The organism is Chloroflexota bacterium (assembly GCA_015478725.1).
Classification (GTDB): Bacteria; Chloroflexota; Limnocylindria; order Limnocylindrales; family CSP1-4; genus C-114.
The window spans coordinates 1-47934 of the sequence record JADMIG010000021.1; the positions used below are offsets into that span (position 1 = coordinate 1).

Genomic DNA, 47934 nt, shown 5'->3' on the forward strand with positions numbered 1-47934 from the left:
GAAGGGTCGTGACAGGCCCCGATCAGGCCCGCCGGGCGCTGGAAGTTCGGGCTAGCCTGGCGGGCTCGGCTGAGCCGACGCGGGAGGTGACGGCGTCGGCGGCGGCAACGGGAAGGCGATGGCGAGCAGGGCCGCGGCGAAGACGTCCGGGCTCACCCGGTCCTGGTTCGTCACCACGGCGATGCTGAACCCCGAGTCGGGCAGGTAGCGGATCGATGCCCCGGCACCGATGAGCCGACCGCGGTGGCCGAGGGTGGGTCGGCCGCCGAGTGAGACCTCCTCCACGCCGAGCCCGTACGGCAGCTTCGATCGCGCGCGCAGGCTCTGCGAGTCGTCGAGCATGGCCGCGAGCCCTGCCGGCTGCAGGACCGATCCGCCGTACAGCCGGCGCGCCCAGACGGCGAGGTCGCCGGAGCTCGCCGCGATCGCACCGGCGCTCCCCGCCGCCGTCACCACGGAGGTGAACGGCGAGATCGTCGTGCCGTCGGATTGGCTGACCGTGCGGATGCGCGAACCCCAGCCGAGTACCTGGTAGGAGGTCGCGACGGTCCCGCGCGCCGGCTCGGCACCCTGGACGAAGGTCCTGGCGAGCTGCAACGGATCGAAGAATCGGCGCCGCAGCTCCATCGCGACGGACCTTCCCGTGACCTGCTGCACGATCTGGCCGAGGAGCACGTAGTTCGAGTTCGAGTAGTGCCAGCAGGTTCCGGCGGCGCAGTACGGCGACCGCATGTAACCAAGGGCGCGGGCCGGCGTCCAGACCCGCTGCTTGGCGGCGAGGATCGCCGTGTCGATCGTCGGGTTCGAGAAGAAGTCGTACAGGCCGCTCGTGTGGTCGAGCAACTCGCGGATCGTCACGGTGGCTGGCACGCGGGCCGTCGGCAGCCACCGGACCACCGGATCGTCGAGCGACAGCCGGTTCTCGTCCACGAGCTCGAGAACGAGGGTGGCGAGGAACGTCTTCGAGACGCTGCCGACCGAGAACGCCGTGCCGGCGACGACCGGCACATGGCGCTTGACGTCGGCCCAGCCGTTCACCCCGGTCCAGCTCCGGCCATCCGGCCAGATGATCGTGACCGACACACCCGGCACGTGGTACTGGACGCGGAGAGCGTTGAGGCGAACCTGGAGTGCGTAGGCCGGGATCGGCGTGGGAAGCGGCGTCGGCGTCGGTGCAGGCACCGTGGTGGGGTTCGTCGACGGGGCCGGCGAGGCGCTCTGATCCGCGACCGCGGCGACGGCGCCGGAGGAGAGCATCCGCGGCGGACCGCCCGATCCGATCCCCGCGGCGATGACGGCCGCGAGCGCGACGAGCCCGAGGCCGAGCCAGGTGGCGTGGCGTCGTACGGGGGTCTGGCGGCGTGGGCCTCGGGACGGGCGGGCATGCGCCATGACGACAAGGGTACAGGGTCGCGTTCGACGTGCTCGCCGACGAGGTCCGGGTGCGTCTGGGGGACGTCGGCCGCTCGTCCTCCGACCGGGTCAGGGCAGGAGCGAACCGCGGTCCCGGGCCGCGATCGGGCGCCGGGTGGGCGCCCAGCGCTCGATGGCCTCGGCGTCCCAGACGGGACCGTCCCTGAACGTGACGATCGGCTCCGGAAAGGCGTCGTCACTCCGCCGCACGAACTCCAGAAGCGCCGGGTTGATCCGCAGTTCGCGCGCGATGTCTTCCCGTGACCTGAGGTCGAAGCCGATCAGGGGTGGCTTGGCTCTGGCGCGGCGTTCGATCGCCCGCATGGGTGGATCGCTCCCGACGAACGGCTCCGGGTTGCCTCCGCCGGTGTCGGTCAGGAACGATTCGTTGCGGTACCGGATCACCCAGGCGCCGTCCTGCCGCCCCTCGACGGGATCGAGGAGCAGGTACACGCGAACGAGTCTCGGGTTGATCGCCACGACAGATAGCATGCGCCAGCGCCTCGCTCTGTCAAATCCGACACCCACAGAGGACCATCGATCCACGATCCATCAGCCCGGGCCCCAGGACTATCGATCTATAGGGTGCGGACCATCCGATCGCTACCGTGCCAGCAGATGGTCCGGATCCCGACGGCCGACCAGGCGAACTCGAGGCGCTCACCCGCGTTGCTGGCGCTCGTGTTCGGCGTGTTCCTCTTCATCATCGGCGTCACGGCGACCGGACAGTCCATCCTCGTGTCGTCACACCTGACCACCCAATCGCTCGCGGCGGTCGTCGGCGACGACGCCTCCCTCGTTCGGATCCTCGTCAACAGCACGCTCGTGCCGGCGGATCTCGATCCGGCGACCCTCACGTCCGCGCGCGCCGCCGTGCTCCAGTCGGAGCTGGCGGTGGTCGTGAGTCGGGGGAACCTCCTGCGGCTCGATGTGCGCACGCCAGGCGGTGCGCTCCTGTTCGCGAGCGATGCCTTCGCCGCCTCCGCGACGTCCTCGGCCGACTTCGCGACGGCAGCGGCAGGATCGACCGCCGCGAGCATCGAGCCAGCGACCGATCCGCGGTTCGGTACGTCCCAGATCCTCACGGAATCGCTGCCGATCACCTCCGGCGGGACGGTCCAGGCCGTCCTCACGGTCACCCGCGACGCGGAGCCGGTGCTCGCGAGGATCGGCGCGGCTCGGCAGGAGATCGTCCTCCTCACCCTGTCAGCCGCCGTGGTCGTGGCCGTCATCCTGTACCTGATCTTCCGATCCGCGCACCGTCGACTGCAGCGTCAGACCGTCGCCCTCGTCGAGGCTGCCCGCCGCGACCCTCTCACCGGCCGGCTCAACCATGGCGCCCTCGTCGGCTCGCTCGCCAGCAGCGTCGAGGCCGCTCGGGCGGAGGGAGGAGCGGTCGAAGTCGGGCTCATCGATATCGACAACTTCCGCCTTCTCAACGACACGCACGGGCATGGCGCAGGCGACGCCGCCCTCCTCGAGTTGAGCCGGATCCTCAGCGACTGCGCCCCGGAGGGCTCGATCGTCGGCCGCTATGGACCGGACGAGTACCTCGTGATCTCGAAGCCCGGCGTCGTGGCCGCACTGCGGCCGGCGTTCGATCAGCTCCGATCGACACTGACCGAGGTGAGCATGCGATACGGCGACTCCGAGCAGCTGCCACTGACCATCAGCGCCGGGATCTGTTCGTTCCCGCTCGACGCCGACTCGGTGACGGGCCTCCTCTCGATCGCCGCCATGACCCTCGGCGAGGCGAAGGGCAGCGGCGGGGATGCAATCCGGGTCGCCGAGGCGGCCGGGGCGACGCGCGCCTTCACCAAGAGCTTCGACATCCTCCAGGGGCTCGTGATCGCGATCGACACGAAGGATCGGTACACGAAGCGCCACTCCGAGGACGTGGCGCGCTACGCTGACTTCCTCGCCGACCGACTCGGGCTGGGAGCGGAGCTCCGCCAGGCGATCCATGTCGCTGGGCTGCTCCACGATGTCGGCAAGATCGGCATCCCGGACCAGATCCTGCGCAAGCCTGCAAAGCTCACCGCCGAGGAGCAGGGCGCCGTCCAGCAGCACGTCGCCCTCGGCCACATGATCGTGCGCGACCTGCCCCACCTCGAGCTCGTCAAGGCAGGGATCCGGTTCCATCATGAGCGCTGGGACGGCCGGGGCTATCTCGATCGGCTCGAGGGCGAACAGATCCCGCTGATCGCGCGGCTCCTGGCCGTCGCCGACGCCTTCTCGGCGATGACGACCACCCGCCCCTATCGCAAGGGGATACCGGTCGACGAAGCACTGGTCCGCCTCGAGGACAGCGTCGGCACGCAACTCGATGAGGAGCTCGTTCGGGCGTTCGTGTTGGGGATCCGGACCGCGGAGGATCCTCCGCTGCCGGACATGGACGTCTGGCGCGCCCGGATCTGGACGCCGAATGACCGGGTCGCCTGAATGAGCGGGCCCCGCGACGGCGAACTCCGACGTGCCGGGATGGCGGGACGCCTGGCGATCGTCACCGGCCTCGCCTGGGCCTTGCTGCTCGTGGCACTCCAGCCCGCGATCGCTGTCTCCGATGCCGCCGGTCCTGTGCTCCTTTCGCGCACTGCCGCCGCAAGCCCGTGTGACCAGGGAGTCGGCAATCACTTCGGCAACAAGTGCTCGCCCAGCCCGACGGCGACGGCGAGCCCCACGGCGACGGCAAGCACGACACCGACGCCCAGCTCGACCCCTGGCTCGACGCCCAGCCCGACCCCTGACTCGACGCCCAGCCCGACACCGAGTCCGCGCCCCACGCCACGTCCCACGCCGAGCCTGACGCCGCGTTCATCGGGGAACGCCTCGTCCGTCCCAACGGCCTTTCCAGGCATCTCCGCCGCCCCGTCGTCCGAGGCATCGATGCCCGGACCGCTCCTCGCCCCTCGAACGGCGAGCTTTCGAACTCCCGAAGACACCGAATTGGCGGCCAGCGCCTCCGAGCTCCTTGGCAACGTCTCCTCGGTTGCGGCCGGCGCGCACGTGACGCTGACTTCGGACGTCGGCCATGGACTGCTCCTGCTCGCGCCCGACGGTTCGTTCACGTACCGGCCCGACCAGGGCTACGTCGGGCCGGATTCCTTCCGATACGTGCTGACCCTCGGGGAGCAGACAAGCGCGGCGGCTGAGGTCACGATCGACATCTATCTCGTCGACGCGCCCCCTGCCGGTCCCGCGGGGGGGTTCACGATCGGCTCGATTTCCCGAGGAGGGCCGGGGTCACCGGACGTCACCTTCGGCTCGCTCGGACCGCTCTCGTTCTCCTTCGTGTGGCTCATCCCGAGCCTCGTCGTCTCGGTCCCCGGGCTCCTCCTCATCGTGCTGATCGGAGCACAGATGATGGTCGGCGCCGCATGGCTCCCGATCGTCCGGCGAAACCTCGGTGACTTCGGGTTCGGCTCCCGCCGAGCGACATAGGGCTCGCGGTCCCCGGCACGGTCCGCCGCTCCCGTCGAGGGTTCGGCCATCGTCGCGCCCGCGTACTCATTTCGGGCGAAACCCCGCCGACGTGAACGTGGTATGCATGCCGCGATGGGACGTCGGTCTTCTCCTCCTGGGACGTACCCGGCGGCTGCCGGCGAACACCTGCGGTACTCGAGCGACAGTGACGCGGGGATCGTCCGTCGCCGGGTCGGCCGCGGATTCCGGTACTGGCAGCACGACGAACCTGTCCGGGACCCCTCGGTCCTGGCGAGGATCCGTGGTCTGGCCATACCGCCAGCCTGGCGCGATGTGTGGATCTGCCCTGACCCGCGCGGCCACCTGCAGGCCGTCGGGCGCGATGCTCGAGGACGAAAGCAGTCGCGCTACCACACCGCATGGCGGCGGGGGCGGGACGAGATGAAGTTCAGTCGTCTTGCCGCTTTCGGCCGCGCGTTGCCACGGATCCGGCGCCGTGTGGAGGCCGATCTCGTGCGCCCCGGCCTCTCGAAGGACAAGGTCCTGGCCACCGTCGTGCGGCTCCTCGAGACGACGGCGCTGCGAGTCGGCAATGAGGCGTATGCCCGCTCGAATGGATCGTTCGGCCTCACCACGCTGCGGAATCGGCACGTGACGCTGACCAGCGGAGCGCTTCGCTTCCGCTTCCGGGGCAAGGGTGGGAAGGTCCACGAAGTGGGGGTGCGCGACAGGCGCCTGGCGGGCATCGTGGCGCGGTGCGAGGCGTTGCCCGGGCAGGAGCTCTTCCAGTACATGGACGAAGCGGGCGATCCTCGGCCGATCGAGTCGGCCGACGTGAATGCCTACCTGCGAGCGGCCGCCGGCATCGAAGTCACGGCCAAGGACTTCCGCACGTGGATCGGCACCCTCGTGGCGTTCGACGAACTGCGGCGGCGACCCGGTCAGGCCGCCGAGCGACCGCGCTCGGCGCTCGCGCGATCCGTGGGAGTCGTGGCGGGGGTCCTCGGCAACACCCCGGCGGTCAGTCGCCAGAGCTATGTCGCCCCGGTCGTCGTCGAGGCCTACCTGGACGGCTCACTGCCGCAGGGTCGCCGGCGGCGGGTGGATGCCGCTGGGGGCGGGCCCGGCGCGTTCGGGCGATCCGAGGAGCTGGCTCTCGTTCGCCTTCTCGAGGGGGCGGCCTCGAGGGCGGGGACTGCCTCCTGAGCTGCGCCCGACTGAGTGACCGCGTCAAACCCTTCGAGAAAGACTGGGCGAGTTCTCGAGAAGCGCGAGAGCCGGCCCGACGGGCCGGCTCTCGCTGACAGCACGAGGGAAACGGTCAGCCGGGCAGGACGGTCCGTCCGAACGCCTGGTTGATGATGATCTGCGCGGAGGCGTACCAGGCCGCGATCGCGGTGAGGAGGCCCAGATAGCCGCCGATCTTGGTGATCGAGTCACTGCCCTGATAGGCCCCGATAGCCAGGAACAGGAAGGTGATCCACAGGAGCAGGAACACGAGCATCACCGGACGGGCGTGCTTCAGGGTCGCGATCCACATGTAGAAGGTGAAGATGCCCCAGGCGAGCAGGTAGGTGCCGATCGCGCCTGACGCGTCAGCCGACTTCAGGCTCCCGGCGAAGAACCAGACGAAGGCGGCATAGCTCAACCAGAAGGCTCCGTACGAGCTGAAGGCGGTCGCGCCGAACGTATTGCCGCTCCTGAACTCCCACATGCCCGCCAGCAGCTGTGCGAGGCCGCCGTAGGCGAGTGCGAGAGCGAGCACGACCTCGACCGAGCTGCCACCGATGAGACCGGCGTTCGTCATCGACAGGACGAACGTGGTGAGGGCGAATCCGGCCAGACCGAGCGGTGCCGGATTCGCCTCCCTTATGGCGGCGACCGGGGCGGTGCCGGCCCCCGGTAACGTCTGCGCTTGCGCCACGCTCCGACTCCTTTCGAGTCAGGGTTCGGGTGCGGACCCCGACCACCCCTCCGAGATGCCGATCGGCTCGTCGAACCCGCTGTCAGACGAGCTGTTCCGCCTCACTTGACTGGGCCTTGTCACGGATCGTCTCGACGATGGTCGAGTCCGCGAGCGTCGTCACGTCGCCCAGGGGACGCTGTTCGGCGATGTCCCGCAGCAGCCGGCGCATGATCTTGCCGGAGCGGGTCTTGGGAAGCTCGGGAGTGAACATGATCTGCTTCGGGCGGGCGATGGCCCCGATCTTGCGAGCCACGTGTTCACGCAGCTCGGCCGACAGCGCATCCGACGGCTGGGCTGAGAGCTTGAGGATGACGTAGGCGAAGATCGCCTCGCCCGTAATCGGATCGCTGCGGCCGCAGACGGCGGCCTCTGCCACCGCCGGATGGTCCACGAGCGCGGACTCGACTTCGGTCGTGCTGATCCGGTGTCCCGCGATCTTCATCACGTCGTCGACTCGGCCGAGCAGCCAGAAGTAGCCGTCCTCGTCCACCTTGCAGCCGTCGCCGGCGAAGTAGACGCCGGGGAAGCGGGCCCAGTAGGTGTTGAAGTAGCGCTCGGGATCCTTGTAGATGCCGCGAAGCATGGCGGGCCACGGCCGGGTGAGGACGAGGTAGCCGCCGCCCTTGCCATTGGAGACCTCCGTGCCGTCGGCGTCCACGACCTTGGCGCCGATGCCGGGGAACGGCCGGGTGGCAGAGCCCGGGCGCAGCGTGGTGAGGCCCGGCAGGGCGCTGATGAGGATCATGCCGGTCTCCGTCTGCCACCAGGTGTCGACGACCGGGCAGCGCCCGCCACCGATGTTCCGGTGGTACCAGAGCCACGCCTCGGGGTTGATCGGCTCACCGACCGTCCCGATCAGGCGCAGCGAACTCAGATCGTGCTTGGCCGGCCATTCCTCGCCCTGCTTCATGAAGGCCCGGATGGCGGTCGGCGCGCAGTAGAGGATGTTGACCTTGTACCTGGCGATCATCGACCACCAGCGATCGGGGGTCGGGTATTGTGGCGCGCCCTCGTACATCACGGAGGTGGCGCCGTTGACGAGCGGGCCGTAGACGATGTAGCTGTGCCCGGTGACCCAGCCGACGTCGGCGGCGCACCAGTACACGTCCTCGGGCTTGATGTCGAAGATGAAATGGTGGGTCGTGGCGATGCCGGTCAGGTAGCCGCCGGTGGTGTGCATCACGCCCTTGGGCTTGGCCGTCGTGCCCGAGGTGTGCAGCAGGTAGAGCAGGTGCTCCGAATCGACCTGCACCGGCTCGCACTGCTCGGACTGGCGCTCGACCGTCTCGTGCCACCAGTGGTCGCGGCCTTCGGTCCACGGGATCTCGTGGCCGGTCCGCTTGACGACGAGCACGTTCTTGATGGTCGCCGCCCCGGCACAGGCCTCGTCGACCGGGCCCTTGAGGTCGAGCACCTTGCCGCCTCGCCAGGCACCGTCGCAGGTGATGATGGCGACCGCTTCCGCGTCGATCATGCGGCCCATGACGGCGTCCGCGCTGTAGCCGCCGAAGACGACGACGTGGGCGGCGCCGATCCTCGAGCAGGCGAGCATCGCGATCGGCAGTTCGGGGACCATGCCCATGTAGATGCCGACTCGATCGCCGGTCTTGACGCCCATCTCGAGGAGCGCGTTCGCGCACTTGCTGACCTCGCGCAGGAGGTCGGCGTAGGTCAGGGTCCGGGCGTCGCCCGGCTCGCCCTCCCAGTGGTAGGCAACCTTGGTGCCCAGGCCGCGCTCGACGTGGCGGTCGACACAGTTGTACGAGGCGTTGAGCGTGCCGCCGAGGAACCACTTGGCGTAGGGCAGCTCCCATTCCAGCGTCCGCTCGAAGTCCCGGGACCAGGTCAACCGCTCGCGGGCCATTTGCGCCCAGAAGGCTTCGTAGTCGCGCTCGGCCAGGGCGTACAGCTCGGGTGTCGCATTGGCCCTGGCCGCGAACTCGGCCGGCGGCGGGAACTCGCGGCGCTCGGTCAGGAGCGCCTCGATCTCGGGATTCGGCTGGACGGACATGCACCCACCTCCGCTCGGACTGAGCCGCCAACGTGCGAGCAGCTACTCACGAGTCCGGCAACGCGTGAGATGGGGTTCTCGTCGAGAGGCGTCCGACGCCCGGCGCGAACCTCGTCCCGAACGCTACTTCGTTTCTTTGCATTGTCAAGCACCCATCCACATCCGCGTCGTCGCGCCGGTGTCGCGAACCCGTGGCGGGCTCTCGGACTCGGTTCGCAGCGCGGCGTGTGTGGCCACGAAAATGCCTCTCTGGCTCTGTCGGCGGTATCATCCGCCCACATGCTGCCGGCCTCTCGACCGACCCGCCCGGCCTCCGTTCCTTCCTCCGGAACCCGCCGTCGCGACCTCCGCCTTTGGCTCGCCGGGATCGCTGTCGTCGTCGTCGCCCTCGTCATCGGCCGCGGGGTCGGGATCGTCGGGAGCCCGGTCGCGGCGCCGTCCGCCGTCGCGTCGGGTGCCCCGGACCCCTCGGTCCCGGTGACGGCCGGAGGGGCCGTCCTGTCACCGACCGAGAGTCCCGGAGGCCCCGCCGTGCCCTCCGACGCGGCATCGGGTACGGCCTCTCCGCCGCCGGTCGCCGCGCCAATCGCGTCCCCGACGGCGTCCCCGACCAACGTCTACGCGGGCACCGGCGTTGGGATGCTCTCGCCCGTCGTGGCGGCGTTCCCGCCGCGGGTCTACGTCCCCGACGAGGCGAGCGGCACGGTCAGTGTCATCGACCCACGGACGTACCGGATCGTCGCCCGCTACGCCGTCGGCGCGTCGCCAGAGCACATCACCCCCGACTGGGATCTCCGCCGGCTCTACGTGGAGTCGACGTTCTCCGGCCGCCTCGCGATCATCGATCCGGCCACCGGCCGGCTCATCGGCCGTCGTGATGTGCCCCCGCCGTACAACCTGTACTTCAGCCTCGATGGACGATGGGCCATCGATGTCGTCGACCGGAGCGGAGTCGGCGGCGAGTTTCGACGATCGGCCCAGCTCTACTTCTACGACCGCCGAACGTGGCGGCTCAAGAAGGCACTGATCATTCCGTGGGCCGGTGCGGACCACCTCGACTTCACCGCCGACGGGCGGTACGCGATTCTCAGCACCGAGTACTCCGGCTTCCTCGTCAAGGTCGATGTCGAGCGGATGACGGTCGTGACCGCCCTCTTCCTCGGCGGCAGCCCGACGGACGTCCGGCTCGCCCCGGACGGTCGCGTCGTCTACGTCGCGAACCAGGGCCGCAACGGCGTGTCGATCGTCGACCCGGCGACGATGCGCCAGGTCGCTTTCGTCCCGACCGGCCGCGGTGCCCACGGCCTCGCGATCAGTCGCGATGCCCGCTCGCTGTATGTCACGAACCGTCTGGCAGGGACACTATCCGTCATCGACTTCGCGACGCGGCGGGTCGTCTCCAGCTGGCGGATCGGGGGTAGCCCGGACATGATCTCCGTCTCACCGGACGGGACGCGGCTGTGGATCTCGAATCGCTTCAGCGGGACGGTGTCCGTGGTCGATCCGCGAACGGGTCGGGTCGTGAGGACGATCCGGACCGGTGGTCGCCCGCACGGTCTCATGTACTACCCGCAGCCGGGCAGCCTGTCACTCGGGCACAACGGCAACAACCGCTGAGGCCGACCACCACACCGCCCGCGTCGGTCTGAGACGGATGAGCGGGCAGACTTCGAGGGCGTGGGTTCGGTACTGCCGATACCTCGATCGCAGGGCGCCGACCGCCCGCGCGTGCTCGGGGCCGCCGGGCTCGAGGAGGCTCGCGGTCGCCTCGACGCGGAGCCAGGCGAGCGAGGCCCAATCCTCGTCCCAGCGGTCGACGAGGAGGCTCACCTCCGGCCGGGCGAGGAGGTCACGCACCCGCGCGAGCCCGTGGGGATCTGAGCCCCGTTTCGGCTTCTCGTCGAGCGGCGAATAGAGGACGCCGCCGTCGCCAGCATCGACGATGGCGAAACAGATCGGTACCTGCCTTGGCATACCGCTCGGCGCGATCGTCGCAAGGATCGCGCGGCGCGTTGCGGCGAGGAACGCGATGTGGTCCGCAGGGAGGATCGGCACGGTCCGCCGATCGTACTCGAACGGCTTGACACCGCCGCCCCCATCCTCTACGGTGCGGAACTATCGTGGAAACACCTGTTACTATGCTACACTCGACGTGTAGGTCTCCGCGTTCATTGACCGGCATCGCGTGCCGTGGCGAGTTTGGCCCGGCGGATCGGGGATGGCCGCTGCCGGGAGAGCACGGGTGACAGGCACCACGCCCGTCGGGTCGGTCGCCTTCGGCGCACCCGGCCTCCCCGAGTTCCGGAGCACACGCCGGATCTATCTCGACATCTTCCGACGTCGGATCATCGTGAAGTTCGCGCTCACGGTCATCCTCTGGGCGATCGTCGCCTTCATCTCCCTGCCGCTCCTGTGGGCCGTCCTCACGTCCCTCAAGCCGGACCCGGAGACGATGCATTACCCGCCGACGCTCCTCCCCGCAGCGGCGACCCTCAACAACTACATCCTGCTCTTCCAAGTCCTGCCGTTCGCCCGGTACTTCCTCAACACCGTCCTCATCGCGGGCGCGACCTCGGTCGCGACGATCGTCCTCTCAACGCTCGCGGCCTACGCGATGGCCAGGTTCCGCAATCGGGTCGCCGATTTCGGCGGCCTCGTCGGGCTCGTCGCGTACATGCTGCCGGGCATCCTCGTCGTGGTGCCGGTCTTCACGGTGGCCCACGCGCTCAACGCGCTCGACTCGCCCGTCGCCCTCACCGTCCTCTACATCGCGTACTTCGTGCCCTTCGGGGTCTGGCAGCTCCGGTCGTATTTCGCCGGCCTCCCGCGCGACCTCGAGGACGCCTCGATGGTCGACGGGGCGAGCCGCTTCGAGGCGTTCTACATGGTGGTCCTGCCGCAGGCCCTGCCAGGGATCATCGCGACCGGGATCTTCACCTTCGCCGTGGCATGGAACGAGTACCTCTTCGCCTCGCTTCTCCTGTACACACCGTCGAACCAGACGCTCAGCGCCGGCCTCGCCACCGTGCTGGTCGGGCAGCTGAACCTCTATTCGTGGGGGATCCTCATGGCCGGCTCGACGCTCATGACGCTACCCGTCCTGATCGTCTTCATGTTCGTGCAGCGCCAGCTCGTGGCCGGGTTCAGCAGCGGCGCTGTCAAGGGGTAGGAAGCGAATGAGCGAGGAGGGCTCGATGGACAACGATCAGGGCCGTGAACGCCACGTACCGGCGATCCTGGACCGGCGTCTCAGCCGGCGGCAGGTCCTCGGCGCCGGCGCTGCGGCGGCAGGAGCGGCGTTCCTCGCCGCGTGCTCGACGAGCTCGTCCGCCTCGCAGGCTCCGGCGGGCAGCGCCGGCGCGAGCGCGGGGGGCGGGTTCAACCTCATCAACTTCTTCACGACAGAGGACGACCCGGCCACGCAGGCCGTCGTCACCGCGGCGGCAGAGGCGTTCTCCGGGAAGAACCCGGGTACCGAGATCACTCAGATCCTCATGAGCAACGCCGACCGCGATCAGCGGATCCTCACCGGCCTCAGCGTCGGCCAGGATCTCGGCCTGTTCGAGTGCGGCGCACCGTACCGCGGCCAGTTCATCGACGCGGGCTACCTCTATCCGCTCGACGACCTCATCGCGCAGGTCGGCGCGGACCAGTTCCCGGCCGGCACGCGGTCCATCGTCAACGGCCACGACTACGTCTTTCCGTACGGCGGCGGACCGATCAGTGCCTGGTCGCGATCCGACCGGGTGCCGACCCAGCCCACGAGCTACGCGGACCTCAAGGGCATCGCCCAGCAGAACACGGGCGGCGGCAAGTACGGTCTCGCCCTCGCGTCCGGCGGATTCGGTCCCTTCGACTACGTCTTTCCGCCGATGGTCTGGGCCAATGGCGGCGACTACTTCGACCCACAGGGCAACGTCGTCTTCGACTCACCGCAGGTCGGGCAGGCGATCCAGGACTACGTGGACCTGCTCGCCTTTGCCCCGTCAGGGAACACGAACTGGACGTTCTACTCGCTCATCGACGCGTATCTCAGCGAGCGCGTCGCGATGTCGTTCTATCCGGGTCGGCTCGGCACGAGCATCCCCGGCAAGGCCCCCCAGCTCGAATCGATCACCCAGGTCGAGCCGACGCCGTTCGGGCCGGTGGACGTCCACGAGTGGCGCTGGAGCTATCTCGCCATCGATGCCAAGACGAAGAACCCGGATCTCGCCAAGGCGTTTATCAAGTTCCTGCTCACGGACAAGAACGGCGTCGCCTACGCGAACAGCGTGCCGGGTCAGCTCATCCCCGCCGTCAAGAGCGTCCGCGATGCGGCCCTCGGGGACACGTCCAATGCGTACGTCCAGAAGCACAAGGACTGGCTGACGACCCTGTACGGCCAGATCGACAAGTCCACCGACATCAGCGGCGCGATGGGCGTCATGTCGACCGGTCAGCTCAAGCTGTACAACGGGCTGCCGGCGCCGTGGGCGGCGACCGCCTGGGGCATCAATCCAGTGGACATGCAGATGATGCAGAAGATCGTCCTCGAGAAGATGTCCGTGAAGGACGGCCAGGCCTGGGCGGTGAGCCAGTACAAGGGCATCGTCGCCGACTACAAGACCAAGCATCCGAACTGGAAGCCGTACTCCGGCTAGATCCGATCCGAAGGCGCGCCGTCGCCTCGCGACGGCGCGCCACGACGGCTCGACCCGCAGGGCCGCCCGAGGAGGAGTCCATCGTGTCCGCGTGCGTCGCTCCGGCTGATCGATCGTGACGAGCAGCCCTGCGCCCATCGCGAAGAAGAAGGTCCGCTGGCGGACGACCCGCCGCGGCTACCCATTCCCGCGGCTCGGCCTCCATATCTCGGACTCGCGGCTCGCCCTGGTGCTCATGCTGCCGGCGCTCGTCCTCATGCTCGTCTACGTCGCGTATCCCCTCTGGAGCGTCGTTACGAGCGCATTCCAGCAGTGGGCGACGCTCAACGGGCCCGGGACCTTCGTCGGCCTCGACAACTTCGCCTGGCTGCTCGCGGGCGGCCAGTTCCTGCAGGCATTCGGGCACTCGCTGTACTACACGATCGGCAACATCGTCGCCCAGACGCTGCTCGGGTTCGCGATCGCCCTGCTCCTCCACCAGTCGCTGCCGGGCCGGAACATCGCCCGCGGCGCGATCCTCTTCCCGTTCATCGTGCCGGCGGTCGTGGCGGCCCTCATCTGGGGCTACCTGCTCAACGACCTGACCGGCGTCGTCAACTACGTCCTCATCTCGCTCCACATCATCGACCAGCCGCTCGGCCTGCTCTCCGACCCGGGTGGTGCGATGAACACGGTCATCGCGATCTCCGTCTGGAAGTACATGCCGTTCATGATCATCCTGTTCCTTGCCCGGCTCCAGACCGTACCGGTCGATCTGACGGAGGCGGCCCGCTCCGACGGTGCGAGTCCGATGCAGGTCCTTCGCTTCGTCATCATCCCGTGGATGACGCCGGTCATCATCGTCGCCGTCATGCTCCGGACGATCTGGAGCTTCAACGAGTTCGACATCCCGTTCCTCATGACCCAGGGTGGTCCCGACCAGAGCACGATGATGCTGCCGGTCCTCATCCGGCAGCTCCTCATCGACAACCTCGACCTCGGGAGGGCGGCGGCCGTCTCGGTCGTCATGATCCTGCTCCTCGCGATCTCGGGGGGCGTCTATGCGTACCTGTTCCGCCGCGGAGAGCGAATCCTCGATGAGTGACCTCGCGACCAGCCGACCCGACGCCACCACTCCACGCCCCGCACCCGATCGCGCGTCACACGACGCGACAGGTGCGCCGCTCGAGCCCGGCCCGACCGCCGAGGTCGTCCGCTTTGTCGCCGACCTCCGGTTCGACGATCTCTCGCCGGAGATCCGGGCCGTGGCCCGGCGCCATATCCTCGACAGCCTGGCGGTCATGGTCGCCGGGCACCTCGAGGAGGGGACCGGTCTCGCCCTCCGCCGTGCCGTCGCCTATCGGGGAGTGGAGGAGGCCGCGGTCGTCGGGACCGCCCACCGGCTACCGGCGCCGCTGGCCGCGTTCGTCAACTCGTTCAGCGGCCACGCCCTCGACTACGACGACACGCAGCTCGCGACCCGGCCCGAGTCCGTCTACGGGCTTCTCACCCACCCTTCCGTCCCGGTCCTCGGCGCCGTCCTTGCGGTGGGGGAGACGGCCGACGCTGACGGCCGGGCGCTCCTGACCGCGTTCGTCGCGGGGACGGAGGCGGAATGTCGCATCTCGGATGCGTCGAATCCGGCCCACTACCAGCGCGGCCTTCATTCGTCCGGCACGGTCGGCACGATCGGCGCGGCGCTCGGGTCGGCGAATCTGCTCGGGCTTGACGACGAGGCCACGACGCGCGCGACGTCCATCGCGGCGAGTCAGGCGGCCGGCCTCCGCGAGAATTTCGGGACGATGACGAAGCCGCTCCACGTGGGGCGTGCTGCGCAGCACGGCCTCGAGGCGACGCTCCTCGCCCGGGACGGGTTCACCGCCGCGGCCGGGATCCTGGAGGCGCCGCGCGGCTTCTTCTCGGCGATGGGCGGGACCCCCGCCCTGGAGCTCATCCACGGTCGTCTCGGCGACCCGTGGTTCTACCTCCATCCGGGTGTTTCCATCAAACCGCATCCGGGCGGCTCGCTCACGCACCCCGCGATGGCGGTCATGAGCGACCTCATCGCGCGCCACGACCTCGCCCCGGAGGCGGTCGAGTGGGTTCGGGTCGGGACGAACGCGAACATGCCGAACGCCCTCATCCACCATCGGCCGTGGACCGCCCTCGAGGCGAAGTTCAGCATGGAATTCAGCATGGCGATCCTCCTCCTCCGGCGTCGGGCGGGCATCGCCGAGTACCGCGACGAGGTCGTCCGGGAACCCGACGTGCAGACGATGATCGGCCGCGTCTCGATGGAGGTGGATCCGGTCTGCGAGGCGGCCGGCTACGCGCGGATGCTCAGCCGGATCACGATCGGCCTGAAGGACGGTCGCGAGCTGTTCGCGGAGGGCGACCTCGGTGTCGGTCATCCGGCGAACCCCATGTCCGCCGAGGTGTTCGATGCAAAGGTCCGCGAGTGCCTCGAAACGGCTCTCGAGCCGGCCGCGGCCGCGCGAGTCATCGAGCTCGTCGATGGGATCGAGGCGTTGCCGAGCGTCCGCGACCTGATCGCCGCACTCCAGCCGACCTCCGGACGGTCCTGACCGTGGCCCAGGTCCGACTCGAGGGGCTCGGGAAGCGCTTCGATCGCCGGCGGGCCGGCATCGAGGCGGTCGCCGCGCTCGAGCCCACCGACCTGACGATCGACGACGGGCGCTTCGTCGTGTTCGTCGGCCCGTCCGGATCCGGCAAGACGACCGCGCTCAGGATCATCGCCGGGCTGGAGCCGCCGACGACCGGGCGAGTCTTCATCGGCGACCGCGATGTGACGATGCTGCCGCCCCGCGAGCGCGATGTGGCGATGGTCTTCCAGTCCTATGCGCTGTTTCCCCATCTCACCGTCTTCGAGAACCTCGCCTTCGGCCTGCGGCTCGCCGGCCTCCGACCGCCGGAGATCCGGGAACGAGTCGCCGCGGCCGCGGAAGAGCTCGAACTCGAACCGCTCCTCAGCCGGTTCCCCCGTCAGCTGTCCGGGGGTCAGCGGCAGCGCGTCGCGGTGGGACGGGCGATCGTCCGGCAGCCCCAGGTCTACCTCATGGACGAGCCCCTCTCGAACCTTGACGCGAAGCTCCGGGCACAGACGCGGGTGGGATTCCGTCGCCTCCACGAGCGACACCACACGACGACGATCTACGTGACCCACGACCAGACGGAGGCGATGACGCTTGGCGAGACGATCGTCGTCCTCCACGACGGCGTCATCCAGCAGGTGGCGACGCCGGAGGAGCTGTATCGCCATCCGCGGAACGCCTTCGTCGCCCGGTTCATCGGCAGCCCGCCGATGAACCTCCTCGAGGTGGAGGTGCGGGACGGCGCGACCGGTCCGGCCTTCGCCAGCGATCAGATCGATCTGCCGGTACCCACGGGCCGACGGTCGGCCCTTGCCTCTGGTGGTGCGCGCCGGCTCCTGCTCGGCGTCCGACCGGAGGACCTCCACCTCGACGCCGGCTCGAACGGCGACCGGAGCGTCGTCCGCGGCCAGACGGACTTCATCGAGTACCTCGGTCCGAGCACGCTCGTCCACGTCCGGGTGGGCGGCCAGGAACTCGTCGGCAAATTCGCCGGCGAGCCATTCTTCACGCCCGGTTCACCGCTGTCACTGCACCTCGACCTCGCCAACGTGCAGCTCTTCGACCCGGGCACCGGGCTCAACCTCGACGCGAGCGCCTGAGCGAGGGCGCGCGCCCCTGAGCGTGGTGATCCGGGCTCCGGTCGGCGGGAAGGTCCGGACCCACGCGGGAGCGCTCGCCCGAGCACGGGTGCGGCCGGAACATCCCTGCATCCGCGGACAATTCACCGATGAACGACTTCGTGCTGCGCTCGGCTGATCCAGGGCCGGATCACGAAGCGGATTCGAACGAGACCGGCGCGGCGAGCCCGCCGGCTGAGTAGAGGAGCACGGCGAGGGCCCAGAACACGACGGGCACGCCGCCGATCGACGCCATGACGCCGAGCGTCGCGGGGGCGATGAGCTGGCCCACGCGGTTCGCGCTGATCCGCATCGCGAGGGCCGCGCCCTGGCGCCCGGCGATCGCGTCGCGGGCGATCCAGGACATCGTCAGCGGCTGGCCGATGCCGAGTCCGAGACCGGTCCCGACCATGAGGATCGCCATGATCGGCGGGTCGGCGACGAGCGGCAGCGCGGCGAGGCCGAGGCCGGAGATCGCAAGACTGCCCATGAGAAGGCGGCGACGCCCGAGCCGGCGGGCGAGCCGCCCCAGCGCGAGACGCGAGAGCATCGAGGCGCCGGCGCGAACGGAAAGAAGCGCGCCCACGACCGGCCCGGCGATCCCGCGCTGGAGCGCGAGGGCCGGGAGATAGACGCTCAGCGCGTCAGCCGTGACGACGAGCGAGGAGCTGACGAGGAGGACCGGACCCACGCGCCCGAGGCGGGCCCGGCGGGATCCTGCGGGCAGGCCTGCGGGGCCGTCATCCGGACGCCGGCTGGCAGCCGGGGCCGGATGACGCCGATCGTGGAGCCAGATGGCTGCTGCGAGCCCGAGACCGATGAGGCCGGCGCCGCCAGCGACACGGAACGGGCCAACGAGGCTCGCGAGCCCGACCTGACCCTCCCCGATGAGGAGGCCCGCCGTGAGCGGGCCGACGAGCTGGCCGAGCGAGACCGCGACGGTGAACCAGCCGAACGCACCGTCGTAGCTGTGTGGGGCGACACGTCGGGCGATGAGCGCCTGCGCGGCGATCGCGACCTGCACCTGACCGAGACCGAGGACGATCTGGTCGGCCGCCAGACCCGGCACGCTCGCCAGCCACGGTACGAGGAGGCAGGAGATGGCGATGAGGAAGGTTCCACCGGCGAGGAACGGCGCCGCCCCGAACCGATCCATCCATCGCCCGAGCGGGATGGCCGCGACGACGGGCACCAGGGCGAACGCCGACGCGATGACGCCGAGCGCCACGGTGGGAGCGTGGATCGCCAGGGCGGCGTACGAGACCATCGGCCGGGCCGCCGCCACCGCGCCCATCGCGAGGGCACTGACGGCGAGGAGCGCGAAGCTGAGGCGCCGGTCCCTCGCCGGATCTCTGCCAGGTTCGCCGCTGTCGGGCAGTCCAGCTCCCAAATGAGCCTCAGACGCCGCCGTCGATGGCCGACCGTCCGTGGTGGACCGGGAGACCCTCGGCGTCCGGGGCGTCCGCGAGGTCGGGCTCGTCCGGATCCGCCGCATCCTCCCGCGGCCCGGCGGCTACGCGGAGGCCGGCGCTCGAGAGTGAGGTCGCCCGTCGACGGCGGCCGGGTCGGCGGGCGGACCGGCCGGCCGGACTCTCGCGCGACGAGCTCTGCCGTTCGTCGGCCGCCGCCTGGGTCCGGAATACCTGGGCTTCGAAGCCCTCGAGCAGGCGCAGACACCGTTCGAGCCAACCGAGGGCCGCATCACGGTTCGGGGCGCCGAACCAGTCGCGCTGGCTCACTCGCTCGAACCAGCCGACGATCTTCTCGTATTCGATGCGGATCTCCTCCGCCTCCTCGTACGTGAAGTTGCGGCGGAACGTCTCGAACTCGATCTCCTTGGTGAAGTTGATCTCGCAGTTCTCGATGATCTCTTCGTAGTGGCGGGCCGTCTGGTCGACGAACCGCGCCACGAGCTTCTCCGTCTCGACGGCCGGCAGCTGGCGGAGTGGCAGAAGGTGGTACTCGCCCGCCGAGTCGGTGATCTTCTCGAGGAGCGGCTCGAGCTCATGGGCGATCTGCTTGTTCTGGGGGAAGACGGTCACCGATTGCTGGAGGTGGACGGCGCCGAGCTTCTTGAGCATCCGCCAGACGTACACGCGATTCGCGGTCGGACGGGCCGGCATCCGATAGACGAGGAGCATGAAGCGGGTCGGGCGAGTCGTGGGCATGGCGATCTCCGGAAGCGGTCTGGCGACGGGTCGGACGGGTTCCGGGGGCATCATACGGCCCCCTCGTCGTCACTCATCGGACCTTGACCGCCATCGCATCTGACGCCATAATACCTGTGTGGATGTATTAACAGTCACATTCTACTCGGTGACACTCAACGTCGAAGGAGAGCTGCAGTGAATCTTGCGGTCGCCGCCCTGCCGGCGTTCCTCGCCTCGATCGTCGAATTCGTCGAGGCCCTGACCATCGTCCTCGCGGTCGGGGTGACCCGCCAGTGGCGGTCGACCCTCATCGGCGTCGTTGCCGCCGTGCTCGTCCTGTCCGTCCTCGTCGGCGTCTTCGGCACGGCGATCGTCCTCTTCGTCCCGATCGCCGTGCTCCGGCTCGTCATCGGCGGGTTCCTCGTCATCTATGGACTGCAGTGGCTCGTGAAGGCGGTCCTCCGCGCGGCGGGCGCGAAGGCGAAGCACGACGAGGCCGCCATCTACCAGGCGGAGATCGCGGCGATGCGCGACGAGGCCCCGGTCCCCGCCTCGGGCATGGACTGGATCAGCTTCACCGTCGCGTTCAAGGGCGTGCTCCTCGAGGGTCTCGAGGTCGCCTTCATCGTCGTCACGTTCGGGGCCTCGGCGGGCCAGCTCGGCCCCGCGGCACTCGGAGCGACCGTGGCCGGCGTCCTCGTCCTCGTCGTCGGGGCGGCCGTCCATCGCCCGCTCGCCAACGTTCCAGAGAACGGCCTGAAGTTCTCGGTCGGGCTCATGCTCACGACGTTCGGGACCTTCTGGGCCGGCGAGGGGATCGGCATCGTGTGGACCTGGAGCGACGCCACCCTCCTCGCCCTCTTCGCCATCTACCTCGTCGCCTCACTCGCGGCCGTGTGGTACGTCCGGAACCGGATCCTTCCGGCCCGGATCCGCCCGACGATGGCCGCCGCTCTCGACAAGTAGGAGAACCGGGTGCGATATCTCCGGGCCTTCGGGGCCTTCTGGTACGACTTCCTCGTCGGCGACCGGCCGGAGCTCTTCGTGGGCTCGATCGTCGCCCTCGCGCTCGTCTGGCTCGTCATCCGGGCGGGACTCGATGCCGGCGCCGCCGGCTGGCTCCTCACCCTCGTCATCCTCCTCGTGGCCGGTCTCGGCATCCTCACCGCGAGCCGACCGAAGCGCTGAGCCCGGCTGCCCGGCCGAGAGCAGGGTCCGGCCCCGCCGGATCATTCATCGATGGACGGTCCACGGATGGAGGATCTCCGACGGGGCCCTCCATCCACGGTCACGCGAGTCGGAGCGGGTCCGTCGTAGACGAGGCGCGACGGATCGATCGTCCGCATCGGCTGGCCGCGCTCGAGTTCCTCGGCGATGTGGGCGGCGAGGCCCGCGGTGCGTGCAACCACGAAGGTGAAGTCGCCGAGGACGGGCGGCAGTCCGATCGCATCGAGACAGGCCGCGATCGCACCGTCGACGTTGATGGGGATGGGCCGCGACGCTCGTGCGCCGACCGCCCGGGCGAGCGCCTGGACCGCGGCCGGTGCGCCGGCGTCCGGATAGGCCTCCGCGAGGAGTCCGAAGAGTCGCTCGGCGCGGCGATCGAACTCGTGGCTCCGATGGCCGATCCCGGGGACCCGCTGGCCGACGGCTCGGCGGGATGCGACCTCCGCCTCTGCCCAGGCGTCGAACGGTGGGATCGCAGGCCGACCGGCGAGGATCTCCATGAGGCCGGTGACGACGGTCCCGTGCAGGTGGCCGAAGGACAGGATCCCGGCGGCGAGCGCCGATATCGACCCGGATCGGCTCGCCGTCGCAGTCCGAGCGGCGATGGCGGACGGGGCACGGGCACCGTGGTCGATCGCGGCGACGAGGCAGGCTTCGAAGATCCGGGCCGCCCGGTCCTCCGGCTCGTGGCCCAGCCAGAGGAGCAGGATCGTCGCGGCGAACGAGCGGCGGCCGATGAGCTCGTCGACCGGCCGGCCGCGAAGGTAGACGCGCTCCGCATCCGCATCCGTGAGCGCGGACGCCCAGGCGGCGGCCTCGAACGGCCGGCGTGCATCGGCGGGATCAGGCATCGGTCGCCTCCGTAGCGCGGATCGGTCCGGCGAGGTCGCGCCAGCGCGGGTTCGGATCCTCGCCGACCCGTGGACCCAGGCCGCGCACGCGCCCGGGCGTACGGGTGAGCTTCGGCACGATACCCGGCGTGAGGATCGGCTTCTGGAGCCGCGGATCGACGACCTCGACGAGCATGTCCCGCGTCTGGAACTGGGGGTCTGCGACGATGTCGGCGACGCTCGCGATCCGGCTGCACGGGATCCGCGCCGCGCGGACCGCGATCACGACCTCGTCACGCGTGCGACCGACGGTCCAGGCGCCGATCGCCGCATCGAGCTCATTCGCATGACGGACGCGTCCCAGGTTCGTCCCGAGCTCCGCGGACGTCGCGAGATCGGGCCGCCCGATGAGCCCCATGAGCCCAGCGAACAGCCCGTCCGAGTTCGCCCCGATGACGACGTACTCGCCGTCCGAGCAGCGGTAGGCGTTCGTCGGGGCGGAATTGTGGGCGATGTTGCCGGTCCGCTCGCGGATGCGTCCGAAGAGGCTGTACTCGGGAAGGATCCCTTCGAGGAGGCTGAAGACCGCCTCGGAGAGGGCGACGTCCACGACCTGCCCGGCCCCCGACCGGTCGCGCTCGAAGATGGCGACGAGGGCGCCGATGACGCCGTAGAGCGCCGCGATCGAATCGCCGAGGCTCAGGCCGGCGCGGGTCGGCGGCCGGTCGGGCTCGCCGGTCACATAGCGGAGACCGCCGGCCGCCTCGGCGATGGTCCCGAAGCCGGGTTGGTCGCGTAGGGGTCCCGTCTGTCCGAAGCCGGAGATCCGGACGATGACGAGCCGTGGGTTGTCACTCTGGAGCTCGGCCGGATCGAGGCCCCACGCTTCGAGGCGGCCCGGTCGGAAGTTCTCGATCAGGATGTCCGCCTCGCGGGTCAGCTCGCGCACGATGGCCCGTGAGGCCGGATCGTGGAGGTCGAGGGCGAGCGACCGCTTGCCACGGTTCTGGACGAGCGACCACAGCGATCCGGCCCCGTCGACGGACATCCCCCACGCGCGGTGGGGATCGCCTTCCGGTGGCTGCTCGATCTTGAGGACGTCGGCACCGAAATCGGCGAACAGTCGGCCGGCGAACGGTCCGGCGATGAGTGTCCCAAGCTCCAGCACGCGGAGGCCGGCGAGCGGACCGGGATCCGGGGATCCGGGCGACGTCCCGAGGGACTCGTCTGTCGTCCACGTCACGGGTCCGTCTCCATCCTCGTCGCTGCTCGGGTCCGGGCGCGGGCGTCATCACCTGAGGACCCTGTCGCTGATGTTACATGACCGCTCCTGTCACTTCGACAGGTCCGGTCCACCGCGCACGAAGGACGAGCTCCGGGCTCAGCGCGTGAGCGTCACCTTGCGGAGGTTGGGCGGCGTCTCCGGGTCGCGGCCGGATACGAGCGCGAGGTGGTACGCGAAAAGCTGGCACGGGACGATGGCGACGATGGGCGAGAGCCACTCCGGCACGTCGGGCGGAACCGCGATCGAGGTGGCGCCAAGGGATCGGACGGCCGGATCGTCGGAGAGGACGAAGAGGTCGGCGCCCTGTGCCCGCAACCGTCCGAACAGGTCGGCCATGCCCGGCACGGCGGGGCCCTTCGTGGCGACGGCGAGAACGGGGAAGCCCGGCGCCACCACGGCGATCGGCCCGTGCTCGAAGTCGGCTGCCGAGTAGGGATCGGCCGCGACGCCCGCCACCTCCTTGAGCTTGAGCGCCCATTCGCGGGCGGTGGCGTAGTGGTAGCCGCGGGCGAGGACGGCACAGCGGGTCAGTCCGGCCCGCGCCAGCGCGGCCGACACGACCTCGGGCTCGAGGTCGACGGCCGCCTGGAGGGACGCCGGCAGGCGCTCGAGTGCCTCGTCGCGCCAGCCAGGACCGACGCCGTCGTCCGTGCCCCCGACGCCGACGATTCCCACCCTCGCCAGCGCCTCGGACAGAAGCGCGACCGCGACGAGCTCGGCGACATAGGTCTTCGTCGCCGCGACCGCGCGCTCCTCACCGGCGACGAGCGGCACCACGAAGTCCGCTGCTTCGGCGAGCGGTGACGACGGATCGTTCGTGACGGCGAGCGTCAGCGCCCCCTGCCGGCGGCCGTCCTCGACCACGCCGACGACGTCCGGCGATCGACCGGATTGGCTGATCCCCACGACAAGGGCGTTCTCGAGCCGGGGCCCGTGCCCATAGAGCGATGCGAGCGACGGCGCGGCCAACCCCACCGGGAGCCCATTCCGCTCGCCGAGGACGTACTGAGCGTACGTCGCCGCGTGATCGGATGTGCCACGGGCGGCGATCAGGACGAATCCCACGCCGCGGCGCTCGACCGCGCTCGCGAGCTGATCGAGGGGTCGACGTCCCGACTCGAGCAGCCGCCGGACGACGGCCGGCGCCTCGGCGAGCTCCGAACGCATCGTCATCGTGCACCTCCGGTGGGTGTCGCCTCGAGGATCAGGGGCAGGATACGGCGCGCTTGTGCCGTTCGGCGCGGACGTGCCACAGTGGCACCCTCGAGACGGTAGTCGCTGGAGGACGCGGGAATGACCCTGGACCGGACGAAGTACATCCTCGACGAGGATCGGATCCCCCGCGCCTGGTACAACATCGTCGCCGACCTTCCGGTCCCGCCGCCGCCGGTTCTCCATCCCGGTACCGGACAGCCGATCGGGCCGGCCGATCTGGCGCCCCTCTTCCCGATGGCCCTCATCGGCCAGGAGGTGAGCACGGATCGCGAGATCGAGATCCCCGAACCGGTCCGTCAGGCGTATGCCCTGTACCGGCCGTCCCCCCTGTATCGGGCCCACCAGCTCGAGAAGGCCCTCGGGACGCCGGCCCACATCTACTACAAGTACGAGGGCGTGAGCCCGGCCGGGAGCCACAAGCCGAACACGGCGCTCGCGCAGGCCTTCTACAACAGGGACGCCGGCGTGAAGCGCCTCGCCACCGAGACGGGCGCCGGGCAGTGGGGGACCGCGCTCGCCTTCGCCGGTGCCCGGTTCGGCCTCGAAGTCAAGGTCTACATGGTGCGGGCGAGCTACGACCAGAAGCCGTACCGCCGCAACCTCATGGAGGTCTACGGCGCCGAGGTCGTCGCGAGCCCGAGCCCGACGACCGGCTATGGACGACGGGTCCTCGAGGCGACGCCGGACAATCCGGGCTCGCTCGGCATCGCCATCAGCGAGGCGGTCGAGGATGCGGCCTCCCGCGACGACACGAAATACGCGCTCGGCTCGGTCCTCAATCACGTCCTCCTCCATCAGACGGTCATCGGCCAGGAGGCGATCGAGCAGATGGCGCTCGCCGGCGAGGAACCGGACATCGTCATCGGCTGCGCCGGCGGCGGCTCGAACCTCGCCGGGCTGACGTTCCCGTTCATCGGCCGCGGCCTGCGCGGCGGACCGAAGCCGCGGATCATCGCCGTCGAGCCGGAGGCGGCGCCCTCGCTCACCAGGGGTCAGTACCGCTATGACTTCGGCGACACGGGGCAGATGACGCCGCTCGTCAAGATGCACACCCTCGGCCACGACTTCATCCCCGAGCCGATCCACGCCGGTGGTCTCCGCTACCACGGCATGGCGCCGCTTGTCAGTCTCCTCAAGGAGCAGGGCCTCATCGAGGCTCGCGCGGTCCACCAGCGATCGACGTTCGAGGCGGGCGTCCGGTTCGCGCGGGCCGAGGGGATCCTTCCGGCGCCGGAGCCGGCGCACGCGATCCGGGTCGCGATCGACGAGGCCCTCCGCGCTCGCGACGAGGGGCGGCCCACGACGATCCTCTTCAACCTCTGCGGCCACGGCCACTTCGACCTGTCGGCGTACGAGCGGTATCTCTCCGGCTCGCTCGAGGACTTCGAGTATCCGGCCGAGCGTGTCGCCGAGGCCCTGAGGGCACTCGAACCGCTGCCGGTCGGCTGACCGACATGGCGGTGGCGACGGCGTCGACCGCCGTGGGGGCCGGATCGCCTTCGGCCGAGCCGCTCGAGGTGCGCTGGCTCGGCCGGGTGCCGTATCGCGAGGCATGGGCGCTCCAGCATCGACTCCTCGAGGATCGAATCCTCGAGCGGATCCCGGACCAGCTCCTCCTCCTCGAGCACCCGGCCGTCCTCACGCTCGGGCGTGGCGCGGACCCGTTGCACGTGCGCGCCTCACCGGCCGCGCTCGAGGCGCTCGGGATCGAGGTGATCCGCGTCGAACGGGGCGGCGAGGTCACGTATCACGGGCCCGGCCAGCTCGTCGCGTACCCGATCCTCGCCGTCTCGCGCCGCGGACTCCTCATCCGGCCGCTCGTCCGCGCCCTCGAGGCGGCGATGATCGAGACGTGCGCGTCGTTCGGGGTCGTCGCCGGACGGCGCGACGGCCACCCCGGCAGCTGGGTCGCTCCGGAACACACGGAGGCCAGGAAGATCGGGGCGCTCGGGCTACGGATCGAGCGCGGGGTGAGCTATCACGGGATCGCGCTCAACATCGCTCCGAACCTCGCCCACTTCGATCTCATCGATCCGTGCGGGATGCCGGGCGTCGTCTCGACGTCGATCGCGGTCGAGGCGGGCTGGGATGCCGCTGCCCTCGCGCCGGACGCGGTCGCCGCCGAGGTCGCCCGGGCGGGAGCGCGGTTCGCCGATGCGTTCGCCGCCGGCCTTGCGCGGCAGCCCGCTTCGAGCGGCTGACCCATGGCGGCGGGCCTGTTCGAGCTCCGGCGCGATGCGATCACCGGCTGGTGGGTGGCCACAGTCGTCGATCGGGCGTTCCATCGCGATCGGTTCGCCCTCGCTGCCCTGCCGTACGACGACGAAGGGCGTTGCCAGAACTGCGCCGAGCCGTCGGGAGGCGGCATCCGTCTCCGGACGCTCAAGGACTTTGCCTTCAACGTCGTGGGGACTGAAGCGGAGGCGCGTGAGCTCGAAGGCGGCGTCGCCCAGGTCGCCCTCTCGAAGGCGCGGGCCGCCGGAAGCTGGCGGACCGCCATCGCGCCGCCCGACGAGCATCGTCCGCTCCACGCCGTGGACGGCGGGCTTGCCGGCGACCTTCTCCGGGTCTGCCGCGACGCGCTCCGGACCGCCCGCTCCGCCGCCCAGACCGACTACCTCCAGGTCGTTCAGAACTGGGGCGCCCAGGCCGGCGCCCGGACGAACCACCTCTGCCTCGACCTGTACGATCTCCCGCAGGTCCCGCACCGGATCGCCGAGGAGCTCGGCGGCGCGGCCCGTTTCGTCATCCGTGAAGGCGGTTGCCCGTGGTGCCGTCTCGTCGTCGAGGAGCCGGCGCACGGGTTGCGCCTCATCCACGAGGACGAGGCGAGCGTCGCGTTCGCCCCATTCGCGTCCCGGTCGCCGTTCGAGATCTGGGTGGTGCCGCGACGCCACGACGCGGACTTCGGGCGAGCCTCCGACGCCGACCTCGTCGCGACCGCCGCCTCGCTCCAGCGTGTCCTGGGCGACCTCGCCAGACTCGACGGTCCACCGTACAACCTCGTCCTCCACACCGCGCCCCTCCGCGAGCAGGTCGACGGGACGTTCCACTGGCACTGGGAGATCCATCCGCGCCTCCGTGAGATCGCCGGCCTCGAGCTCGGCAGCGGCCTGCCCGTGAACCCGGTGAGCCCGGAGGACGCCGTCGACGAGCTGCTCCGCGCGGCTCGTCGAACGGGAGCGCGCTCCCTCCACGACGGTTGAGGTCCGACCCGCGGATGATCGGGACGGCCCCAGGCGCCATGCGGCGTCACATGCCCATGGTCGAAGGCGTCTCTCGACGTCGGAGCGCGCACCGGCCGCCTGATCGGCATGCCCTGCGCTCGTCGCCGGAGGAACGATGGTCGCCGTCGCGCGCGCGGTCGCGAACCCGCTGCGGGAGCGCTCGCCTGGACGCCTGCCGCTCGGTCTCGAGGTGGCGGAGCCCGTTGGTGCGCACCCTGTGACGTCCGAAGGACCGCACGAAGCCGAAGGACCGCACGAGGCCGCCGCCGCCGACGTCCGGGCGCAGATCGAAGTCCTCTTCTCGCTCCATCATGCGGAGATCCATGGGTTCCTCACCCGGATGGTGCGCGACCCGGAGCTCGCTGCGGACATGACCCAGGACACGTTCGTCAAGGCGTACCGGGCGTACTCCACGCTCGAGGATCCGGAGCGGGCGCGGGCATGGCTCTACCAGATCGCGCATCGTGTCGCCCTCGACGAGTTCCGCCGCCGGCGGATCATCCGCTTCCTCCCCTGGACCGGCGAGTCGCATGGGGCCGCGCCGTCCGCCGAGCACCTCGCGCTCGAGGGCCGGTTCTCGGCGGAGATGGAACGGGCGCTCCTCCGGATGCCCGAGCGACAGCGCGCCGCGCTCATCCTCGCCGAACTCCATGACCTGACCGGTCTCGAGCTCGCCGAGGCGCTCGGGATCTCGCACCTTGCTGCACGCGCGATGCTCACCCGGGCGCGCGAGAGCCTCCGCCGGGCGCTCGCCGCGGAGCGGGCCGCGGCGAGCGCCGCCGACCCCGAACGGGGTGCACGCTGATGTCGGGCTCGCGACCAACGGACCACGGTCGCGCACGCGTCGGTCTCGCGCTCCGGCTGACGGAGCCGCTCGATCCGGTCGAGGAGCGCTGGGTCGACCGCCACCTCGCCGGCTGTGCGATCTGCCGCGATCTCGATGCCGCGTACCGGGCCGATCGGGATGCGCTCCGGGCGCTCGTTCCGCCGCTCCCGCCACGAGACCTGTCGGCGAGGATGGCCGCCGCGCTCGATCGAGCGGATGATCGTCGGGTCCGGGGGCGGAGAACCCCGCCGCGCCTCCGTGAGGCGCTCGTCGCGCTCGTCGTCGTGGCCCTCGTCGGGTGGTCGGTCGGGACCGGGCTCACCGGTCACGAGGCGGTGCTCGCGCCCGGGACGGGCGCCGCAGCCACACCGATCAATGTCGTGGGCGGCGACGTGGCATGGCTCACCACGAGCGCCGACGGGATCTCCACCCTCAATCGAGCCGCCGTGCGGCAGGTCTGCGCGGACGCGACGCCGACGGCCTGCACGTCGATCGACGCGAACGCCCGGAGCGTCACGCTCCCCGACGTCGCGCCGCGGAGCGTCTATGCCTCACCGGTGCGGAGCCAGGTGGTGGTCGTGGGTCGAGCGGCCGGCACGGCCAGGCTCACCCTCTACGTGATGGACGTCGGCGCCCTCACGAACGCGACCCCCGTGCCGTCCACGCCGGCTCCCGCCACGCCTGCCGCGACCCTCGCGCTCGCCGCGACGCTCTCGCCGGGCACAACCGGAGCGACCATCCCGCCGGCCTCCATCCCGCCGGCCTCCATCTCGCCGGCCTCCATCCCGCCGGCCTCCATCTCGCCGGCCGCCATCGAGACGCCGACGCCGATCGCGTCCGGATCGCCTGTCGCGACCGGACCTGCCACGCCCCCGCTCGCCGCTTCCCTCGGGCCCTCGCCGATCCCGACCGCCTCGAACGTCCTCGCCATCGCCTCGGATCTCACCGTCCTCGGCGAGACGGCGGCCTACTCGCCCGACGGAGCGTGGTTCGCCTTCACCGCCCGGCCGGTATCTGCGACGATCGGCTCGGACATCTACGCGTGGCAGGTGGGCTCGCCGCTCGCCCTGCCGATCACGACCGACCACCGCTCTGTCTTCTCGAGCTGGACCGCCGGGCTGATCGTCGGCAGTCGGGCAGGGAGCGGCATGCCGACGCCGACCGCATCGCCGACGCCGAGCCCGACGCCCAGTCCCACGCCGACCCCCTCGCCCACCCCGTCGCCGACACCGGTCACGTTCCCGGCATCGGGCGGTGCTTCTGCCTCGACGAGTCCGGTCCCGAGCCCGGTCGTCGACATCGTCCCGAGCGCGTTCCTCATCGATCCGGTGACCCAGGCGGCGCTCGACCTGCCGACGCCGGCCTGGCGCCCGGTCGTCGATCCGACCGGTTCGCTCGTCGCGTACTGGGCCGGAACCGTGGCCCTGGACCCGGCGACCGGCGAGTACACGGCCGCGTCGGGGAGTCTCGTCGTCGGCTCGTGGGCGGTCCTCGAGGCGGGCGCCGTGCCGGTCCCGGCCCCTTCACCCGCACCAAGCGGCCTCTCGGGTTCCTCACCCCCACCGAGCGAGCCCGCGACCTCATCCCCGACGGTCACGCCGTCGCCGTCGCCGTCGCCGTCCGCGACGCCGACTCTCACGGTTGGGCCATCGGGCGGGTCCGAGGTCAGCGCCTCTCCGAGTCCGTCACCGTCCGCCCCGGGCGGCCCGGTGGCCCTCCCGGCCGACATCGGCTCCGCATCGGGCGTGCCGTGGGACCTCCAGTGGGACGAAACAGGTCGACACCTCGCGATCTGGATCGGCGACCCGACGAACACCGCGATCGGGCGGCTCGCCCTCGTGAGCGTCGATCCGGCGACCGGCCTCCTCGACCCCAGCGGTCCGTCGATCCGGGACAGCGGCGTCCTGCCGGGTGTGGCCATCGATCAGGGCCACCTCGCCTGGGCGACCCCATCGGGCCCGGACGGACAGGGCAGCCGGCTCGTCGTCTATGCCTGGACCGGCGCGTATCCCGGCCGGATCGACAGCCACGCCGCGACCGGAGCGGCGTCCGTGGTCGTGGTCCAGCACTGACGGCTCGATCGGGCGGAGGCGGTCGCCCGCCTGGTGCACCGACGCACTGACCCATCCGGGTCGCCGCTGGACAGGACTTCGGACGAGTCGTATCGTCCTCCTCCGTGCGACCCAGGAACCTGGTCGCGGGCGCGGCGCTCACCGCCGCCCTCGCGCTGGTCGCGCTGCCAGGCCTGGTCGGCTCCCGGACACCGAGCCCGGACCGACCGCTCGAGGCGGCAGCGTTCCGATCGGTCACCATCGACGCGACAGGCGGTGGATCGTCCCTGACGATCCCTCCGCTCGACGCCGCCCTGCGATCGGCGAGCGCGCTATCGGCGGGCGCCCAGCTCGTGGAGGCCGGGTCCGCGGCGAGCCTGTCGATCGCGCGACCGAAGTCCGCCCAGCCGATCGTCCTCGCCGCCTACGCGATCAAGCCGCCGCGCTCGACCCTTCGCGGGGTCGCGACGTTCTACGACAATGGGACGACGGCGATGCGACTGCCGCGCGGCACGATCATCCGGGTATGCGGTCCGGGCGGCTGCATCGATCGCGTCGTCACCGACTACGGGCCCATCGCCGGGACGGATCGGATCGTCGATCTGTACCGGCCGGATTTCTTCGCGGTCTGCGGCTGTCCGTCGTGGTCGGGCACGATGTCGGTGACCATCGGGGTCTACTGAGGCCTGGCCACAACCGGCCGGTGCCACCCGGCGCCGCCCGACGACCCCGACGGCACGGGCCATCGGACCCGCGGTATCCTTCCAGCGACCTTTAACGACCGGTCCCGCGAGGCCGGGAAGGAGGAGCCAGCAGCGTGCGGATCCGCACAGCGGCGGCGACGTTCCGATGACCGGCCGCAGCATCATGACAGCCGACGAGATCCGGCGGGCGGTCGTGCGCATCTCCCATGAGCTCGTCGAGAAGCAGGCCGGCACGTCCGGGCTCGCCCTCGTCGGGATCCAGCGGCGGGGTGTCCCGCTCGCGCTCCGGCTCGCCGAGGCGATCGCGGAGCACGAGGGTGTGCGCCTCCCGGTGGGTGCGCTCGACATCACGTTCTATCGCGACGACCTCTCGCTCGTCGCCGCTCAGCCGGTCGTCAAGGGCACGGACCTCCCGTTCGATCTCAACGGCGCGACCGTCGTCCTCGTCGACGACGTCCTCTACACCGGACGGACGATCCGGGCCGCGATGGACGCCCTCGTCGATTTCGGACGGCCACAGGCGATCCGCCTCGCCGTCCTCGTCGATCGTGGCCATCGCGAGCTGCCGATCCGGGCTGACCACGTGGGCAAGAACGTGCCGACGAGCCGCGAGGAGGTCGTCAGGGTCCACCTCGCCGAGACGGACGGGATCGACGACGTGGCGATCGAGCGACGGGCGGAGGCTCCGGTCGTCGAGGCGATCCGGTGAGTCTCGGGCTCGAGTCGTCGGCCGAAGCCGGCCTCGAGCCAGGCGCCATCGATGTCGACCCAGCCGGCGGTCCGCCGACCACCGGGCCGGGCACCCCCGATCCGTCCGGCGGGGATCCCGTCGCCTTCGCCCGCCCGCCCGCCACGAGCTCGTGGCGTCATCGCCATCTCCTCGACGTCGACGTCCTCTCGTGGGCGGAGATCGAGCTCGTCCTCCGGACGACGGACGCGATGCGCGAGGTCCTCGCCCGGCCCATCGCCAAGGTGCCCGCGCTCCGCGGGACGAACGTCACGATCCTCTTCTACGAGGCCTCGACGCGGACCCGGGTGAGCTTCGAGGTCGCGGCGAAGAACCTGTCGGCGGACGTCGTGAACATCGCCGCCTCGAGCTCGTCGGTGGCCAAGGGCGAGTCCCTCGTTGACACGGTCCGGACGATCGAGGCGCTCGGGGCCAGGATGCTCGTCATGCGTCACCCGACGTCCGGGGCGCCGCATCTCGCCGCGGAACACTTCGGCGGCCACGTCCTCAATGGCGGCGACGGCTGGCACGCCCATCCGACGCAGGCGCTGCTCGACCTGTACACGCTCCGCGAGCGTCTCGGGACCGGTGCGGAGGAGCGGTTCCTCCGCGGCCGCAAGGTCGTCATCCTCGGCGACATCCTCCATTCGCGGGTCGCCCGCTCGAACATCTGGACGCTCTCCGCGGCCGGGGCGGATCTCTGGCTCTGCGGTCCCGCGACGCTCCTCCGGGGCTTCGAGGCGTGGGCCCGGCGCGGTGTGCACGGCGCGGCGGACGGGTCGCGCGTGACCGTCACCTCGGACGTCGCCGCGGCTCTCCGCGACGCGGACGTCGTCATGGCCCTCCGGATCCAGCGCGAGCGGATGGCCGGCGGCCTCCTCCCATCGCTGCGGGAGTACGCCGCTCGCTACGGACTCACCGCGGCACGGCTCGCGGAAGCCCGGCCGGGCGCCCTCGTCATGCACCCCGGTCCGATGAACGAAGGGGTCGAGATCGCCGCCGACGTGGCCGCCGGACCGCGCTCGCTCATCACGGACCAGGTGACGAACGGGGTCGCGGTCCGGATGGCGCTCCTCTACATCCTCGCCGGCGCCGAGGGCGCAGGCCGGTGACGGATCTCGATATCAGTCGAGCCTGGCTCGTGGACCCGGCCGCCGGTCGGGAGGGACCGGGCGAGATCGTCGTGCGCGGCGGGATCCTCGCGGCGGTGACATGGCTCGAGGGCGTGGAGGCGGAAGGGGTGGACGATCGCGGGATCGTCGTCGCCCCGGGTTTCATCGACCTCCACACCCATCTCCGCGAACCCGGCAACGAGGACGCCGAGACGATCGCGAGCGGGCTGGCGGCCGCCGCACATGGCGGATTCACGACGGTTTGCGCGATGGCGAACACGAAGCCTGCGGCCGACGAGCCGGGGGTCGTCGCGCTCGTCACGGCCGCGGCACGAGCCTCCGGTTCGGCCGTGACGCTCCTCCAGTACGGTGCCGTGTCGGTCGGCCGGAACGGCGAGACGCTGGCCGCACTCGGCGAACTCGCTGACTCCGGCGTGGTCGGCTTCTCCGACGACGGCGCGCCGGTCCGCAGCGCCGCCCTCCTCCGCAGCGCGCTCCTCTACGCCGGGATGGCGGGTCTGCCGATCGTCGATCACCCGGAGGACCCGGACCAGACCGTCGGCGCGGAGGCGTCCGAGGGAGTCGTCGCGACGGTCCTCGGGCTGCGCGGCTGGCCACGATCGGCGGAGGCGAGCGCGGTGGCGCGCGATCTCGCGGTCCTTGCCGACGTCCTCGAGGACGAACCGCGAGCGAGACTCCATCTCACCCACCTGTCGACATCGGGGGCGCTCGAGCTCGTCCGGGCGGCGAAGGCGCGCGGTCTGCCGGTGACGTGCGACGTCACGCCGCATCATCTCGCGCTCACGGACGAGTGGCTCGCCGGAGCACGGCGCTGGTCGTGGGAGGCGGTCGACGGCGACGGCGAGCCGCGGGATCCATGGGCTGACGGCGTCCTCGTGGCGCCACCGTACGATCCGATCCTGCGGGTCAACCCACCGCTCCGGGCGGCCGATGACGCGCTGGCCTGCCTCGCCGCGCTCGTCGACGGCACCGCCGACGCCGTCGCCACGGACCACGCGCCGCACACGGTGGTCGACACCGAGGTCGAATTCGGGCTCGCCGCGAACGGCATGAGCGGGCTCGAGACGGCCCTCGGCATCCTCCTCGCGGGCGTCGATGTCGGCCGGCTCTTGCTCGGGACGGCGATCGCGGCACTCACGACCGGCCCCGCCCGGGTCCTCGGGTCGCGGCTCGGGAGACCGATCGGGCTCGTCGAGGGCGCGCCGGCGGACCTCGTCGTGTTCGACCGGAAGGCGACGTGGACGGTGTCCGTGGCGAAGCTCGCGACGCGTGGCAGGAACAGTCCGTTGCTCGGGCGGGAGCTCGGCGGTCGGGTGCTTGCGACGATCGCCGGGGGCAGGCTCGCCTACGAGGATCGCGGGTGACGGCCGACCCCTTCGCCGCGCTCGAGTATCGGGTGCTCTGGCAGGCGCAGATGCCGGAGCAGCCGGACCGGACCGGCCGGGAGCTTCCGGACACCGCGGACGTCGTCGTCGTCGGCGGCGGGTACACGGGCCTGAGTGCGGCCCGCCAGCTCGCTCGCCAGGGCGCGAAGGTCGTCCTCCTCGAGGCGAACCTGCTCGGGTCCGGGGCGAGCACACGGAACGGCGGGATCGTCCATCCCGGCTATCACTGGGGACCGGCGGAGCTTGTCGAACGGTACGGGGAGGTGCAGGGGAGGGCCCTCTTCCGGGAGGCGACCGAGGGGTTCGCCTACCTGCGGGCGCTCCTCGCGGATGAGCGCATCGAGGCCGATTTCGTCCACCGTGGTCACCTCGAGCTCGCCTACGCTCCGGCCCATCTCGACGGTGTCCGTGCGGCGCAGCGGGCCCTCGAGGCGGCGGGCGTCGCGTGCTCGTTCATCCCCCGCGAGCGGCTCCGGGAGGAGATCGGCAGCGACGCGTACTTCGGTGCCCTCGCCGTCGAGGATTCGGGCGGTCTTCACCCGGGCCGATACTTCGCCGGGCTTGCGGGTGCGGCCGTCCGCGCCGGCGCGGACCTTCATGAGGGCGTCCGGGCGCTCGCCGTGCGACCCCAGCGTGACGGCCGGGTCGTCGTCGAGACGGAGCGCGGACCGATCATCGCCCGCGACGTCATCGTCGCGACGAACGGCTACACGGACGGGTTCGTGCCGGCGCTCCGTCGGCGGGTCATCCCGGTCGGCAGCTCCATTATCGCCACCGAGCCGCTCTCCGAGGAGCTCGTCGCGGAGCTGTCACCGAAGGGTCGGGTCTTCTTCGACACGAAGAACTTCCTCTACTACTGGCGGTTGACGGCGGACCGGCGGATGGTCTTCGGCGGCCGGGCGAGCTTCCTGCCGACCTCCGCCGAGAGGACCGCCCGGATCCTCCACCGCGGGCTCATGGAGGTCCATCCACAGCTGCGCGGCACGCGGATCGAGTACGCCTGGGGCGGCAAGCTGGGCTTCACGTTCGACCGGATGCCGCACGTCGGCCGGATGGCCGGCGTGACGTACGCGATGGGCTACTGCGGGACGGGGGTCGTCCTCGCCACCCACCTGGGGGCGAAGGTCGCGGAATGGCTCGGCGGCGGCCCGGCTCCGGCGCTCGCCGCGCTGCGGTTCCCGCTCGTCCCCGCCCCATTCGAGGGCCGTCCGTGGTTCCTCCCGCTGGCCGGCGAATGGTTCCGGCTCCAGGATCGGCTCGCGGCTCGGAGCCGGCGGTAGGGCGGACGCGACCCCGGATCAGGCGTCGGTCGCCGCCAGCCGACGGAGGGTCTCCAGGAGCCGGTCGATGTCGGCCTCCGTCGTGAGGTAGTTGACGATGCCGGCCCGGAGGTAGGTCCTACCGCGGAGGACCGTGGTGGAGAGCCAGCCGTCGCCGGAGGCCTCGAGAGCGACCTGCAGTCGGTCCTGGTGAGCGTCGAGCTCGGCGAGCTCCGTGGCCGTCATCGTCGCGGCTGCCGACCGGCCGGCAGGCAGGTGGCGGAAGCAGACGACCGAGAGCGGTGGGTCGGCCGGCAGCGCGTCGAAGTCGTCCGACGCGACGATCCGGCGGGCGAGATATCGGGCGATCTCCACGTTCGACGCGACGAGTCGGCCGAGGCCGCTCGTGCCGAGGTGCTTCCAGCTCAGCCAGAGCTTGAGTGCGCGCCAGCGGCGCGTGCCCTCCATGCCGAGCTGGTAGAAGTTCAGCTCGGCGTCGGCGGGGTCGGCGTCCAGGTCCGCCGGCGCCTGGCCCGGACCGCCACCCCGGTAGTACTCGGGTGCCCGGTGGAAGGTGTCCGTCAGGTCGCGTCGGCGGCGGACGAGGAGGGCGCCGAGGTCGTAGGCCTGGAAGAACCACTTGTGGGGGTCGACGGTGACCGAGTCGGCCCGGTGGAGGTCCGGGATCCGGTCGGCGAGCGCCGGGGCAAGGCGGGCCGCTCCGCCGTACGCCGCGTCCACATGGAACCACAGACCCGCACCTTCGGCCACATCAGCGAGCTCCGGGATCGCGTCGATCGAGCCGGTGTTCGTCGAGCCGGCCACGGCGCAGATGGCGAGCGGCGTGAGGCCGGCGGTCCGGTCGGCGGCGATCGCGGCGGCGACCGGGGCGGCGCGGAGTCGGAAGTCCGTGTCCGCGGCCACGATCCTCAGGGTCTCCGCCGGGAATCCGAGCTCGTCGAGGGCTCGGGCGATCGAAAAGTGGGTCTGGTCGCTCGCGTAGACGCGGACGCCCTCGAGGTCGCGGCCGCGAGGTGCGTGGGAGAGGTGACGGAGCGCCGCCAGGCGGAGGTCGCGGGCGAGGTTCATCGCCATGAAGTTCGCCATCACGCCACCGGAGGTGAGGATGCCGAAGGCGTCGCGGGAGCGATCGTGGTCTGCGTCCCGCCCAGGCTCGGCGTCTCGTCCGGGCGGTGGATAGCCGACGAGATCGGTGAGCCAGCGGATCACCTCCTCCTCGACGAAGGCCCCGGACGGCCCGGCATGCCAGACATCGATGCCCTGCTGCAGCACCTGGGCGAAGAGTTCGCCGATGACCGACATCGCGAGCGGTGGTGGGGTGAAGTAGCTGAGCGTGCGCGGGTGATAGGCGTTGAGCTGGTGCGGGGCGACCCGGTCCCGGAATTCGGCGAACAGCGCGGTCGAGGAGGACGGGTCCATCGGGGCGGCGGAAGGGCCGGGTGTGGGCGATGCGAGGGAGCCGGGGCCGAGGGCGGGTGGGCCGCCTTCGAAGAACAGCCGGCGAAGGTCCGCGTAGTCGGCCGGCTCGCCCATCGCCCGCCGAAACGCCTCGCGATAGACGTAGTCCAGCGCAGCGTCCCAGGCTCGATGGCCGAGTTGCTCGAGGGCCGGGCGTGAGGTGGCCTCGTCCGTGATGCCGATGAGCTCGGGTTCGGGGTGCCAGTCGAATCGATCGTCGCGGGGCATGGCTCCGGATGGTACCGGCGCGGCGGCCGGGACGGGGCGATCACCTGGTCCGGCCGGCTGCCGGTCGCCGCACTTCTCTTCAGGGCGACGCGTTGCGGGTCGCTCCCGTACTCTTCCCCTTCGTGACCGGCCTCCTCCCGCCTGACGACCCGACGCGCGACGAACCGCCGCCGATCTCTCCAGGGGCGCCCGCCGACCCGCCCACCGACCCGTCGAGCCTCAGCTCGCTCCGCGCTGTCCCGTACAAGGGCAGCGACCTCGACGGTGACCGCGGGCCCGGCCTCGGTTGCTTCCGGTTCCAGATCGCCGTCCTCGTCCTCCTCATCGTCCTGACTCCGATCGGGGTCAACGCGGGCTGGCCGGACTGGGTCACCGCCGCGTTCCTGTTCGCGACGATCGGGCTGCTCCTGGTGACCGGTCAGACGATCATCTTCCTGCTCCGGCTCGTGGCCGCGGACCGGCGCGGCCGGCGTCGCCCGCTCGCGAGCGTGACGCCGACGGTGGGCGAGATCCAAGAGGCCGGCACGCCCGACGCCTCCGCCACGCCCAACGGCTCCGCCACGACCGACACCTCCGCCCCGCCCGACACCTCCGGCCCGCCCGAGCAGGACGATGGCCGAACGCCCGACAGCGCCGTGCGACAATAGCCGCCGCCCCAACCCCAGACCCAGCGGAGACGCCAGCCTCGTGCCCGTGCTCGCGACCTACTTCACCGTCCGCCGCGGCCGTGACCCGTTCTTCAAGTTCTTCATGCGGACCCTCTTCCCGCGCCAGGTCCGCGAGTACGAGGAGAAGTTCGGGATCCGCTTCCTCGGCTGGTACAACGTCGCCCACGGCTGGGATTTCGACAACGTCATCCTCCTCGACCTGCCCGATTACGCGACGCTGGACCGGCTCGAGGCGGACGAGGCCACCCGCACGCTCGGCCACCGGGCAGGCGAGTGGATGTTCGAGCGTCATCATTCGATGTTCCTCCGGGAGCGGATGGGCCCGGATCTCGAGTACCACGGCTAGCCGGTGACGGCGGACGAAGGAGGCAACGATGGACACGAGCCACAACGACCTGCTCGGTGAGCTCGCGGCCGATGCCGCCCTCGAGCGCGCCGACTTCCTCGTTCAGGCGACGGAACAGTTCCGCCGCTTCCTCGATCGGCACGGGGCACGCATCCGCGACATCGGCGGCCTCACCCTCATCGACGAGGATCCGGACTATCTGTCGATCGCGCCGGACCTGACGTTCCGCAGTCGGAGCCGGTATCAGGACGGCGAGACGGGCGAGTGGGTGAGCGAGACGGAGGTCGTCGAGACCGCCGGCGAACTCATCGAGCTGTACAACCCGGCGGACCTGTATGCCGCCTTCGCCGAGGCAGCGCGCGAGGCCGCCGGGCTGGAGGCCGAACCGACGGCCACCGGCGACCTGTTCGAGACCGCCCACGTCTCCCCGACCGACAGCATCAGCCTGGAGGATCCGTACGCGGGAGCCGCGGATTCGTGGGCTGCCGGCCAGATCGACTCGACGCCGCCCTCGAGCGAGGAGGAGGCGGCCCACCGTCTCTACGACCTGGCCCTCGCCTTCCAGGACCGGAGCCAGCGGACGGAAGCCGGCCTGTTCGAGCAGTTCAGTGAGGCGGCCGAGCCGATCTCCGCGGTCCTCGGCGACGTCACGATCGTCGACGACGAGGACGAGCGGCTGACCCTCGGCCGCGGCGGATCCTTCCGCGGCGAGGTGATCCCGGACGACGAATCCGGTGAATGGCGGACCCTCGCCACGGCGGACGACCTCGTCGAGTTCTACGATCCGACGGACGTCTTCGGCGACCTCGCCGATGCGCTCGCCGAGGCGTTCCCGGCGATCGCGCCCGACGCCCGCGACGGCGACCCGGATGACGACGCCGACGCGGACGAGGCCGAGGATGCGGGCGTGGACGCGAAGGCCGGCGCAGCGGGCGTGGACGCGAAGGCCGGCGCAGCGGGCGTGGACGCGAAGGCCGGCGCAGCGGACACGTCGGCGAGCGGGAGTGTCGATCGCGGGTGAGCATGCGGCTCGTCGCGGCCGAACTCGTCGAAAGCCGCGAGATCCTGCCGGGGCAGTGGCTGCAGTCGTACCACGCCCCGACCATGGCGGCAGGAGCGCGCGCCGGCCAGTTCGTCCACGTCCGGACCGGTGACTGGTCCGGACTCGTCCTCCGGCGACCGTTCTCGTTCAACACCGTGGACGCGGCCACCGGCACGATGACGATCCACTTTCGAACAATCGGCCGGGGGACAGAATGGTTCACCCGCCTCCGGCCCGGCGATTCGATCGACATGCTCGGACCGCTCGGTCGGCCGTTCGAGGTGGACCCACGGAGCCGCCACCTGCTCCTCGTGGCCGGAGGACTCGGCATGGCCGGGGTGCGGATGCTCGCCGATGAGGCGATCCGCGACGGACGCCAGGTCGTCGTCCTCTTCGGCGCATCGGGCGTCCGGGAGGTCTACCCGTCGAGTCTCCTGCCGGACGAGGTCGAGTACGTCGTCGCGACGGATGACGGCTCGCTCGGCCACCACGGCTTCGTCACGGAGCTCGTCGCCGACTACGAGGCATGGGCGGACCAGGCGTTCGCCTGCGGCCCGGCGCCGATGCTCCGTGCGCTCGCCGGCCTCGCCGTCGGCCGTCGGGCGCGACTCGGGGTCGCGAAGCTCGGCCGGAAGCGCGGCGGCGGCAGGCCGCTGGCGATCGGCTCGCCGCAGGCCCGCCGGAAGGCGTTCCTCCAGGTGTCGATGGAGCAGAACATGGGCTGCGCCGTTGGCGCGTGCCTCGGCTGCGTGGTCATGGGTGTCGGTGGGACCCCGCAGCGCGTCTGCCGCGAGGGACCCGTCTTCGCGAGCGACGAGATCGCCTGGGAGGCCGGCTGGTGAAGGCGAAGCGGCGGGTCGTCACCCAGGGTTCGGGCACGGTCGCGGGGCAGACGAGGCGGACGCCGACGGTGCGACGATTCAAGAGCCCGATGGTCTCGACGGGCGCTCGCCAGGGAGCCGGGGCCCCGCGAGCGGTGGAACCCGCGCGAACGGCGATCCACGGCGGACCGACCGGGGGGTCCGCCCGCGAGTCCGTGACTGGCGGCATCGTGGCCATCTCCGGTGCGGCCGCCGCCGTGGATCTCACCGTGGATCTCGCGCCCACGCGCGGCGGACTCGTCCTCGCCAACCCGATCCTCGTCGCCTCGGGCACGTTCGGCTACGGGATCGAGTACGGCGACGTGGTCGAGGTCGGTCGGCTCGGAGCGATCTGCTGCAAGGGGACGACGCTGAGGCCGCGGATCGGCAATCCGACGCCGCGGGTGAGCGAGACGCCCGGCGGGATGCTCAACTCGATCGGGCTCCAGAACCCGGGGGTGGACGCGGTCGTGGAGCGGTACGCTCCGCTCTGGGCCACCTGGCGGACGCCGGTGATCGTGAACATCGCCGCCGAATCCGTCGCGGACTACGCCGAGATCGCTCGGAGGCTCGACGGCGTGCCCGGCGTCGCCGGCATCGAGTTGAACATCAGCTGCCCGAATGTCGGGCGGGGCGGGCTGCAGTTCGCCATCGACGAGAGCGCCGCCGGCGCGGTGACCGCCGCCGTCCGCCGGGCGACGGACCTGCCGCTCCTCGTCAAGCTGTCGCCGAACGTCGCGGACGTCCGACCGATCGCTCGGGCGATCGCAGCCGCCGGCGCCGATGCGCTCACCGCGATCAACACCCTGTCCGGCATCGCGGTCTCAGCGGACCGCCGCCGGCCGCTCCTTGGCAACGTGTTCGGCGGGCTGAGCGGTCCGGCCGTGAAGCCCGTCGCCCTCAGGGTCGTCTACGAGGTCCGCCAGGTCGTCGACATCCCGATCGTCGCCATCGGCGGCGTGACCGAGCTCGCCGACGTCCTCGACTTCCTTGCCGTCGGGGCGGTGGCGGTCCAGGTGGGCACGGCGATCTTCGCCGATCCGGCCCTGCCGGTCCGCCTCGTCGGCCAGCTCGCCGAAGCAGCCGCCCGGGCCGGTCACGCCTCGTATCGCCCGTTCATCGGGACGGCCCTGCCGGCGAAGCCCGGGGTCCCGTCCGCGAAGGGTGTCGAGTACCGGCCGTGATCGACGCTGTCGGCACCCGGGCATGACCACCATCCGGCGAACGGTGGACCTCGCCGCGCGCGCGGCGATCGGCGCCCGGACGGAGGCCCTCTTCCGCCGGTCCGGGGCCCTGACGGACGGCCATTTCCAGCTCAGGAGCGGGCGCCATTCGGACCGCTATCTCGAGAAGTTCCTCGTCCTCCAGGATCCGACGGCGACGAGCGAGCTGTGTGGATTCTGGGCGGCCCGGGCCCGCGACGGCGGGGGCGGATCGACCATCGACCTCGTCGCCGGACCGACGACCGGTGGGGTGATCCTCGCCTTCGAGACGGCCCGCCAGCTCGGCGTCCGCGGCATCTTCGCCGAGGAGGTGACCGGATCGGATGGAGCGAAGCGGCGCGAGTTCCGGCGCGGGTTCCGCATCGCGCCCGGCGAGCGGGTCCTCCTCGTCGATGACATCCTCACCACCGGCGGCTCGCTCCTCGCGATGCTTCCGGCGGTGGAGGCGTTCGGCGGCGAGATCGTCGGCTGCCAGGTCCTCGCCGACCGGAGCGGCGGCCTGTCCACGCTCATCTCGCCGCTTAGCGGCCGGAGCTACCCCCTCGAGGCACTCTGGACGCTCGACGTCCCGACCTACGAGCCGGGTCCCGCGACGTGTCCGAGGTGCGCCGAGGGGTTGCCGCTCCACGCTCCCGGGAGCACGGGCACAGGCATCGGCACCGGCACCGGCGCTGCCGCTCGCGAGGGCGCTGGCGAGACCGGAGGCGGTCGATGACTGCGTCGCTCGGTGGTCGACACGTCCTCCGGCGAGGCGGCGTCGTCGTCGCCGCGGCGGTGGCCGGGGTCATCCTCGCCGCCTGCTCCGGTGGCGGCACGCCGACCGGCGCCTCCGTCCCCTCGCCGTCCTCCGCGGTGAGCGCTCCGGCCGTCACCTCCCCCGTGACGGGCATCATCACGAACGTCCGATCGGCGGGACTCGACAAGGTGGAGGGTTTCACCCTCCGGACAGCGGACGGTACGACGATCAGCTTCGTCATCGGCCGTCTCGACGATCCGGCGCAGTTCCCGCCCGGCCATCTTGCCGAGCACCAGGCGTCACTCCAGCGGGTGGTCGTCTCCTTCACCGTCGTGGACGGGCAGTTCGTCGTCTACCACCTCGCCGACGGTTAGGGGATCCGGAGCGTGATGGCGATCGCGGCCTTGAGCTCCGCGTCGCTCGCGATGAGGGCGAACGATCCGCGGACGATCCCCGACCCGTCGACGACGAAGATCCAGGGCTCTGTCAGGAGGCCCCACGCGTTCGTCGCATCGGTCGCCTGGAGCTGGCCATTCGCATCGAGGATCGGCTGGAGCCGGCCGCCGACGAACTGGAGCTTGTACGGCTCGACATTGATGAACGTCATCGCCGGCTCCGTCTTCGACAGCGCCTTGATCGCGTCGAGGGTGGGGCCGCACTGCCGGCTCGTGCAGAACGCGGGTGTCGCGAAGACGAGGACGAACGGCTTGTGGGCGGCGAGTGCGTCGTGGACGGACGTCTGATAGAAGGCTGGGTCGGGCGTCGTATCGGTGGAGATCTTCGCCACGTCGCCGCCGACATCGGCGAGCGTGGGCGTCAGCGTGTCCAGCGCCTTTGCGCCCACGGTCGGCGTCGACGACTTCGCGACGACCTGGAACTGGACGCGGGTGGTCTCGGTCAGCCCGGCCTTCGTCGTCGTGAACGCGGCGGCCCAGTCGCCGGCCTCATTGAAGGTCGTGTCCGCTACATAGATGCCACGCTGACCCTGGATCGCCCAGATGAACGTCGCGTCCACCGTGGCCGTGGGAGTCGTCGACGACTTCGCGAGGTCGTAGAAGGCGACCGTGGCCGGCAGATCCGGCGCCCCGATCGGGGCGTTCTGCTGATCGGCGAGGGCGAAGAGGAAGCGGGCCGGGCCGACGGCGTCCTCGGCGTCGATGAGGATCGGGATGCGGGTGGGGCGGGCTTCCGACGAGGCACCAGCGACCGGAACGGACGAGGCAGACGTGGCGGACGATCCGGATGAGGCGGCCGTGCAGGCGCCCACGGCGATCGCGAGAGCGGCGAGCAGGACGGGGGAGATGGAGCACGGGCCGTGGCGACGCATCGGCGCCATGGTAGCCGGGGGACGCGGCGCGGGCCCGGGCGTCTCTCAGGATCGCATTCGAGCAGGCCCGCGGTAGAATGCCGGCGTCCGCCCGTCCCGGTCTCCGTCGACGGGTGTCGACGACGTCGACGCGGTCGACCCGGAGGACGATGACCCGCTTCCAGAAGCTCGTGGCCGCGACCGTCGCGACGACGTTCATCCTCGTCGTCATCGGGGTGATGGTCCGCTCGACGGATTCGGGCGTCGCCTGTCCCACGTGGCCCGGCTGCTTCCCCGGCCAGTTCCTGCCGGGCCTCGACGCGGGGGCCAACGTCTGGTTCGAATGGATCCATCGGACGGTCGCCTTCGTCATCGGCATCCTCGTCGTGGGCGTCGCGATCCTCGCCTTTGCCGACCATCGCGACCGACCGTCGCTGCTCTGGCCGAGCATCGCCGCAGTGGGGATCGCGCTCTTCCAGGCGTGGCTCGGCCGGGAGACCGTCCGCCTCGGCAATTCCGGCCCGAGCGTCACGGCCCACCTCGCGGCGGCGATGATCCTCTTCGCGGTCCTCATCTTCGCCCTTGTCAGGAGCTTCTTCCCGGCCCGCATCGCCGGGCGCGGGAGCAGCCAGCGGTTCGCCCTCCTCGCCGTGTTCGGGGCGGCCACGACATACGCCCTCCTCCTCTTCGGGAGCAACGTCACCGCGACAGATGCGGCGCTCATCTTCCCGGACTGGCCGCTCATGGGGGGGACGTTCTTCCCGCCGCTCACGAGCGTGACCTCCGCCCAGGTCCTCCATCGCTGGATCGCCGTCGTCGTCGGGATCGTCGTCCTCGTGGTGTGGCTCGCCGCCAGGCGGACGCAGCGAGAGCATCGCGTCCTCGTCCTGCTCGCCGCGTCGGCGGCCGGACTGTTCCCGATCCAGGCCATCATCGGCGGGGCTCAGGTGCTCACCCGGCTCGCGCCGTGGGCGCAGACGCTCCATCTGGCGCTCGGCGCCGCGATCTGGGGTCTCATGGCGGCGCTCGCGGTCGCCGCGTACTACACCGCGCGGATGAGTCCGAGCCCGAATGCGTCGGGTGCCGTCGACTCCGGCGCAGGTGACGGCCGGGGGAGCGAGCCGGCCGGCGTGTCCGCCACGGGCCCTCGAAGCGCCGCTGACACCGTGCGGGCGTACATCGCCCTCACGAAGCCGCGGATCATCGAGCTCCTCCTCGTGACGACCGTCCCGGCGATGATCCTCGCCGCCCACGGCTGGCCGCGCCTCGATCTCGTCTGGTGGACACTCGTCGGCGGCTCGCTCGCGGCGGGCAGCGCGAACGCCATCAACTGCTACCTCGACCGCGACATCGACGGACTCATGGTCCGGACCCGCCGAAGGCCGCTGCCGGCCCACCAGGTCGAACCCGATCGGGCGGTCGTCTTCGGGATCGTGCTCGGCGCGATCGCCTTCGCCGAGCTCGCCTGGTTCGTCAACCTCATCTCGGCGTTCCTGGCGCTGCTCGCGATCGCGTTCTATGTCGTGGTCTACACGATGATCCTCAAGCGGACCACAGCGCAGAACATCGTCATCGGCGGCGCCGCCGGCGCCCTGCCGCCGGTCATCGGCTGGGCCGCGGTGACAGGCAACGTGGGCGTGCCGGCACTGCTCCTCTTCGCCCTCGTGTTCTACTGGACGCCGCCCCATTTCTGGGCGCTCTCGCTCCGCATCCGGAAGGACTACGCGGCGGCCGGCGTGCCGATGCTCCCGGTCGTCCGCGGCGTCCCGGAGACGACGCGACAGATCGGCCTCTACACGATTCTCCTCGTCACGATCTCGCTCGTCCTCTGGTCCGTCGCGCGGATGGGCGCGATCTATCTCGGTTCGGCGGTCGCGCTCGGCGCGATCTTCCTCTGGCAGTCCTACCGGCTGTGGCGCGTCGGCACGTCGCCCGAGGCATCGACCGTGGGCGCGATCAGGCTCTACAAGTACTCGATCACGTACCTCAGCCTGCTGTTCCTCGCCATCGCGGTCGACGCGCTCGTCGTCATCCCGGTCGGCTGACGCGCGGACGGCGGACGAGGGTGACGATCGAGCTGCAGTTCCTCGGCGCCGCGACGACGGTCACGGGCTCGCAGTACCTCCTGACGACGGATCGCGCCCGGATCCTCATCGACTGCGGGATGTTCCAGGGAAGCCCGAACGAGTCGATCAGGAACCGGATCCCGCTCGCGTACGACCCGCGCGAGATCGACGCGATCCTCCTCACCCATGCCCACCTCGACCACTGCGGGCTCATCCCGCACGTCGTGAAGGAGGGGTTCGGCGGCCCCATCTGGGCGACGCGTGGCACCGTCGAGCTCGCGACCCTCGTGCTGCTCGACTCGGGCAAGCTCCAGCAGGAGTTCGCGAAGCGCGACGCGCGCTGGGAGCGGCGACACCCGGACAGGGCCGCGGTCGAGGAGCGGCGCGATGAGACGAACCTCGAGGCCGCGGTCGAGCTGGCGGAGGCGGGCGAGCACGTCCCGACGACGATCGAGCCGGTCCTGGCGATCCCGGAGGACGCGGGCGGCCCGGGTGCGATCGGGACCGACGCGACCAGGGTCGTGCGCGCCCGCGACCCTGAGCACGCGCTCGTGGCCCAGCCGGCACAACTCGACATCGACCTCGACGAGCCGCTCTATGACGAGCACGACGCTCGCGCGGCGCTCGCCTCGTTCCGCGGCATCGACTACGGGACGGAGATCGACGTCGCGCCCGGGATCCATGCCACGTTCGTCGACGCCGGGCACATCCTCGGCTCGGCGATCATCCGGCTTCGGGTCGAGGGCGGACCGGGCAGCCCGGACACGAGGATCGTCTTCTCCGGTGATCTCGGCCGGACCGGGACGCCGATCCTCCGCGACCCCACGGTCGTCACGGAGGCGGAGTACGTGCTCGTGGAGTCGACGTACGGCGGCCGCGAGCACGAGCCGGGCGCCGAGTCCATCAGGATCCTCGCCGAGACCGTCCGGCTCGTCGCGGACCATGACGGCGTGCTCCTCGTCCCGTCATTCGCGATCGGGCGGACCCAGGAAGTCGTCTGGGAGCTCGATCGGTTGCTCGAGGCCGGGACGATCCCACCGCTGCCGCTCTACCTCGACTCGCCGATGGCCTCGAAGGCGTCCGACGTGTATCGCCATCACCCGGACTACTACGACGCCGAGACGAAGGCGCTCCTCGATCGCGACGCATCGCCGCTCGATTACCCCCATCAGATCATCGTCAATGACATGGCGGCTTCCGAGGCGATCGCGAGGGCGCCACGGCCGTACATGATCGTCGCCTCGAACGGGATGCTGACGGGCGGACGGGTCGTGGGACATCTGCGCCGCCTCATCGACGACCCTCACGCGATGCTCCTGTTCGTCGGCTATCAGGGCGTCGGGACGCTCGGCGCACATCTCCAGGCGGGTGCGACGACGGTGAAGCTCGATGGCGAAGTCCGGCACGTGCGCTGCCAGGTCCGCTCGATCAGCGGGTTCTCCGCCCACGCCGACGAGCCGGAACTCCTCGCCTGGCTGGCGAACTTCGGGCGCGGCCGGCGGCGAGGCGATCGCGGCTTTCCGAGACGCGTGTTCCTCGTCCACGGCGACCCGGACGCCCAGGTGGCCCTCGAGCCGAAGGTCCGCGCCCTTGGCTTCGAGACGGTCATCCCGCACTGGCACGAGCGCGCCACCCTCGACTGAGCGCCCGCCGGATGCGGCGTGCCGGGTGCGGCGTGCCGGATGCGGAGTGCCCTGCCGGGTGTGGAGTGCCGGGTGCAGGTGCCGAGTGCCTGCCGGGTGTGGAGTGCCGCCAACCGCGCGCCGCCCATTTAGCGCCGCGTTTGTGACAGATGGCCCTCACCCGGGCATCTGACAGCTTCCGGCCCCCCGCGAGTCGCGATCAGCCTTCGACAAACCGCGCGCAGCGTCCGGCCTCTCGCGAGCCGGATCAACCGGCGCGCACCTCGCGCACCTCGCGGACGGCGGTGTCCGCCGCCGCGGCCATGAACCCGTAGTCAGCGCCCACGGTGACCCAGGCGTATCCCTGGTCGCGGCGCTGTCGCGCCTGGGCGGGCGACGCGGCCCACGCTCCGGCCGGAACGCCGGCGAGCCCCGCTCGTTCGACGATCCGGGAGATCGCCGCCTCGACATCGGGATGGAAGATATCTCCGGTGTGGCCGAGGGCCGCGGCGAGGTCGTTCGGGCCCACGAGCAGGGTGTCGACGCCCGGCACGGCAAGGATCGCGTCGAGGTCCTCGTACGCCTCGCGGGTCTCGATCTGGATGCAACACGTGATGAGCGCATTCGCCGCGGTCAGGTAGGTGGCCGTCCCGCGCCCGTAGCCGGAGGCGCGCCGCGGGGCGACGCCGCGGAGCCCGACCGGCGGGTAGCGGCACCAGGCGACGGCCCGCTCGACGTCCGCCACGGTCCTGATCTGTGGCACGACCACCCCGGAGGCCCCTGCGTCGAGCGCGTGCATGATCCGAACCGGCTCGTTCGCGGCGACCCGGTAGAGGATCGGGACGCCCACCGACCGCGTCGCGATGAGCATCCGGACGAGGTCGTCCGTCGCGACCGGGCCGTGCTCGCCGTCGGCGATGAGGACGTCGAAGCCGGCTCCCGCGATCACCTCGGTCGCGGTGGGGTCGAGCAGGGTGAGCCACGTCCCGACGGCGAGCCTGCCAGGGCCGATCCGCGCGTGGAAGTCTGGGACGAAGGGGAGGGGAGCGGCGGCGATCGAGTCGGTCATCGGCGCAGTCTAGCCTGCGGTACCGTTGACGCCATGCCGTCCGATTCCGCTTTGCCTGCCGGCCGCCGCGGCCCCACGCCGCCTGCCGGCCGCCGCGGCCCCACGCCG

General features: G+C 70.9%; 44 protein-coding genes. 30 read left to right on the plus strand and 14 right to left on the minus strand.

Going from position 1 to position 47934, the window contains the following annotated elements; genetic code table 11:
- Positions 1-51: 51 nt before the first annotated feature.
- Complete coding sequence (locus tag IVW53_11775) at positions 52-1392, minus strand: beta-lactamase family protein (GenBank protein MBF6606249.1); 1341 nt, start codon at positions 1390-1392, stop codon at positions 52-54.
- 90 nt (positions 1393-1482) lie between these two features.
- Positions 1483-1905, minus strand: coding sequence for a hypothetical protein (locus IVW53_11780; GenBank protein ID MBF6606250.1), 423 nt, complete (start codon positions 1903-1905; stop codon positions 1483-1485).
- Positions 1906-2031: 126 nt separating this feature from the next.
- Between IVW53_11780 and IVW53_11785 the strand changes: the two genes are divergently transcribed.
- Positions 2032-3855, plus strand: coding sequence for a diguanylate cyclase (locus IVW53_11785; protein MBF6606251.1), 1824 nt, complete (start codon positions 2032-2034; stop codon positions 3853-3855).
- A gap of 188 nt (positions 3856-4043) precedes the next feature.
- Here the strand turns inward: IVW53_11785 and IVW53_11790 are convergent, their stop codons facing one another.
- Positions 4044-4271, minus strand: coding sequence for a hypothetical protein (locus tag IVW53_11790; protein ID MBF6606252.1), 228 nt, complete (start codon positions 4269-4271; stop codon positions 4044-4046).
- A 28-nt stretch (positions 4272-4299) separates the two neighbouring features.
- Here IVW53_11790 and IVW53_11795 point away from each other — a divergent pair, with 28 nt between their 5' ends.
- Together IVW53_11795 and IVW53_11800 are read left to right on the plus strand one after the other, a co-directional pair.
- Entirely contained in the window at positions 4300-4854 is a 555-nt protein-coding gene (locus tag IVW53_11795; GenBank protein MBF6606253.1) for a cadherin-like domain-containing protein, read from the plus strand.
- Positions 4855-4968: 114 nt separating this feature from the next.
- A complete protein-coding gene (locus tag IVW53_11800; protein MBF6606254.1) occupies positions 4969-6042 on the plus strand; it encodes a DNA topoisomerase IB in 1074 nt (357 codons plus the stop codon).
- A 115-nt stretch (positions 6043-6157) separates the two neighbouring features.
- Here the strand turns inward: IVW53_11800 and IVW53_11805 are convergent, their stop codons facing one another.
- Positions 6158-6760, minus strand: a complete 603-nt coding sequence (locus IVW53_11805; GenBank protein MBF6606255.1) for an acetate uptake transporter — start codon at positions 6758-6760, stop codon at positions 6158-6160.
- A gap of 82 nt (positions 6761-6842) precedes the next feature.
- Positions 6843-8813 (minus strand): acetate--CoA ligase, encoded by a 1971-nt coding sequence (gene acs, locus IVW53_11810; protein MBF6606256.1) that lies wholly within the window; start codon positions 8811-8813, stop codon positions 6843-6845.
- A gap of 279 nt (positions 8814-9092) precedes the next feature.
- Here acs and IVW53_11815 point away from each other — a divergent pair, with 279 nt between their 5' ends.
- Complete coding sequence (locus tag IVW53_11815) at positions 9093-10430, plus strand: beta-propeller fold lactonase family protein (GenBank protein MBF6606257.1); 1338 nt, start codon at positions 9093-9095, stop codon at positions 10428-10430.
- On the opposite strand, the gene IVW53_11820 is transcribed toward IVW53_11815, so the two are convergent.
- Positions 10401-10868, minus strand: coding sequence for a TIGR03668 family PPOX class F420-dependent oxidoreductase (locus IVW53_11820; protein MBF6606258.1), 468 nt, complete (start codon positions 10866-10868; stop codon positions 10401-10403). The two genes, IVW53_11815 and IVW53_11820, sit on opposite strands and share 30 nt — an antisense overlap.
- 187 nt (positions 10869-11055) lie before the next feature.
- Between IVW53_11820 and IVW53_11825 the strand changes: the two genes are divergently transcribed.
- The 5 genes from IVW53_11825 to IVW53_11845 all read left to right on the plus strand — a co-directional run bounded on the left by IVW53_11825 (position 11056) and on the right by IVW53_11845 (position 17144).
- On the plus strand, positions 11056-11982 hold the full coding sequence (locus IVW53_11825) for a carbohydrate ABC transporter permease (protein MBF6606259.1): 927 nt from the start codon (positions 11056-11058) through the stop codon (positions 11980-11982).
- Positions 11983-12007: 25 nt separating this feature from the next.
- Positions 12008-13453: an extracellular solute-binding protein gene (locus IVW53_11830; protein MBF6606260.1), complete on the plus strand. Its 1446-nt coding sequence runs from the start codon at positions 12008-12010 to the stop codon at positions 13451-13453.
- A gap of 115 nt (positions 13454-13568) precedes the next feature.
- Positions 13569-14537 (plus strand): sugar ABC transporter permease, encoded by a 969-nt coding sequence (locus IVW53_11835; protein ID MBF6606261.1) that lies wholly within the window; start codon positions 13569-13571, stop codon positions 14535-14537.
- Positions 14530-16017, plus strand: coding sequence for an MmgE/PrpD family protein (locus IVW53_11840; GenBank protein MBF6606262.1), 1488 nt, complete (start codon positions 14530-14532; stop codon positions 16015-16017). The genes IVW53_11835 and IVW53_11840 overlap by 8 nt, the downstream gene beginning before the upstream one ends.
- A gap of 2 nt (positions 16018-16019) precedes the next feature.
- Positions 16020-17144 (plus strand): ABC transporter ATP-binding protein, encoded by a 1125-nt coding sequence (locus tag IVW53_11845; GenBank protein MBF6606263.1) that lies wholly within the window; start codon positions 16020-16022, stop codon positions 17142-17144.
- A 169-nt stretch (positions 17145-17313) separates the two neighbouring features.
- Here the strand turns inward: IVW53_11845 and IVW53_11850 are convergent, their stop codons facing one another.
- A complete protein-coding gene (locus IVW53_11850; GenBank protein MBF6606264.1) occupies positions 17314-18552 on the minus strand; it encodes an MFS transporter in 1239 nt (412 codons plus the stop codon).
- Positions 18553-18559: 7 nt separating this feature from the next.
- A complete protein-coding gene (locus tag IVW53_11855; protein MBF6606265.1) occupies positions 18560-19330 on the minus strand; it encodes a hypothetical protein in 771 nt (256 codons plus the stop codon).
- Positions 19331-19507: 177 nt separating this feature from the next.
- Here IVW53_11855 and IVW53_11860 point away from each other — a divergent pair, with 177 nt between their 5' ends.
- Both IVW53_11860 and IVW53_11865 read left to right on the plus strand, forming a co-directional pair.
- Positions 19508-20278 carry a hypothetical protein gene (locus IVW53_11860; protein MBF6606266.1) on the plus strand — a complete coding sequence of 257 codons (771 nt, stop codon included), beginning with the start codon at positions 19508-19510 and terminating at the stop codon, positions 20276-20278.
- 9 nt (positions 20279-20287) lie between these two features.
- Positions 20288-20500 (plus strand): hypothetical protein, encoded by a 213-nt coding sequence (locus IVW53_11865; GenBank protein ID MBF6606267.1) that lies wholly within the window; start codon positions 20288-20290, stop codon positions 20498-20500.
- Between the two features lie 41 nt (positions 20501-20541).
- Here IVW53_11865 and IVW53_11870 read toward each other — a convergent pair whose 3' ends face one another.
- From IVW53_11870 to IVW53_11880, 3 genes are all read right to left on the minus strand, one after another.
- Positions 20542-21390, minus strand: a complete 849-nt coding sequence (locus tag IVW53_11870; protein MBF6606268.1) for a citryl-CoA lyase — start codon at positions 21388-21390, stop codon at positions 20542-20544.
- Complete coding sequence (locus IVW53_11875; protein ID MBF6606269.1) at positions 21383-22612, minus strand: CoA transferase; 1230 nt, start codon at positions 22610-22612, stop codon at positions 21383-21385. Before IVW53_11875 ends, IVW53_11870 begins: the two co-directional genes overlap by 8 nt.
- A gap of 138 nt (positions 22613-22750) precedes the next feature.
- A complete protein-coding gene (locus IVW53_11880; GenBank protein MBF6606270.1) occupies positions 22751-23827 on the minus strand; it encodes an SIS domain-containing protein in 1077 nt (358 codons plus the stop codon).
- Between the two features lie 120 nt (positions 23828-23947).
- Between IVW53_11880 and IVW53_11885 the strand changes: the two genes are divergently transcribed.
- From IVW53_11885 to IVW53_11930, 10 genes are all read left to right on the plus strand, one after another.
- Entirely contained in the window at positions 23948-25318 is a 1371-nt protein-coding gene (locus IVW53_11885; GenBank protein ID MBF6606271.1) for a TrpB-like pyridoxal phosphate-dependent enzyme, read from the plus strand.
- Positions 25319-25323: 5 nt separating this feature from the next.
- Positions 25324-26070, plus strand: coding sequence for a lipoyl(octanoyl) transferase LipB (lipB, locus tag IVW53_11890; protein ID MBF6606272.1), 747 nt, complete (start codon positions 25324-25326; stop codon positions 26068-26070).
- Positions 26071-26073: 3 nt separating this feature from the next.
- Positions 26074-27075 carry a hypothetical protein gene (locus IVW53_11895; GenBank protein MBF6606273.1) on the plus strand — a complete coding sequence of 334 codons (1002 nt, stop codon included), beginning with the start codon at positions 26074-26076 and terminating at the stop codon, positions 27073-27075.
- Positions 27076-27211: 136 nt separating this feature from the next.
- Positions 27212-27901, plus strand: a complete 690-nt coding sequence (locus IVW53_11900) for an RNA polymerase sigma factor (GenBank protein ID MBF6606274.1) — start codon at positions 27212-27214, stop codon at positions 27899-27901.
- Positions 27901-29994: a hypothetical protein gene (locus IVW53_11905; GenBank protein MBF6606275.1), complete on the plus strand. Its 2094-nt coding sequence runs from the start codon at positions 27901-27903 to the stop codon at positions 29992-29994. The genes IVW53_11900 and IVW53_11905 overlap by 1 nt, the downstream gene beginning before the upstream one ends.
- A 104-nt stretch (positions 29995-30098) precedes the next feature.
- Positions 30099-30656, plus strand: a complete 558-nt coding sequence (locus IVW53_11910) for a hypothetical protein (GenBank protein ID MBF6606276.1) — start codon at positions 30099-30101, stop codon at positions 30654-30656.
- Between the two features lie 166 nt (positions 30657-30822).
- Complete coding sequence (gene pyrR / locus IVW53_11915) at positions 30823-31386, plus strand: bifunctional pyr operon transcriptional regulator/uracil phosphoribosyltransferase PyrR (GenBank protein MBF6606277.1); 564 nt, start codon at positions 30823-30825, stop codon at positions 31384-31386.
- A 47-nt stretch (positions 31387-31433) separates the two neighbouring features.
- A complete protein-coding gene (locus IVW53_11920) occupies positions 31434-32516 on the plus strand; it encodes an aspartate carbamoyltransferase catalytic subunit (protein ID MBF6606278.1) in 1083 nt (360 codons plus the stop codon).
- Positions 32513-33901 (plus strand): dihydroorotase, encoded by a 1389-nt coding sequence (locus IVW53_11925; protein ID MBF6606279.1) that lies wholly within the window; start codon positions 32513-32515, stop codon positions 33899-33901. The genes IVW53_11920 and IVW53_11925 overlap by 4 nt, the downstream gene beginning before the upstream one ends.
- On the plus strand, positions 33898-35202 hold the full coding sequence (locus tag IVW53_11930; protein ID MBF6606280.1) for an FAD-binding oxidoreductase: 1305 nt from the start codon (positions 33898-33900) through the stop codon (positions 35200-35202). The genes IVW53_11925 and IVW53_11930 overlap by 4 nt, the downstream gene beginning before the upstream one ends.
- An 18-nt stretch (positions 35203-35220) precedes the next feature.
- Here IVW53_11930 and IVW53_11935 read toward each other — a convergent pair whose 3' ends face one another.
- Positions 35221-36888 carry a hypothetical protein gene (locus IVW53_11935; GenBank protein MBF6606281.1) on the minus strand — a complete coding sequence of 556 codons (1668 nt, stop codon included), beginning with the start codon at positions 36886-36888 and terminating at the stop codon, positions 35221-35223.
- A gap of 122 nt (positions 36889-37010) precedes the next feature.
- Here IVW53_11935 and IVW53_11940 point away from each other — a divergent pair, with 122 nt between their 5' ends.
- From IVW53_11940 to IVW53_11970, 7 genes are all read left to right on the plus strand, one after another.
- A complete protein-coding gene (locus IVW53_11940; protein MBF6606282.1) occupies positions 37011-37535 on the plus strand; it encodes a hypothetical protein in 525 nt (174 codons plus the stop codon).
- Positions 37536-37575: 40 nt separating this feature from the next.
- Positions 37576-37902 (plus strand): hypothetical protein, encoded by a 327-nt coding sequence (locus IVW53_11945; protein MBF6606283.1) that lies wholly within the window; start codon positions 37576-37578, stop codon positions 37900-37902.
- A gap of 28 nt (positions 37903-37930) precedes the next feature.
- Positions 37931-38923 (plus strand): hypothetical protein, encoded by a 993-nt coding sequence (locus IVW53_11950; GenBank protein MBF6606284.1) that lies wholly within the window; start codon positions 37931-37933, stop codon positions 38921-38923.
- Positions 38920-39786, plus strand: a complete 867-nt coding sequence (locus IVW53_11955) for a dihydroorotate dehydrogenase electron transfer subunit (protein ID MBF6606285.1) — start codon at positions 38920-38922, stop codon at positions 39784-39786. The genes IVW53_11950 and IVW53_11955 overlap by 4 nt, the downstream gene beginning before the upstream one ends.
- Positions 39787-39875: 89 nt before the next feature.
- Entirely contained in the window at positions 39876-40988 is a 1113-nt protein-coding gene (locus tag IVW53_11960) for a dihydroorotate dehydrogenase (protein ID MBF6606286.1), read from the plus strand.
- Between the two features lie 22 nt (positions 40989-41010).
- On the plus strand, positions 41011-41742 hold the full coding sequence (locus IVW53_11965) for an orotate phosphoribosyltransferase (protein MBF6606287.1): 732 nt from the start codon (positions 41011-41013) through the stop codon (positions 41740-41742).
- Positions 41739-42137, plus strand: a complete 399-nt coding sequence (locus tag IVW53_11970; GenBank protein MBF6606288.1) for a hypothetical protein — start codon at positions 41739-41741, stop codon at positions 42135-42137. Before IVW53_11965 ends, IVW53_11970 begins: the two co-directional genes overlap by 4 nt.
- Here IVW53_11970 and IVW53_11975 read toward each other — a convergent pair.
- Positions 42134-43090, minus strand: coding sequence for a hypothetical protein (locus IVW53_11975; GenBank protein ID MBF6606289.1), 957 nt, complete (start codon positions 43088-43090; stop codon positions 42134-42136). The two genes, IVW53_11970 and IVW53_11975, sit on opposite strands and share 4 nt — an antisense overlap.
- Positions 43091-43239: 149 nt before the next feature.
- Here IVW53_11975 and IVW53_11980 point away from each other — a divergent pair, with 149 nt between their 5' ends.
- Positions 43240-45114: a protoheme IX farnesyltransferase gene (locus IVW53_11980; GenBank protein ID MBF6606290.1), complete on the plus strand. Its 1875-nt coding sequence runs from the start codon at positions 43240-43242 to the stop codon at positions 45112-45114.
- A 20-nt stretch (positions 45115-45134) separates the two neighbouring features.
- Positions 45135-46778 (plus strand): MBL fold metallo-hydrolase, encoded by a 1644-nt coding sequence (locus IVW53_11985; GenBank protein MBF6606291.1) that lies wholly within the window; start codon positions 45135-45137, stop codon positions 46776-46778.
- Positions 46779-47025: 247 nt separating this feature from the next.
- Here IVW53_11985 and IVW53_11990 read toward each other — a convergent pair whose 3' ends face one another.
- Positions 47026-47826, minus strand: a complete 801-nt coding sequence (locus IVW53_11990; GenBank protein MBF6606292.1) for a hypothetical protein — start codon at positions 47824-47826, stop codon at positions 47026-47028.
- Positions 47827-47934 lie beyond the last annotated feature (108 nt).

Bases quoted from the DNA above. Each gene is read 5' to 3' on its own strand.
- IVW53_11775 (MBF6606249.1), bottom strand. From the start codon at position 1,392: ATGGCGCATGCCCGCCCGTCCCGAGGCCCACGCCGCCAGACCCCCGTA.
- IVW53_11780 (MBF6606250.1), bottom strand. From the start codon at position 1,905: ATGCTATCTGTCGTGGCGATCAACCCGAGACTCGTTCGCGTGTACCTG.
- IVW53_11785 (MBF6606251.1), top strand. From the start codon at position 2,032: ATGGTCCGGATCCCGACGGCCGACCAGGCGAACTCGAGGCGCTCACCC.
- IVW53_11790 (MBF6606252.1), bottom strand. From the start codon at position 4,271: ATGCCTGGAAAGGCCGTTGGGACGGACGAGGCGTTCCCCGATGAACGC.
- IVW53_11795 (MBF6606253.1), top strand. From the start codon at position 4,300: ATGCCCGGACCGCTCCTCGCCCCTCGAACGGCGAGCTTTCGAACTCCC.
- IVW53_11800 (MBF6606254.1), top strand. From the start codon at position 4,969: ATGGGACGTCGGTCTTCTCCTCCTGGGACGTACCCGGCGGCTGCCGGC.
- acs (MBF6606256.1), bottom strand. From the start codon at position 8,813: ATGTCCGTCCAGCCGAATCCCGAGATCGAGGCGCTCCTGACCGAGCGC.
- IVW53_11815 (MBF6606257.1), top strand. From the start codon at position 9,093: ATGCTGCCGGCCTCTCGACCGACCCGCCCGGCCTCCGTTCCTTCCTCC.
- IVW53_11830 (MBF6606260.1), top strand. From the start codon at position 12,008: ATGGACAACGATCAGGGCCGTGAACGCCACGTACCGGCGATCCTGGAC.
- IVW53_11840 (MBF6606262.1), top strand. From the start codon at position 14,530: ATGAGTGACCTCGCGACCAGCCGACCCGACGCCACCACTCCACGCCCC.
- IVW53_11855 (MBF6606265.1), bottom strand. From the start codon at position 19,330: ATGCCCACGACTCGCCCGACCCGCTTCATGCTCCTCGTCTATCGGATG.
- IVW53_11870 (MBF6606268.1), bottom strand. From the start codon at position 21,390: ATGCCTGATCCCGCCGATGCACGCCGGCCGTTCGAGGCCGCCGCCTGG.
- IVW53_11880 (MBF6606270.1), bottom strand. From the start codon at position 23,827: ATGACGATGCGTTCGGAGCTCGCCGAGGCGCCGGCCGTCGTCCGGCGG.
- IVW53_11885 (MBF6606271.1), top strand. From the start codon at position 23,948: ATGACCCTGGACCGGACGAAGTACATCCTCGACGAGGATCGGATCCCC.
- lipB (MBF6606272.1), top strand. From the start codon at position 25,324: ATGGCGGTGGCGACGGCGTCGACCGCCGTGGGGGCCGGATCGCCTTCG.
- IVW53_11895 (MBF6606273.1), top strand. From the start codon at position 26,074: ATGGCGGCGGGCCTGTTCGAGCTCCGGCGCGATGCGATCACCGGCTGG.
- IVW53_11900 (MBF6606274.1), top strand. From the start codon at position 27,212: ATGGTCGCCGTCGCGCGCGCGGTCGCGAACCCGCTGCGGGAGCGCTCG.
- IVW53_11905 (MBF6606275.1), top strand. From the start codon at position 27,901: ATGTCGGGCTCGCGACCAACGGACCACGGTCGCGCACGCGTCGGTCTC.
- pyrR (MBF6606277.1), top strand. From the start codon at position 30,823: ATGACCGGCCGCAGCATCATGACAGCCGACGAGATCCGGCGGGCGGTC.
- IVW53_11935 (MBF6606281.1), bottom strand. From the start codon at position 36,888: ATGCCCCGCGACGATCGATTCGACTGGCACCCCGAACCCGAGCTCATC.
- IVW53_11950 (MBF6606284.1), top strand. From the start codon at position 37,931: ATGGACACGAGCCACAACGACCTGCTCGGTGAGCTCGCGGCCGATGCC.
- IVW53_11960 (MBF6606286.1), top strand. From the start codon at position 39,876: ATGGTCTCGACGGGCGCTCGCCAGGGAGCCGGGGCCCCGCGAGCGGTG.
- IVW53_11965 (MBF6606287.1), top strand. From the start codon at position 41,011: ATGACCACCATCCGGCGAACGGTGGACCTCGCCGCGCGCGCGGCGATC.
- IVW53_11970 (MBF6606288.1), top strand. From the start codon at position 41,739: ATGACTGCGTCGCTCGGTGGTCGACACGTCCTCCGGCGAGGCGGCGTC.
- IVW53_11975 (MBF6606289.1), bottom strand. From the start codon at position 43,090: ATGCGTCGCCACGGCCCGTGCTCCATCTCCCCCGTCCTGCTCGCCGCT.
- IVW53_11980 (MBF6606290.1), top strand. From the start codon at position 43,240: ATGACCCGCTTCCAGAAGCTCGTGGCCGCGACCGTCGCGACGACGTTC.
- IVW53_11990 (MBF6606292.1), bottom strand. From the start codon at position 47,826: ATGACCGACTCGATCGCCGCCGCTCCCCTCCCCTTCGTCCCAGACTTC.